This is a genomic window from Streptomyces albireticuli (assembly GCF_021228125.1).
Lineage (GTDB): Bacteria > Actinomycetota > Actinomycetes > Streptomycetales > Streptomycetaceae > Streptomyces > Streptomyces albireticuli.
On the sequence record NZ_JAJQQS010000011.1, the window covers coordinates 112,196 to 168,817 of the forward strand.

Consider the following 56,622-nt stretch of genomic DNA (forward strand, 5'->3'; position numbering starts at 1 on the left):
CGCTGCGAGTAGTCACGCGGCACGGGACCGTGCACGACGCCACCACCGGCGAACTGCGGCGCGCGGGTCGAACCCTGACGGGCGCGACCGGTGCCCTTCTGGCGGTACGGCTTCTTGCCACCGCCGCGGACCTCGCCACGGGTCTTGGTCTTGTGCGTGCCCTGACGGGCAGCGGCCAGCTGCGCGACGACGACCTGGTGGATCAGCGGAACGCTGACCTTCGCGTCGAAGATCTCCGTGGGGAGCTCGACGGTCCCGGCCTTGTCGCCTGCCGGCGAAAGGATGTCAATGGTGCTCATCGTTACCTCAGGCCCCCTTGGCCGCGGTACGGACCAGGACGAGGCCGCCGTTCGGACCAGGAACCGCGCCCTTGATCAGGAGCAGGCCCTTCTCCGCGTCAACGGCGTGGACGGTCAGGTTCTGGGTGGTGACCCGCTCGTTGCCCATGCGGCCCGCCATGCGGAGGCCCTTGAACACGCGGCCCGGGGTGGCGCAGCCACCGATGGAACCGGGCGAGCGGTGCTTGCGCTGGGTGCCGTGACCGGCGCCGAGGCCCTTGAAGTTGTGACGCTTCATGACACCGGCGAAGCCCTTGCCCTTGCTCTTGCCCGTGACGTCAACCTTGACGCCGGACTCGAACACGGCCGCGGTGATCTCCTGGCCCAGCGTGTACTCGCTGGCGTCAGGGGTGCGGAGCTCCACCAGGTGACGGCGGGGGGTGACGTCGGCCTTGGCGAAGTGACCCTTGAGGGGCTTGTTCACCTTGCGCGGGTCGATCTCGCCGAAGGCGATCTGGACCGACTCGTAACCGTCGACGTCGTTCGTGCGCACCTGCGTCACGACGCACGGACCGGCCTTGACGACGGTCACCGGGACGACCCGGTTGTTCTCGTCCCAGACCTGGGTCATGCCGAGCTTCTCGCCCAGGACGCCCTTGATGTTCTTCGTCATCTTGGTCGTCACCTCAGAGCTTGATCTCGATGTCGACGCCCGCCGGCAGGTCGAGGCGCATGAGCGAGTCAACCGTCTTCGGCGTGGGGTCGAGGATGTCGATGAGGCGCTTGTGCGTGCGCATCTCGAAGTGCTCGCGCGAGTCCTTGTACTTGTGCGGCGACTTGATGACGCAGTACACGTTCTTCTCAGTGGGCAGCGGCACCGGGCCCGCGACCGACGCACCAGTGCGGGTCACCGTCTCGACGATCTTCTTCGCCGAGGAGTCGATGACCTCGTGGTCGTAGGCCTTGAGCCGGATGCGGATCTTCTGTCCCGCCATGGCTACTTCGTAGTCCTGTCTCTCGTACGCTCTGGGACTCGGTGTGTCGTGCCTCTGCGAAGCACCGTCCTTCTCCGACCCACGCGGTCGGGCGTGTCGCACCCGCTCCAGCAAATTTCCCGAAGGAAAGTCCCTGACGCGAAGGGCTGTGGGGGAAGGACACCCACCGAGTGCCTGGAAGGGGCCCCGCTGACGCTTCCCGGAAGATTCCCGTACTTCCACCCCTGACTCCCCATTTCTGGGAAGCGCGAAGGGTGACGAGTACTGCGGGACTCGCTTCCAGTCCTCCCGGCGGGAGGCGCGCAGCATCGGCACTCAACCGAGCAACCTGAACAGTGTGCCATACGTGCCCGAAGAGGCGCCAATCGTGGCCGAAGAAGGTACCCCGACCGGCTCAGTTGTCAAACCACCCCGCCGACATACAGGACACTATGGTCGCAGTGATCCAAGCTGCACAGCAGCCCGCACCGTTTACACCAGCCAGCTCCAGTTGTCCTGCGCCTCGCCCGTCGCTCTATCCTCCTAGGTTCGCCCGGGTCTCTCAGCGCCGCTCAGTGCCCGGCGATCCTTACCCACCCTTGCCGTGGTTTGCCGTGGTCTTGGGCAACCGACGCGAGGCCCCCGTCGTCCCCTATCACGCCGGGACAGCCGGGGACTGCCTGTGCACAACGGGACGGAGTCATGTAGTTGAACATCTCACAGCGCATGGTGATATCCCGCCGGGCCGCGCTCGCGGGCCTCGCCGCCGGCTCGGCGGCCCTGGCCGCGGGCTGCTCGGGCGGGGGCGGCTCCGGCAGGCCCAAGCCCTCCCCCAGCGTCCCCATAAGGGCCGTGGACCCCCGTGCGACGCAGTCGTTCAACAACGCCAAGGCTTCCCTGCTGCTCCAGGTGATGGCCCACCCGGACGACGACCTGTACTTCATGAACCCCGACGCCGAGCACATCGTGCGCGCCGGGGTGCCCGTCGTGTCCGTCTACGTCACGGCCGGTGAGGCCGTGGGCCAGAACTGGATCGAGGGCATGCCCAAGGGCAAGCCTGACAAGGCCGCCTACTCCTCCGCGCGCCACCAGGGCCTGCGGCAGGCCTACGCCGAGATGCTGGGCCTGGACCGGTTCGCGTCCTGGAAGAAGTCCGTCCTGGACCTGGGCGGCGGGGTCAAGGCGGAGACGAACGAGCTGGTCGCGGGCGCCCGCAAGGCCCAGCTGGTGTTCCTCAACATCGCCATGCTCTCGGCCGGCGACATGCGCCTGCCCCTGCTCTGGGAGCGCCCCGAGGGCGCCATGCAGTCCCTGGTCGCCACCGGCTCGCCGTGCACCACCAGCAGCACGTACCACCACGACACCCTGGTGGACACGCTGGCCGCGCTCATGGACCGCTTCAAGCCCACCGTGATCCACACGATGGACCCGGACCCCGACTACCAGGTCCACGACGCCACCCACCCCAAGGACAACGACTACGGGGCCTGCTCCGACCACCGCGACCACACCCCGACCGCGCTCTTCACCTGGAAGGCGCTCTCGCAGTGGGTGGCCGACAGCACGAAGCGCGACGGCCACCCACCGCGCTTTGTGACCACGTCCTTCCGTGGCTATTACAACCAGCGCTGGCCGCACAATCTGCCGCCCGAGGTCGTGGAGCAGAAGCACCGCCTGGTCGAGGCGTACGGCGGCGACCCGTCCTGGGACTGCGACAACCCCGCGGGCTGCGGCGACTACGGCCAGGGCGGCGACCGCCCGCTGAAGAACCGCAAGGGCTGGATCCGCTCCACCCACTACCGCTACCAGGGCCCGACCGCGGCGCCCGGCACCGACAAGGCCGGCGGCCTGGAGGCCTACGGCGTGCTCGGCACCCAGGCCGTCCGCTGGGCGGAGACCTCCCCCGGCAGCGGCCGCTGGGGCGAGCCGCAGAACCTCGGCGGCGGCCCCCTGGCCCCCGCGCTGGCCTCCGTCCGGGACTCCGCGGGGCGCCGACTGCTGTTCGCCCTGCGGTTCTCCGCGCTGGAGGGCCGGGGCCGCCCCGACACCCGCGAGATCGTGGTGCTGGAGCAGCGCTCCCCCGACGGCCCCTTCAAGGCGTGGCAGGGCCTCGGCAACCCCGAGCACCGGCCCGACCGCGGCCGCCGGGTGGGTGTGCCGGCCGCCGTCGCGGGCCCCGACGGTCGCGTCCACCTCTTCGTGCGCAACGCCGGCAAGGGCGTCTCCAGCCGGGTCCGGGAGGCCGACGGCAGCTGGGGGAAGTGGCAGAGCCTGCACGGCCAGGAGATCCAGGACGGCCTCACGGCGGTGCTGGATGCCGAGCAGCGCGTCCACGTCTTCGGCACGGGCCGCGACACGGTCCACCACTGGGCCCAGGACGCCCCGGGGCGGCCGGTCCGGCACCAGCCGCTCAAGGGCCTCCCCCAGCCCGGCGGGCTGCCCGGGGCCGCCCTCGGGGGCGACGGGGAGCTGGCGGTGGTCTACCGCGGCCCGGCGGCCGAGCAGCCCACCGTGCACCGCGTCACGCCGGGCTCGGAGTCGGTCACGAGCACCGACCTCCATGACTTCGCCGGCTACGGACCGCTGGCCGCGCACCCGCTGCCGGTGCGCGGGGCCGGGGACGCCGTGCTGGTGCTGGGGCGGGCGGTGAACGGCGAGATACAGCTCACGGACGCCTCCGGCGACTCCGAGACCGTCCGCGCGGACGCGAAGCTCGTGCCCGTGGGCACCGCCGCGATGACCGTGGACGGCGGGCACCGGCTCTGCGTCGTGGGCATGAGCCCGGACGCGAGCCCGTGGCTGTGGCGCCCGGAGACCCCGCACGGCTGAGCCGGCCGCGCCGGGCCGCCCGTAGGCCCCCGGGAGGACGCGAGGACGCGAGGACGAAAAGCGAAAGGGCCCGCACATCCGAGGATGTGCGGGCCCTTTCAGACCTTCAAGTAAGAGGACTTACTTGTTGATCTTGGTGACCTGGCCGGCGCCGACGGTGCGGCCGCCCTCACGGATGGTGAAGCGCAGGCCCTCCTCCATCGCGACGGGCTGGATCAGGTTGACGGTCATCTCGGCGTTGTCGCCGGGCATGACCATCTCCGTGCCCTCCTTGAGGGTCACAACACCGGTCACGTCAGTCGTACGGAAGTAGAACTGCGGACGGTAGTTGTTGAAGAACGGGGTGTGACGGCCACCCTCGTCCTTCGACAGGATGTAGGCCGTGGCCTCGAACTCGGTGTGCGGGGTAACCGAACCCGGCTTGATGATGCACTGGCCGCGCTCGACGTCCTCGCGCTTGATGCCACGGAGGAGCAGACCGACGTTCTCACCGGCCTGGCCCTCGTCGAGCAGCTTGCGGAACATCTCGATGCCGGTGACCGTGGTGGTGGTCTTCTCGGTCTTGATGCCGATGATGTCGACGGTCTCGTTGACCTTGAGGACACCACGCTCGATACGACCGGTGACGACGGTGCCACGACCGGTGATCGTGAAGACGTCCTCGATCGGCATCAGGAACGGCTTGTCGACGTCACGCTCGGGCTGCGGGATGTTCTCGTCCACGGCCTTCATGAGGCCGAGGAGCTTCTCGCCCCACTCCTTGTCGCCCTCGAGCGCCTTGAGCGCCGAGACCTGGACGACGGGAGCGTTGTCGCCGTCGAACTCGTACTCGGAGAGGAGCTCACGGACCTCGAGCTCGACGAGCTCCAGGATCTCCTCGTCGTCCACCATGTCGGCCTTGTTCAGGGCGACGACGATGTACGGAACGCCGGACTGGCGGGCCAGGAGCACGTGCTCCTTGGTCTGCGGCATCGGACCGTCGGTCGCGGCGACCACGAGGATCGCGCCGTCCATCTGGGCGGCACCGGTGATCATGTTCTTGATGTAGTCCGCGTGACCCGGGCAGTCGACGTGGGCGTAGTGACGCGACTCGGTCTGGTACTCAACGTGAGCGATCGAGATCGTGATACCGCGCTGACGCTCTTCCGGCGCCTTGTCGATCTCGTCGAACGGCGTGAAGGGGTTCAGGTCCGGGTACGCGTCGTGCAGCACCTTGGTGATCGCCGCGGTAAGAGTGGTCTTACCGTGGTCGACGTGACCGATGGTGCCGATGTTGACGTGCGGCTTAGTCCGCTCGAACTTCGCCTTCGCCACTGGGTCCTCCTACGGAGTGGTTCTGTACGCCTTACTTCATCGGCGCCAGGTGATCTTCTGGGGTGCCGTCCGCCGGGACACCCGACACAAACCTTACGGTTTGCGGCGGTATGCCCCGACAGTCGGTGTCAAGCCTAAAGCGTGAGCTTCGTCTGTGGAGACGGGAGCTGGATTACTCGCCCTTGGCCTTCGCGATGATCTCCTCGGCGACGTTCCGGGGAACCTCGGCGTAGGAGTCGAACTGCATCGAGTAGCTTGCGCGACCCGAGGTCTTGCTGCGGAGGTCGCCGACGTAGCCGAACATCTCCGACAGCGGGACCAGGCCCTTGACGAGCTTGGCGCCGTGACGGTCCTCCATGGCCTGGATCTGGCCACGGCGGGAGTTGATGTCACCGATCACATCGCCCATGTAGTCCTCGGGGGTGGTGACCTCGACGGACATCATCGGCTCGAGAAGAGCCGGGGACGCCTTGCGAGCACCCTCCTTGAACGCCATGGAACCGGCGATCTTGAAGGCGAGTTCGGACGAGTCGACGTCGTGGTAGGCGCCGTCGAGCAGCGTCACCTTCACGCCGGTCAGCGGGTAGCCGGCCAGCACGCCGAACTCCATGGCCTCCTGGCAACCCGCGTCCACGGACGGGATGTACTCCCGCGGGATACGGCCACCGGTGACCTTGTTCTCGAACTCGTAGCCATCACCCTCGAGGGGCTCGATGGCCATCTGCACCTTGGCGAACTGGCCGGAACCACCAGTCTGCTTCTTGTGCGTGTAGTCGATACGCTCGACGGCCTTGCGGATCGTCTCGCGGTACGCGACCTGGGGCTTGCCGACGTTCGCCTCGACGCGGAACTCACGGCGCATACGGTCGACCAGCACGTCGAGGTGCAGCTCGCCCATACCCGCGATGATGGTCTGGCCCGTCTCCTCGTCCGTGTGGACCTGGAAGGACGGGTCCTCCTCCGCGAGACGCTGGATGGCGACACCCAGCTTCTCCTGGTCGCCCTTGGACTTCGGCTCGATGGCGACCTGGATCACCGGGGCCGGGAAGTCCATGGACTCGAGGATGACCGGCTTGCCCGCGTCACAGAGGGTCTCACCGGTGGTGGTCTGCTTCAGACCCATGACGGCGACGATGTCACCGGCACCCACCGACTCGATCTCCTCACGCTTGTTCGCGTGCATGCGGTAGATCTTGCCGATGCGCTCCTTCTTGCCCTTCACGGAGTTCTGCACCTGGGTGCCGGTCTCCATGCGGCCCGAGTAAACCCGGACGAAGGTGAGCTTGCCGAGGTGCGGGTCGCTCATGATCTTGAAGGCGAGACCGGCGAACGGCTCGTCGTCGGAAGGCTTGCGCTTCACGACCTCGTCGGGGTCGTTGACGGCGTGACCCTCAACGGCCTCGATGTCGAGCGGCGACGGCAGGTAGCGCACGACCGCGTCGAGCAGGGGCTGGACGCCCTTGTTCTTGAACGCGGTGCCACAGAACACCGGGGTGACCGTGACGGAGTCGGCGCTGCCGCGCGAGGCCAGCGTGATGCGGCGGATGGCCGCCATCAGCTGCTCCTCGGTGGGCTCCTGGCCCTCCAGGAAGAGCTCCATCATGGCGTCGTCGTGCTCGGCGACACCCTCGAGGAGCTTGCCGCGCCATTCCTCGGCCGCCTCGATGTGCGTGTCCGGGATGTCGACGACGTCGTACATCTCGCCCTTGGCGGCCTCGGCGGACCAGACCAGCGCCTTCATCTGGACGAGGTCGACCACGCCCTTGAAGTCGGCCTCGGTGCCGATCGGAAGCTGCATGACGAGCGGCACCGCACCGAGGCGGTCGACGATCATGTCGACGCAGCGGTGGAACTCGGCGCCCGTGCGGTCGAGCTTGTTGACGAAGCAGATACGCGGCACGCCGTAGCGGTCCGCCTGACGCCAAACGGTCTCGGACTGCGGCTCAACACCGGCGACGCCGTCGAACACCGTCACGGCACCGTCGAGGACGCGCAGCGAACGCTCCACCTCGACGGTGAAGTCGACGTGGCCCGGCGTGTCGATGATGTTGATCGTGTGGTCGACGTCGTTCAGCGGCCAGTGGCAGGTCGTCGCGGCAGACGTGATCGTGATGCCGCGCTCCTGCTCCTGCTCCATCCAGTCCATGGTGGCAGCGCCATCGTGGACCTCACCGATCTTGTACGAAACACCGGTGTAGAACAGGATCCGCTCGGTGGTGGTCGTCTTGCCCGCGTCGATGTGGGCCATGATCCCGATGTTGCGGACCTTGGCCAGGTCAAGCGAAGTGGTGGCCATATGGCTCAGTCTTCTCTCGGATCTCGATGGGGGTAGCGACTACCAGCGGTAGTGCGCGAAGGCCTTGTTGGACTCGGCCATCTTGTGGGTGTCCTCGCGCTTCTTGACCGCAGCGCCCAGACCGTTGGAAGCGTCCAGGAGCTCGTTCATGAGGCGCTCGGTCATGGTCTTCTCGCGACGGGCGCGGGAGTAACCCACGACCCAGCGGAGCGCCAGGGTGGAGGCGCGGCCCGGACGGACCTCGACCGGCACCTGGTAGGTGGCGCCACCGACGCGGCGGGACTTGACCTCGAGAGCCGGCTTGACGTTCTCGAGGGCGCGCTTGAGGGTGATGACCGGGTCGTTACCGGTCTTCTCGCGCAGACCCTCCATGGCGCCGTACACGATGCGCTCGGCGGTGGAGCGCTTGCCGTGCAGGAGGATCTTGTTGATGAGCGACGTCACCAGGGGGGAGCCGTAAACCGGGTCGATGATGACCGGGCGCTTCGGGGCGGGGCCCTTACGAGGCATTCTTACTTCTCCTTCTTGGCGCCGTAGCGGCTGCGAGCCTGCTTACGGTTCTTGACGCCCTGCGTGTCGAGGGAGCCGCGGATGATCTTGTAGCGAACACCCGGCAGGTCCTTCACACGGCCACCGCGCACGAGCACGATCGAGTGCTCCTGCAGGTTGTGACCCTCACCCGGAATGTAAGCGGTGACCTCGATGCCGGAGGTCAGACGCACACGCGCGACCTTACGGAGCGCCGAGTTCGGCTTCTTCGGGGTGGTCGTGAAAACACGCGTGCAGACGCCACGACGCTGGGGCGAACCCTCGAGCGCGGGCGTCTTGTTCTTCTCGACCTTGTCCTGCCGGCCCTTTCGGACCAGCTGCTGGATCGTAGGCACCGTTTCTCCGGTTTCTGTGTGCCGATCACGATAAAACTAACCTGGGAGCAAACACCGACCCACGCGGTCGGGTGTGTCGAAGACTGCAGACCCCCGCCGGAGGCGGATGGGCGCAGATTTCGGTGTCTCCGAGCCGGTCGGAACCGGTCGGTACCGGGCCTCCCGCGCGGTTTGAAGGCACGCACGAGAGCCCAGGGACACCCCAGGCACAAGGTCAGAGCGTACCTACCGCATGGGCTGCGGTCAAAACAAATGCACACGCGGTGGACGACCCGATGTGCGCCGTATGTCGCAATTAGGGGTAGCCCGTTCCGCCGAACGGGTGGCTACCGACGGGTTTGGGGAGATCACTCCCGGGTTGTGCGATGAGTCACGGCGGGGGTGGGGTGGTGCGCGGGGGCGCCGCTGCGCGGGGCTTTGTCCCCTACCCGCCCCTTCCCGAACCGGGGCTCCGCCCCGGGCCCCAGTCCTCAAGCGCCGGACGGGCTGAAAATCAGCCCGTCCGGCGATTGAGGACACCGCGCGTCAGCGCGGAAAGGGGGCCCGGGGGCTTGCCCCCGGTTCGGGAAGGGGCGGGGCTGGGGAAAGGCCCCGCGCAGCGGCCGGCACCTACCCGCACCCGCCGACAACGCCGCAGGGCGGCCACCCCCGAAGGAGTGACCGCCCTGCGTGACGTACCGCTCGCGTCCTACTGGTTGTACGGACCGTAGTCGTAGTCCTCCAGCGGAACCGCCTGGCCGGAGCCGGTGCCGAAGGGCGAGTAGTCGATGTCGTCGTAGCCGACGGCCGAGTACATCGCGGCCTTGGCCTCCTCGGTGGGCTCCACCCGGATGTTGCGGTAGCGGGACAGACCCGTACCGGCCGGGATGAGCTTACCGATGATGACGTTCTCCTTGAGGCCGATGAGCGAGTCGGACTTGGCGTTGATCGCCGCGTCCGTCAGCACTCGGGTCGTCTCCTGGAAGGAGGCGGCCGACAGCCAGGACTCCGTCGCCAGCGAGGCCTTGGTGATACCCATCAGCTGCGGACGGCCGGAGGCGGGGTGACCGCCCTCGGTGACCACACGACGGTTCTCGCCCTCGAAGCGCGAGCGCTCCACGAGCTCGCCCGGCAGCAGCTCCGCGTCGCCGGACTCGATGATCGTCACACGGCGGAGCATCTGCCGGATGATGATCTCGATGTGCTTGTCGTGGATCGACACACCCTGCGAGTTGTAGACCTTCTGGACCTCGCCGACCAGGTGAACCTGGACGGCGCGCTGACCCAGAATGCGCAGAACGTCGTGCGGGTTGGTGGCACCCACGGTGAGCTTCTGGCCCACCTCGACGTGCTCGCCCTCGCTGACCAGCAGACGGGCACGCTTGGAGATGCCGAAGGCGGTCTCCTCGGAGCCGTCGTCCGGGGTGACGACGATCTTCTTGGTCTTCTCGGTCTCCTCGATCCGCACGCGGCCGGCGGCCTCGGAGATCGGGGCGACACCCTTGGGCGTACGGGCCTCGAAGAGCTCGACGACACGGGGCAGACCCTGGGTGATGTCGTCACCGGCCACACCACCGGTGTGGAAGGTACGCATCGTCAGCTGGGTACCGGGCTCACCGATGGACTGGGCGGCGATGATGCCGACCGCCTCACCGATGTCCACCAGCTTGCCGGTCGCCAGCGAGCGGCCGTAGCAGAAGGCACAGGTGCCGACCGCGGACTCGCAGGTGAGGACCGAGCGGGTCTTGACCGTCTCGACGCCGTGCGCGACGAGCTGCTCGATGAGCACGTCACCGAGGTCGACGTTGGCCGGCGCGATGACCTTGCCGTCGACGACGACGTCCTCGGCCAGCATGCGGGCGTAGACGCTCGTCTCGACATCGTCGGTCTTGCGCAGGACACCGTCGGCGCCCTTGGTCGCGATCGCCAGCTTGAGGCCGCGCTCGGTGCCGCAGTCCTCCTCGCGGATGATCACGTCCTGCGAGACGTCCACCAGACGACGGGTCAGGTAACCCGAGTCGGCGGTACGGAGGGCGGTGTCCGCGAGACCCTTACGGGCACCGTGGGTGGAGATGAAGTACTCCAGCACGGTGAGACCCTCACGGAACGACGCCTTAATGGGTCGCGGGATGGTCTCGTTCTTCGCGTTGGACACCAGACCACGCATACCGGCGATCTGACGCATCTGCATCATGTTTCCTCGGGCACCCGAGTCAACCATCATGAAGATGGGGTTCGTCTTGGGGAAGTTCGCGTTCATCGCCTCGGCGACCTCGTTGGTCGCCTTGGTCCAGATCGCGATGAGCTCCTGCGTGCGCTCGTCCTTGGTGATCAGACCGCGCTCGTACTGCTTCTGGACCTTCTCGTCCTGCGCCTCGTAGCCCTTGACGATCTCCTTCTTCGCCTCGGGAACGACGACGTCGGAGATGGCCACGGTGACGCCGGAACGGGTCGCCCAGTGGAAGCCGGCCGCCTTCAGGTTGTCGAGCGTCGCCGCCACGATGACCTTGGGGTAGCGCTCGGCGAGGTCGTTGACGATCTCGGAGAGCTGCTTCTTGCCGACCGAGTAGTCGACGAACGGGTAGTCCTCGGGCAGCAGCTCGTTGAAGAGCGCGCGGCCCAGGGTCGTCCGCAGGCGGAAGGTGTCACCCTGCTGCCACTCCGGCTCACCCTCCTCGGCGACCGGCGGGGTCCAGCCACGCGGCGGGACGGTGCCGATCGGGAAGCGGATGTCGACCTTCGCCTGGAGCGAGAGCTCCCGGGCGTCGAACGCCATGATCGCCTCGGCGGTGGAGCCGAAGGACCGGCCCTCGCCGATGACCTTGCGCTCCGCCTCGTCCGTGGTGAGGAAGAACAGACCCAGCACCATGTCCTGGGTCGGCATGGTGACCGGACGGCCGTCGGCCGGCTTGAGGATGTTGTTCGAGGACAGCATCAGGATGCGGGCCTCGGCCTGCGCCTCCGCGGAGAGCGGCAGGTGGACGGCCATCTGGTCACCGTCGAAGTCCGCGTTGAACGCGGTGCAGACGAGCGGGTGGATCTGGATGGCCTTGCCCTCGACCAGCTGCGGCTCGAAGGCCTGGATGCCGAGGCGGTGCAGCGTGGGCGCACGGTTCAGCAGCACCGGGTGCTCGGCGATGACCTCTTCGAGGACGTCGTACACGACGGTGCGGCCGCGCTCGACCATGCGCTTGGCCGACTTGATGTTCTGCGCGTGGTTCAGGTCGACCAGGCGCTTCATCACGAACGGCTTGAAGAGCTCCAGCGCCATGGCCTTGGGCAGACCGCACTGGTGCAGCTTCAGCTGCGGACCGACGACGATGACGGAACGCGCGGAGTAGTCCACACGCTTACCGAGCAGGTTCTGACGGAATCGACCCTGCTTACCCTTCAGCATGTCGCTGAGGGACTTCAGCGGACGGTTGCCGGGGCCCGTGACCGGGCGACCACGACGGCCGTTGTCGAAGAGGGCGTCGACCGCCTCCTGGAGCATCCGCTTCTCGTTGTTCACGATGATCTCGGGGGCACCGAGGTCGAGCAGACGCTTCAGACGGTTGTTGCGGTTGATCACACGGCGGTACAGGTCGTTCAGGTCGGAGGTCGCGAAGCGGCCACCGTCCAGCTGCACCATCGGACGCAGGTCCGGCGGGATCACGGGGATGCAGTCCAGCACCATGCCGCTGGGGCTGTTGCGGGTCTGCAGGAAGGCGGAGACGACCTTGAGGCGCTTGAGCGCACGGGTCTTCTTCTGGCCCTTGCCGGTCCGGATGATCTCGCGGAGGCGCTCGGCCTCCTCGTCGAGGTCGAAGGACTCCAGGCGCTTCTGGAGCGCCGCGGCGCCCATCGCACCCATGAAGTAGGTGCCGAAGCGGTCGCGCAGCTCGCGGTAGAGCAGCTCGTCGCCCTCGAGGTCCTGGACCTTGAGGTTCTTGAAGCGGCTCCACACCTCGTCGAGGCGGTCGATCTCGCGCTGCGCGCGGTCGCGCAGCTGCTTCATCTCACGCTCGGCGCCCTCGCGCACCTTGCGGCGCACATCGGCCTTGGCACCCTCGGCCTCGAGCTCGGCCAGGTCGGACTCGAGCTTCTTGGCACGGGCCTCGAGGTCGGCGTCGCGGCGCTGCTCGATCTGCTGACGCTCGACGGAGACGTGCGCCTCCAGCGAGGGCAGGTCGCGCGTGCGGCGCTCCTCGTCCACCCACGTGATCATGTAGGCGGCGAAGTAGATGACCTTCTCGAGGTCCTTCGGGGCGAGGTCGAGCAGGTAGCCCAGGCGCGACGGGACGCCCTTGAAGTACCAGATGTGGGTGACGGGAGCGGCGAGCTCGATGTGGCCCATCCGCTCACGGCGCACCTTGGCGCGGGTGACCTCGACGCCACAGCGCTCACAGATGATGCCCTTGAAGCGGACACGCTTGTACTTGCCGCAGTAGCACTCCCAGTCCCGGGTCGGACCGAAGATCTTCTCGCAGAAGAGTCCGTCCTTTTCGGGCTTCAGGGTGCGGTAGTTGATGGTCTCCGGCTTCTTGACCTCGCCGTGGGACCAGGTTCGGATGTCGTCCGCGGTCGCCAGGCCGATCCGCAGCTCGTCGAAGAAGTTGACGTCGAGCACTGTTCGTCAATCCCTCTTTCAGGGTCGTGTCTTCATCATGGTCTGGGGGTCCGGGGACGGCGGGGGCTCCGCTAGGGAGCCCCCGCCAGACCCGTCAGACCTCTTCGACGCTGCTCGGCTCGCGCCGGGACAGGTCGATACCGAGCTCCTCCGCTGCGCGGAAGACGTCCTCGTCCGTGTCGCGCATCTCGATGGACATGCCGTCCGAGGACAGCACCTCCACGTTGAGGCAGAGCGACTGCATTTCCTTGATGAGCACCTTGAAGGACTCGGGAATGCCCGGCTCGGGGATGTTCTCGCCCTTGACGATCGCCTCGTAGACCTTCACTCGGCCGGTGACGTCGTCGGACTTGATGGTCAGCAGCTCCTGGAGGGCGTACGCGGCGCCGTATGCCTCCAGCGCCCACACCTCCATCTCACCGAAGCGCTGGCCACCGAACTGAGCCTTACCACCCAGCGGCTGCTGCGTGATCATGGAGTACGGACCGGTCGAGCGGGCGTGCAGCTTGTCGTCGACCAGGTGGTGCAGCTTGAGGATGTACATGTACCCGACCGAGATCGGGTCCGGGAACGGCTCGCCGGAGCGGCCGTCGAACATCCGGGCCTTACCGGACGGGAGCACCATGCGCTCGCCGTCACGGTTCGGGATCGTGGACTCGAAGAGACCGGCGATCTCGTCCTCGCGGGCGCCGTCGAAGACCGGGGTCGCGACGTTGGTGCCGGCGGCGACGTCGTCGGCGCCGATCGCCTGCAGACGCTTCATCCACTCCTCGTCGCCCTCGACCTTCCAGCCGCGGCTGGCGAGCCAGCCGAGGTGGATCTCGAGGACCTGTCCCGGGTTCATTCGGGACGGGACACCCAGCGGGTTGAGGATGATGTCGACCGGGGTGCCGTCCTCGAGGAACGGCATGTCCTCGACCGGAAGGATCTTGGAGATGACACCCTTGTTGCCGTGACGGCCGGCGAGCTTGTCACCGTCGGTGATCTTGCGCTTCTGGGCCACGTAGACGCGGACCAGCTGGTTCACGCCCGGCGGGAGCTCGTCGCCCTCTTCGCGGTCGAAGACGCGGACGCCGATGACCTTGCCGATCTCACCGTGCGGGACCTTCAGCGAGGTGTCACGGACCTCACGGGCCTTCTCACCGAAGATCGCGCGGAGCAGGCGCTCCTCCGGGGTCAGCTCGGTCTCACCCTTGGGCGTGACCTTGCCGACCAGGATGTCGCCGGCGACGACCTCGGCACCGATGCGGATGATGCCGCGCTCGTCGAGGTCGGCGAGGACCTCCTCGGAGACGTTCGGGATGTCCCGGGTGATCTCCTCCGGGCCGAGCTTGGTGTCACGGGCGTCGACCTCGTGCTCCTCGATGTGGATCGAGGAGAGGACGTCGTCCTGCACGAGGCGCTGCGACAGGATGATCGCGTCCTCGTAGTTGTGACCTTCCCAGGGCATGAACGCGACGAGCAGGTTCTTGCCCAGCGCCATCTCGCCCTCGTCCGTGGACGGGCCGTCGGCGAGGACCTGGCCGGCGACGACGCGAGCGCCCTCGTCGACGACGACCTTCTGGTTGAAGGACGTGCCCTGGTTCGAGCGGGAGAACTTGGCGACCCGGTACGTGTTGTACGTGCCGTCGTCGTTGGCGACGGTGACGTAGTCCGCGGAGACCTCCTGGACCACACCGTCCTTCTCCGCCTTGATGACGTCACCGGCGTCGACCGCGCAGCGGTACTCCATGCCGGTGCCGACCAGCGGGGCCTCCGCCTTGATCAGCGGAACGGCCTGGCGCATCATGTTCGATCCCATGAGCGCGCGGTTGGCGTCGTCGTGCTCGAGGAACGGGATCATCGCGGTCGCGACCGACACCATCTGGCGCGGGGAGACGTCCATGTAGTCGACGTCGTCGCCGGCGATGTAGTCGATCTCGCCGCCACGGCGGCGGACCAGGACGCGGGCCTCGGCGAAGCGCATGTCCTCGGAGAGGGCGGCGTTCGCCTGGGCGATGACGAAGCGGTCTTCCTCGTCGGCAGTCAGGTAGTCGACCTCGTCCGTGACGCGACCCTCGACGACCTTGCGGTACGGGGTCTCGACGAAGCCGAACGCGTTGACGCGGCCGTACGAGGCGAGGGAGCCGATCAGACCGATGTTCGGGCCTTCGGGCGTCTCGATCGGGCACATGCGGCCGTAGTGCGACGGGTGGACGTCTCGGACCTCGAAGCCGGCCCGCTCACGGGACAGACCACCCGGGCCCAGCGCGGACAGACGACGCTTGTGCGTCAGACCCGAGAGCGGGTTCGTCTGGTCCATGAACTGGGACAGCTGGCTGGTGCCGAAGAACTCCTTGATGGAGGCGACGACCGGCCGGATGTTGATCAGGGTCTGCGGCGTGATCGCCTCGACGTCCTGCGTGGTCATGCGCTCGCGGACGACGCGCTCCATACGAGCCAGACCCGTGCGGACCTGGTTCTGGATGAGCTCGCCGACGTTGCGCAGACGACGGTTGCCGAAGTGGTCGATGTCGTCGGTCTCGACGACGATCGAGGTGCCGTTCTCGCCGACCGTGTCCTGCTCACCCGCGTGCAGCTTCACCAGGTACTTGATCGTCGCGATGACGTCGTCGACCGTGAGCACACCGGCGTCGAGGGGGGCGTCCGCGCCGAGCTTCTTGTTCACCTTGTAGCGGCCGACCTTCGCGAGGTCGTAGCGCTTCGGGTTGAAGTAGAGGTTCTCGAGCAGCGTCTGCGCGGCCTCGCGGGTCGGCGGCTCGCCCGGACGCAGCTTGCGGTAGATGTCGAGGAGCGCGTCGTCCTGGCCCTGGGTGTGGTCCTTCTCCAGGGTGGCGCGCATCGACTCGTACTCGCCGAACTCCTCGAGGATCTGCTCGGTCGTCCAACCGAGAGCCTTGAGCAGAACGGTCACGGACTGCTTGCGCTTGCGGTCGATGCGGACACCGACCATGTCGCGCTTGTCGACCTCCATCTCGAGCCAGGCACCCCGGGACGGGATGATCTTGGCCGTGAAGATGTCCTTGTCGGACGTCTTGTCGATGGAGGAGTCGAAGTAGACGCCCGGCGAGCGGACCAGCTGCGACACGACGACACGCTCGGTGCCGTTGATGCAGAAGGTGCCCTTGTTGGTCATGAGCGGGAAGTCGCCCATGAAGACCGTCTGGGACTTGATCTCGCCGGTCTCGTTGTTGGTGAACTCGGCGGTGACGAAGAGCGGGGCCGCGTACGTGAAGTCGCGCTCCTTGCACTCGTCGATGGAGTTCTTCGGCGGCTCGAAGCGGTGGTCGCGGAAGGTCAGCGACATCGACCCGGAGAAGTCCTCGATCGGGGAGATCTCTTCGAAGATCTCCTCCAGACCGGACTTGGTGGGGACGTCCTGTCCACTGTCCAGCGCAGCCTCGACGCGAGCCTTCCAGGCGGCGTTGCCGAGCAGCCAGTCGAAGCTCTCGGTCTGCAGCGCAAGGAGGTTCGGAACCTCGAGGGGCTCCTTGATCTTCGCAAAAGAGATGCGCAGCGGGGCGGTGCTGGCGCCGTTGTTCGTATTGGCAGTCGAGGCGTTGCGCGAGGCGGCCAAGAGGGGGTCCTTCCGAGGGCTCGGACTCACTACGCGCGTACCGGCCCCACTCCGTGCATACGAGAGAAATCCCAGCTCAGCGGGTTTCCATCAGCATGGCTCGACAGTGGGCATGCCCCTGGTGACGGGCAGGGAGCAGCTAACAGGCAGCGCAAAGGGTCAGTGTAGCCACTTGGCCCACTGATGTCCAGAGCGGATTTCCGGAGACCGGTGCGATACCAATCTCTCCCTCCGGGATCCTGTTGTTCCTCATGCCTGGAGCAAGGCTTCCCTCTTCGCCGTCGATCCATGCCTCGGCGGAGGATCGATGTGGCGACGCGTCCCTGAGAATTGCGCGCGGCGTGCCGTTCGTCAAGGCCCCTCGGCCTCCGGGCGCCTTCCGTGGCGCCCGAGCGGCTGCCCGACCGGCAGACACCGATGATCACCATACTCGCCCCTGGCCTCAGGGCAACAAGCCGTCGCGGGAACGCCCAAGGGCGACCACCCGCATGGGTGATCGCCCTTGATACGTGAAACAAGGAGTCAGGAGACTCCGTGGGTCACTTGACCTCGACGGAGGCGCCGGCGCCCTTGAGGGCCTCGGCGGCCTTCTCCGCGGCGTCCTTCGCGACCTTCTCGAGGACCGGCTTCGGGGTGCCGTCGACGAGGTCCTTGGCCTCCTTCAGGCCCAGGGAGGTCAGCTCACGCACGACCTTGATGACCTGGATCTTCTTGTCACCGGCGGCGGTGAGGATGACGTCGAACTCGTCCTGCTCCTCGGCGGCGGCGGCCTCGCCACCGGCGACACCACCGGCCATGACGACCGGGGCGGCGGCAGCGGCGGTGACGTCGAACTTCTCCTCGAACGCCTTCACGAACGCGGCGAGGTCGATGAGGGTCATGTCCTCGAACTGCGCGAGCAGCTCGTCCTGGGTGAGCTTCGCCATGATGGGCGATCCTTCCACTAATTCGGCAGGTGCCGGATGTACATTTCGGCGGGCGTACGTAGGGCCCGCTGCGACCGTGACGGGCGCGAGTGGTTCAGGCGTGAGCCCGAATTACTCGGCAGCCTCGGCCTCGACGGGAGCCGGCGTACCGGCACCGCCCTGCTCGACCTTGTCGCGAAGCGCGTCCACGGTGCGGACCAGCTTCGAGGGCAGGGCCTGGAAGAGCGAGGCAGCCTGGGACTGCTTGCCCTTCATGGCACCCGCCAGCTTGGCGAGCAGAACCTCGCGGGACTCGAGGTCCGCAAGCTTCTTGATCTCATCGGCGGACAGCGCCTTGCCATCAAGGACACCGCCCTTGATGATCAGGTTGGGGTTGTCCTTGGCGAAGTCACGAAGACCCTTCGCCGACTCCACCGGGTCACCGGTGACGAAGGCAACAGCCGTCGGACCAGCGAAAAGCTCGTCCTCCAGCGTGATCCCGGCGTTGCCAGCCGCGATCTTGGTCAGCGTGTTCTTCACCACGGCGTACTGGGCGTTCTCACCGAGCGAACGACGCAGCGTCTTGAGCTGCGCCACGGTGAGACCGCGGTACTCGGTCAGCACGGCGGCGTTCGAGCTGCGGAACTTGTCCGTCAGCTCGGCAACCGCAGCAGACTTGTCGGGCCTCGCCATGAGCCTCGGCCTCCTTCCGGGTGATTCGGACCGCTACGCGAAGGGACCTGGGCAAAACGAAACGCCCCGGCGCAGGCGCTCGGGGCGTGCACTCGACCATTCGGACCAGGGGTCCTCACGGGAGTTCATCCTCAAATCACCTGCGCAGGTCGCCCGCAGCTAGCGGATCCTTCGGCCACCACACCTTCTTGCGAAGGCACAGCAACGACCAGCGGTCTTTGGCTTCCGCATCAAGGTACGCGAACGGTTCGCCCGCAGGCAAATCGACCCGGGGGAAGGAGACCGAGGCCACAGCGACGCCGGCCGCCGGGCCCGCGGCGCGGCCGCCGAAGGCTCCTGGACCGGGCCCCGCGCGCCGGGCCGCCCGGGGCCGGCCGCGGGCCCGTCCGGGCCCCGCGGGGCCGCACGAGGGCCGTACGGGCCCCGCCGCGGGCCCGTACGCGAAAGGCCGGGCCCGCACCCCGGAAGGGTGCGGGCCCGGCCCACAACGTGTGTCACTCCCCGGCTACCGCCGGGAGGTGCGCCCTGCTACGAGACGTCGATCAGACGGTCTCGTCCTCCACGAGGAGGTTGCGGGTGCGGTTGGAGTCCAGCGGGATGCTGGGGCCCATCGTCGTGGTCATGGTCGCCTTCTTGATGTAGCGACCCTTCGCGGCGGAGGGCTTGAGACGGGTGATCTCCTCCAGCGCCGCAGCGTAGTTCTCGACCAGCTTGGCCTCATCGAACGACACCTTGCCGATGATGAAGTGCAGGTTCGAGTGCTTGTCGACGCGGAACTCGATCTTGCCGCCCTTGATGTCCGTGACAGCCTTCGCCACGTCCGGGGTGACCGTACCGGTCTTCGGGTTCGGCATCAGACCACGCGGACCGAGCACGCGGCCGAGGCGGCCGACCTTGCCCATGAGGTCCGGGGTGGCGACGACGGCGTCGAAGTCCAGACGGCCCTTCGCAACCTCGTCGATCAGTTCGTCGGAGCCGACGATGTCGGCGCCGGCGGCTTCCGCGGCCGCAGCACGGTCACCGGTCGCGAAGACCAGGACCCGGGCGGTCTTACCGGTGCCGTGCGGAAGGTTCACGGTGCCACGGACCATCTGGTCGGCCTTGCGCGGGTCGACGCCCAGACGCATGGCGACCTCGACGGTCGCGTCGAACTTGGTGGCGGAGGTGTCCTTCGCGAGACGGACGGCCTCGAGGGGGGCGTACAGGCGCTCCGCCTCGACCTTGGCGTCCGCAGCGCGGAGAGTCTTGCTGCGCTTCACTGCTTCTCCTCAGTGGTTATGGAGTCGTGGTGCGGACCAGCGCTGGCCCTTCCACGGATACTGCGAGGTGGCTGATCAGCCCTCGACCGTGACACCCATGGAACGGGCGGTGCCGGCGATGATCTTCTCGGCGGCGTCGAGGTCGTTGGCGTTCAGGTCGGGCATCTTGGTGGTGGCGATGTCCCGGACCTGGTCGCGGGTGATCTTCGCGACCTTCTTGGTGTGGGGCTCGCCGGAGCCCTTCTCCACACCCGCGGCCTTGAGGATCAGCTTCGCGGCCGGCGGAGTCTTGGTGACGAAGGTGAAGGAACGGTCCTCGTAGACCGTGATCTCCACCGGCACGACCATGCCACGCTGCGACTCGGTCGCGGCGTTGTAGGCCTTGCAGAACTCCATGATGTTGACGCCGTGCTGGCCCAGCGCGGGGCCGACCGGCGGGGCCGGGTTGGCGGCACCGGCGCTGATCTGGAGCTTGATAAGCCCCGTGATCTTCTTCTTCTTGGGAGGCATTGCTCTCTCCGGGTCCTAGTGAGAGTTTTTTGCCCGCGCACAGTGCGCGCAGGCATACCGCACCACGATAACGGGTAACATGCTGCGGCCAAAAACCGAGCAGGTCAGACCGGCTGCGAGCAGCTGATCTGACCTGTTCGGAAGCGTTTGCCCAGAAGGAACTAGTTCTTCTGGATCTGGTCGAAGCTGAGCTCGACCGGGGTCTCGCGACCGAAGATCTCGACGAGGCCCTTGACCTTCTTCGAGTCGGCGTTGATCTCGTTGATCGTCGCCTGGAGCGTCGCGAACGGGCCGTCCGTGACGGTGACCGAGTCGCCCACCTCGAAGTCCAGGACCTGGACCTCGACCTTGCGGGACGGAGCCGGCTTGCCCTCGGCCTCGGCGGCCTCGCGGGCGGCCTTCTCCTCGGCCTCCGGGGCGAGCATCTTGACGATCTCGTCCAGGGTCAGCGGGTACGGGTCGTAGGCGTTGCCGACGAAGCCGGTGACACCCGGGGTGTTGCGGACGACGCCCCAGGACTCGTTCGTCAGGTCCATGCGCACCAGGACGTAGCCCGGGAGCTTGTTCTGGCGGACGGTGCGGCGGTCGCCGTTCTTGATCTGGACGACCTCTTCCTGCGGCACCTCGGCCTGGAAGATGTAGTCCTCGACGTTGAGCGAGACGGCGCGCTGCTCGAGGTTGGTCTTCACGCGGTTCTCGTAACCCGCGTAGGTGTGGATGACGTACCACTCGCCGGGCAGACCACGCAGCTCGTCGCGGAGCGCGGCGACCGGGTCGACCGGGGCCTGCTCCTCGGCGGGCTCCTCGCCGGCCTCGACCGCGGCGGCGGCCTCGGACTCGGCGTCGCCCTCGACGTGGATCGCGGCCTGCTCGGCCGGCTCGCCCATCGCGGCGTCCTCGGCGTCGAGCTCGTCGATGCCGTCGGCGTTCTCGACGATCTCCTGCGGGGTGTCGTCGCCCTCGACCTCGGCCGTAGCCGCGTCGACGTCGGCCTCTGCCGCCTCGACGGAGTCGACGGCGTCGTTCAGGTTCGGGTCAGACACGTGGCTGCTTCTTCCTGGCTTCAAGGGGTGGAACGTGCGAAGGGGCGGCTCTCCTGGAAGCAGCCGCCCTACGCGCGGGTTCAGCCGAAGACGTACTTGACGGCGTTGGAGAACCCATAGTCAATCACGGTGACCAGACCAATGACGATGATGACAAAGACGATCACCACGGTGGTGTAGGTCGAGAGCTGGCCGCGCGTGGGCCAGACGACCTTGCGGAGTTCGGCGACGATCTGACGGTAAAAGAGCGCGAGGCGGCCGAAGGGGCCCTTCTTCCCACGCTTCCCACCGCGGCGGCCCTTCTTGGTGGCCACCTCGTCCTCGGGACGACCGCTCTCAGGCGTCGCGGTGGAGCCAAGGGCTTCCGTCACTACGTCCTCACCTGAATCCGGGTCGTGAGCCGTGCCGCGCCCGGTTGAGCCGCACGGCGGTGCATTTCATTACCTACGCAAGCACGCAACCTGGTGATGATGCGTGTAGCAGGGCCGAAGGGACTTGAACCCCCAACCGCTGGTTTTGGAGACCAGTGCTCTACCAATTGAGCTACGACCCTTTGTGGTTCCCTCAACGTACAGCATCCGGTCGTACGCACGCTGTGCGTCGATCGGATCGCCTGTGAGGGGCCAACGAGCCATGAGTGTACGTGTTCCGGCGGCCGTCGTCGAACAGCTTCGCCCGGGACACCCTGGGAAGGGCCCTCCGGCACCTCTTCCTCCCCCGCTTCTCCCCTGGTTCCTCCCTGGTTCCTCCCGCGCTTCCTCCCCTGCTTCGCCCGTCGCTTTCCGCGGGCGCGTGCCCCCTTCGGCCGCCGTCTGCGACGATGCGGGTATGACCGCTGCGACCCCCTCCCAGCCCCCCGTACAGTCCCCCACCGAGCGCCGGGTCTCGGCCCGCGTCGGGGCGATCTCCGAGTCGGCGACGCTCGCCGTGGACGCCAAGGCCAAGGCTCTCAAGGCCGCCGGGCGCCCGGTGATCGGCTTCGGCGCCGGCGAGCCCGACTTCCCCACCCCCGGCTACATCGTCGAGGCCGCCGTGGAGGCCTGCCGCGACCCGCGCTTCCACCGCTACACCCCGGCCGGCGGGCTCCCCGAGCTGAAGAAGGCCATCGCCGAGAAGACCCTCCGCGACTCCGGCTACGAGGTCGACCCGGCCCAGATCCTGGTGACCAACGGTGGCAAGCAGGCCATCTACGAGGCGTTCGCCGCGATCCTCGACCCGGGTGACGAGGTCATCGTCCCGGCCCCGTACTGGACCACCTACCCCGAGTCGATCCGCCTCGCGGGCGGTGTCCCGGTGGAGGTCGTCGCCGACGAGACCACCGGCTACCGGGTCTCCGTCGAGCAGCTGGAGGCCGCGCGCACCGAGCGCACCAAGGTCGTCCTGTTCGTCTCCCCGTCCAACCCGACCGGCGCCGTCTACAGCGAGGCCGACGCCCTGGCCATCGGCCGCTGGGCCGCCGAGCACGGCCTGTGGGTGCTGACGGACGAGATCTACGAGCACCTGGTCTACGGCGACGCGAAGTTCACCTCGCTGCCCTCGCTCGTCCCCGAGCTGCGCGAGAAGTGCATCGTGGTCAACGGCGTCGCCAAGACGTACGCGATGACCGGCTGGCGCGTGGGCTGGCTGATCGCCCCCAAGGACGTGGTCAAGGCCGCGACCAACCTCCAGTCGCACGCCACGTCCAACGTGTCGAACGTCGCACAGATGGCCGCCCTGGCCGCCGTCTCCGGTGACCTGGACGCCGTCGCCGAGATGCGCGTCGCCTTCGACCGCCGCCGGCAGACCATCGTGCGGATGCTCAACGAGATCGACGGCGTGCTCTGCCCGGAGCCGGAGGGCGCGTTCTACGCCTACCCGTCCGTGAAGGCGCTGCTCGGCAAGGAGATCCGCGGGAAGCGTCCCGCCACCTCCGTCGAGCTGGCCGCGCTGATCCTCGACGAGGTCGAGGTCGCCGTCGTCCCGGGCGAGGCCTTCGGCACCCCGGGCTACCTGCGGCTCTCCTACGCCCTGGGTGACGAGGACCTGATCGAGGGCGTCTCCCGGATCCAGAAGCTGCTGGCGGAGGCCAAGGCGTAACGCCTCCCCTCCCCCGCCCGCGGGCCCCCGGCTGTCGCCGGGGGCCCGCACGCCTTTTCGGCGCCGTGCCCGTTTCGGTGCCCGGTCGGGAAACTCCCTTCCGGTTGTCATGCTCGTACGGCAAGATCCTGGGATGGAGAGTGTCCGTGCCCGCGGCGGAGCCGCTGAAAGAAATCTTCGACTGCTGCCGAAGGCCCATCTGCACCTGCACTTCACGGGGTCCATGCGCCCGTCGACCATGCTGGAGCTGGCCGACAAGTACGGGGTGCACCTCCCCGAGGCCCTGAGCGGCGGCGAACCCCCGCGGCTGCGCGCCACGGACGAGCGCGGCTGGTTCCGGTTCCAGCGCCTCTACGACATCGCGCGGTCCTGCCTGCGCTCTCCCGAGGACATCCAGCGGCTGGTCCGCGAGGCCGCCGAGGAGGACGTCCGCGACGGCTCGGGGTGGCTGGAGATCCAGGTCGACCCCACCTCGTACGCCCCCCGGCTCGGCGGTCTGATCCCCGCGCTGGAGATCATCCTCGACGCGGTGGACAGCGCCTCCCGGGAGACCGGGCTGGGCATGCGCGTCCTCGTCGCCGCGAACCGCATGAAGCATCCCCTGGACGCCCGCACCCTGGCCCGTCTCGCGGTGCGGTACGCGGACCGCGGCGTGGTCGGCTTCGGCCTCTCCAACGACGAGCGGCGCGGGCTCGCCCGTGACTTCGACCGCGCCTTCCAGATCGCCCGTGAGGGCGGTCTGCTGGCCGCGCCGCACGGCGGTGAGCTCTCGGGCCCGAGCAGCGTCCGGGACTGCCTGGACGACCTGCACGCGGGCCGCGTGGGCCACGGGGTGCGGGCCGCGGAGGACCCCCGGCTGCTGCGGAAGCTCGCGGAGCGCGGGGTGACCTGCGAGGTCTGCCCCGCGTCGAACGTGGCCCTGGGCGTCTACGAGAAGCCGTCGGACGTCCCGCTGCGCACCCTCTTCGACGCCGGCGTCCCGATAGCGCTGGGCGCGGACGACCCCCTGCTCTTCGGCTCCCGGCTCGCCGCGCAGTACGAGCTGGCCCGCGAGCACCACGGCTTCACGGACCCGGAGCTGGCGGAACTGGCCCGCCAGTCGATCCGGGGCTCGCGGGCCCCGGCGGACGTGCGGGCCCGGCTGCTGGGCGGCGTCGAGGAGTGGCTCGAGAACAGCCCGGCCGGGGGCACCTCCCAGCGGTAGCTGGGGGAGTTTGAGGCCACCGCGCGGTAGCGCGGAACGGGGGCCCGGGGGCGGCTCCGCCGCGCGGCGGAGCCGCGTATCGGATACCGCGGGAAGGGGCGGGCAGGGGAAAACCCCTCCCTTAGAGCGCCACGCCGACGGTCACCGGCTCGTTCACCAGCGTCACCCCGAACGCCGAACGGACCCCGTCCCGCACCTCGCGGGCAAGGGCGAGGAGATCCTCCGTCGTGGCCGCGCCCCGGTTCGTCAGCGCCAGCGTGTGCTTCGTGCTGATGCGCGCCGCCCCCGCCCCGTACCCCTTCGTGAAGCCAGCCTTGTCGATCAGCCACGCCGCCGACGTCTTGACCATGCCGTCCCCCGCCGGGAAGGCCGGCGGCGTGACATCGGGGCCGAGGCGCTCGGCCGCCTTCGCGAGGAACACCTCGTGCTCGGCCGTCGTGAGGATCGGGTTGGTGAAGAAGGACCCCGCCGACCACGTGTCGTGGTCCTCGGCGTCGAGCACCATGCCCTTGCCCGCGCGCAGCTTCAGGACCGTCTCGCGGGCCGTCGCGGCGGGCACGCGGTCGCCGGCCTCGACGCCGAGGGCGCGGGCCGTCTCGGGGTAGCGCAGCGGCGCGGAAAGGCCGTCCGCGTCCTCCAGCTCGAAGCGGACGCGGAGGACGACGTAGCGCGCGGGGTCCTGCTTGAAGCGGCTGTGGCGGTAGGAGAAGGCGCACTCGGCGTTGGTGAGGGTCACCGTCTCGCCGGTGCGGCGGTCGTAGGCGACGACCTCGGTGATGGTCTGGGAGACCTCCTGGCCGTACGCGCCCACGTTCTGGATGGGGGTGGCGCCGGCGGAGCCGGGGATGCCGGCGAGGCACTCGATGCCCGCGAGGCCAGCCTCGACGGTGCGGGCCACGGCGTCGGACCAGTTCTCGCCCGCGGCGAGTTCGAGGGCGGTGCCGTCGAGGGTGAGGCCGGTGGTGGCGATGTGCAGGGCGGTGCCGTCGAAGCCCTTGTCGGCGATGACGAGGTTGCTGCCGCCGCCGATGATCAGCAGCGGGGTGCCGTCCGCGTCGGCCTCGCGGACCGCCGCGACGACCTCGTCGTCGGTGACGGCGGTGACGAGCCGGGTGGCGGGGCCGCCGAGCCGGAAGGTGGTCAGGGGGGCGAGGGGGGCATCGTGGAGTTCCTGCACGCGCACAAGGGTACGGGGAGCTCCGCCGGGGTCCGGGGGCGTGGTGCGGGCCGTGGCCCGGGCACTGCCGCGGCCGGGCGCCGGGGCCTCCGGGGGTGCCCCGGAATCGGATATTTACGGGCGGGAGCCGTTCCCGTAAGAGTGCTCCGAACCGCCGCCCGCAAATATCCGGCAGCATTCCGGGGCACCCCCTGCGGCCCCGTCGCCCTCCGTTGTCGTTCCGCCGCGCGCCGGTGTCGTGTCCGGCATGCGTAAGGGGCGTCCGCCAGGCGGGCGCCCCTTACTGCTTGCCTGTCGGCCGGTTATGCGAGACGGACCACGGCGCGGGACATGCCCAGCACCTTCTGTCCGGCGCTCTTGACCAGGAGGTCGACGCGGACCGTGCGGGCCTCGTCGTCCTTCGCACCGATCTTGCCGCCGACCTCGATGACCGCGCCCTCGTCGTCGTTCGGCACGACGACCGGCTTGGTGAAGCGCACCCCGTACTCGACCAGGGCGCCCGGGTCGCCGGCCCAGTCGGTCACCACGCTGACGGCCTCGGCCATGGTGAACATGCCGTGCGCGATGACGTCCGGCAGTCCGACCTCCTTGGCGAACTTCTCGTTCCAGTGGATCGGGTTGAAGTCGCCGGAGGCGCCCGCGTAGCGCACCAGGTCGGCACGGGTCACCGGGAAGCTCCGGGCCGGCAGCTCCTGGCCGACCTCGACGTCGTCGAAGGAAATCCGGGCAGCCATCACGCCTCCTCGGCCGCGCGGGCCACCAGCATCGTGTACGCGGTCACGACGTGCTCGCCGTGCTCGTCGTGGACGTCGCCGCGGACCGACACCAGGTCGTTGCCCGCCATGGACTTGATCGACTCGATGGTCGAGGTGACCGACAGGCGGTCGCCCGCGCGGACCGGGCGGCTGTAGGCGAACTTCTGGTCGCCGTGCACCACGCGGCTGTAGTCCAGGCCCAGCTGCGGGTCCTGGACGACGCGCTCGGCGGCCCGGAACGTGATGGCGAACACAAAGGTGGGCGGGGCGATCACATCGGGGTGACCGAGCGCCTTGGCGGCCTCGGGGTCGGTGTACGCCGGATGGGCGTCACCCACGGCCTCGGCGAATTCGCGGATCTTCTCCCGGCCGACCTCGTACGGATCGGTGGCCGGATAGGTCCGTCCGACGAAGGACTGGTCGAGCGCCATGGGCTCGTTACCTCCTGGCTGGACTTGTGCGGAAAAGGATGGGGATACGCCACGAGGCCGCCCCCAGGGATGGGGACGGCCTCGTGAACGAGCCTGTCTTTATCGCGTCTCGCGGTGCGCGGTGTGAGCCTTGCAGCGAGGGCAGTGCTTCTTCATCTCAAGACGGTCCGGGTCATTACGCCGGTTCTTCTTGGTGATGTAGTTCCGCTCCTTGCACTCCACGCAGGCCAGCGTGATCTTCGGGCGGACGTCGGTGGCAGCCACGTGAGTGCTCCTTGACGGATGGACGGATGAACGCAGACAAGAGTAGCCGATCGGAGGACCGACCCCACAATCGGCTACTACATGTAGCGGTGACCGGACTTGAACCGGTGACACAGCGATTATGAGCCGCTTGCTCTACCGACTGAGCTACACCGCTGTGATGCGGGAGAGATCCTCACCCGAAGGTGAGGACTCCCACACACCAGAGCCCCAATACGGAATCGAACCGTAGACCTTCTCCTTACCATGGAGACGCTCTGCCGACTGAGCTATTGGGGCGAGCGAGGAAGACATTACACGGTTGGCCGCCGAAGGTGAAATCCGTATCCGGAGGCCACCCCATGGACCCCTTCCGGGCCCTCCGGCACCACACCGGTACGACTATTCGTCGCCTGCTCGAAGCCGATCCGAACGCGCCCTACGCTCGGAACACGCTGCGTGATCATGCACGCCCCGGCCCCCGGAGGAGCGCGATGCCCGACAGCCAGCCGCAGCCCCCGAAAAACCCCGGGGGCGACGCCACTCCGCCCGACGCGCCGCCCGGCGACGGCGTCCTGCTGCTGTGCGGCGCCCGGCTCGCCGACGGCCGCACCGTGGACGTGCGCCTCAGCGACGGACGCATCGAGGCGGTCGGCACCGCGGGCAGCCTCGCCCCCGGGCCCCGGGTGGACCTCGGCGGCTATCTGCTGCTGCCCGCGCCCGCCGAGCCGCACGCCCACCCCGACACCGCGCTCACCGCGGACGCCGAGGGCCCGGCCCCGCACACCGCCCAGGACGTCCAGCGCCGCGCCACCGAGGCCGCCCTGCTCCAGCTCGGCCACGGCGCCACGGCGCTGCGCGCGCACGTCCGGATCGGCGACGTCCAGGGCCTGCGTTCCCTGGAGGCCGTGCTGCAGGCCCGGCGGGCGCTGCGCGGCCTCACGGACCTCGGCACGGTCGCCGTGCCCCGGCTGCTCACCGGCGCCGCCGGGGCCGACGGCCTGGCCATGCTGCGCGACGCCGTGAAGATGGGCGCGGCCGTGGGCGGCTGCCCCGACCTCGATCCGGACCCGATCGGCTACGCCGAGCTCGCCCTCGGGGTGGCCGCCGAGCACGGCTGCCCCGTCGACCTGCACACGGACGCCGACGACCCGGCCCGGCTCGCCCGGCTCGCCGCCATGGCCGGCGGCCTGCGCCCCGGGGTCACCCTCGGCCCCTGCGGCGGCCTGGCCCGGATGCCGTACGAGCCCGCCGCCCGGGCCGCCGAGCGGCTCGCGGCGGCCGGGGTGACGGTGGCGTGCCTGCCGCAGGGTGACTGCGGCACGCTCGAACAGCGGGGAGCGCGGGTCTCCACCTGCGCGCCGGTCCGGCTGCTGCGCGCCGCCGGGGTGCGGGTGACGGCGGGCAGCGGCGCGCTGCGGGACGCGGCCAACCCCGTGGGCCGGGGCGACCCGCTGGAGGCCGCGTTCCTGCTGGCCTCGCGCGGTGAGCTGCGCCCGGACGAGGCGTACGAGGCGGTGAGCGGGCGGGCGCGGGCGGCGATGGGGCTGCCGGAGGTCCGGGTGGAGGCGGGCTTCCCCGCGGAGCTGCTGGCCGTGCGCGGCGAGCGGATCGAGGGGGTGCTCTCGCTGGCGTACAGCCGTCTGGTGGTCCACCGCGGCCGGGTGGTGGCCCGGACGAGCGCGGTGCGCGAGTACTGCGACACCTCGGCCGCGGCCGCCCTGGAGCTGCCCCGGCAGTCCTCGCGCGGCGGCGAGCCGTCCTGAGGCCGGTCGTGCCGCGCGGCCCCCTGGCGGTGCGCGGCACAGCGCGTACGGTCGGATCATGCGCATTGTCATCGCGGGTGGACATGGTCGGATCGCGCTGAGGCTGGAGCGGTTGCTCGCCGGGCGCGGGGACGAGGTCGCGGGCGTCATCCGGCGGCCGGCACAGGCGGGGGCCCTGCTGGCCGCGGGTGCCGAGCCGGTGGTGTGCGACCTGGAGTCGGCGGCGGTCGGCGACCTCGTACGGCACCTGGAGTCCGCCGACGCGGCCGTCTTCGCGGCCGGCGCCGGACCGGGCAGCGGCATCGAGCGCAAGGACACCGTGGACCGGGGCGCGGCGGCCCTCTTCGCGGACGCGGCGGAGGCGGCCGGGGTGCGGCGCTTCGTCGTCGTCTCCTCCATGGGCGCCGACCGCGAGCCTCCGGAGGGTACGGATCCGGTCTTCGCCGCCTATCTGCGGGCCAAGGGCGCCGCGGACGCGGACGTACGCTCACGGGCCGGTCTGGACTGGACGATCCTGCGGCCCGGCAGGCTCACGGACGACCCCGGGACGGGCCTGGTGCGGCTGGCGGAGGCCACGGGCCGGGGCGCCGTGTCCCGCGACGACGTCGCGGCCGTCCTGGCGGCCCTGCTGGCCGAGCCGGGCACGGCGGGCCGGACCCTGGAGCTGATCGGGGGCGACACGCCGGTGGCGGAGGCCGTGAAAGCCGTTGCCTAGGGCCGGGGCGTTTCCGGCGGCCTGATCCGTCCGTACGTGCCGCAGATCACATGACCGTCCGGCTTCGGGGGCTTCCCCGGACAACACAGAAGGCCCTCTCCGTAAGGAGAGGGCCTTCACATGTGGCGGCGCCAGGGTTCGAACCTGGGTAGGCTGAGCCGGCAGATTTACAGTCTGCTCCCTTTGGCCACTCGGGCACACCGCCAAGGGTTGCCGCCTCGGATTCCACCTTGCGGTGGTGCTCCGTGGCAACGACGTAAACCATACCCGATGACCTGGGGTGGTCCGCCACTCGATTCCTCACCGCTCACCGGCCCCCCGGGTGGCTAGGCTGGCGGGGCGGCACCCCGGCCGCACCCCTGATGGATCTACGTACGAGGAGCCAACTCAATATGGCCGACTCCAGTTTCGACATCGTCTCGAAGGTCGAGCGGCAGGAGGTCGACAACGCCCTCAACCAGGCCGCCAAGGAAATCTCGCAGCGCTACGACTTCAAGGGCGTCGGCGCCTCGATCGAGTGGTCCGGCGAGAAGATCGAGATGCGGGCCAACTCCGAGGAGCGCGTGAAGGCCGTTCTCGACATCTTCGAGACCAAGCTGATCAAGCGCGGTATCTCGCTGAAGTCCCTGGACGCGGGCGAGCCGCAGCCCTCCGGCAAGGAGTACAAGCTCTTCGCCTCGATCGAGGAGGGCATCTCGCAGGAGAACGCGAAGAAGGTCGCCAAGATCATTCGCGACGAGGGCCCGAAGGGCGTCAAGGCGCAGGTCCAGGGTGACGAGCTGCGCGTCAGCTCCAAGAGCCGCGACGACCTCCAGGCGGTCCAGGCCCTCCTCAAGGGCAAGGACCTGGACTTCGCGATCCAGTTCGTCAACTACCGCTAGTCCGCCGTGCCGCGAGGCGGCCAGGCACGCAGTGAGGGCGTTTCACCGGGAGTTGTCCGGTGGGGCGCCCTCGCGGCGTTCAAGGGGCCGTGGCGCGGCCCCTGTTGTCAGCGGGTGGCGAAGGGGCGGTCCGTCGGGACGATTTCCCGGCCCAGCGGCATGAGCGAGATCGGCACCAGCTTGAAGTTGGCGATGCCGAGGGGGATACCGATGATCGTGACGCACAGGGCGATGCCCGTGACGATGTGGCCCAGCGCCAGCCACCATCCGGCGAAGACGAACCAGATGACGTTGCCGAGCAGCGAACCGGCCCCGGCGTCCCGCCTCTCCACCGTCGTCCGGCCGAAGGGCCACAGGGCGAAGGAAGCGATCCGGAAGGACGCGATGCCCCAGGGGATCGTTGCGGCAGGAGCAGGATCACGCAGGAAGCCGCATCAGGTTCAAGCTCTCCCTATAGACGGAGGTCAGCGCCCTGATACGCCACTGAGGCCGGGAGCCCTTCTCCCGGCCTCAGTGCTACGCCGACGCCCTCACGCCCCTGGTCTGACCGCGCACCGCCCGGTCAGACACTCAGGCCATCGGCTCACCTTTGGTGACTCACCGACTGGCGAACGGGTGGTCCGTCGGGACGATCTCCCGGCCCAGCGGCATGAGCGAGATCGGGATCAGCTTGAAGTTCGCGATGCCCAGGGGAATACCGATGATCGTCACGCACAGGGCGATACCCGTGAAGATGTGGCCCAGCGCTAGCCACCAGCCCGCGAACACGAACCAGATGACGTTCCCCAGCAGCGACCCCGCGCCGGCGTCCCGCCTCTCCACCGTCGTCCGGCCGAAGGGCCACAAGGCGAAGCCCGCGATGCGCAGGGAGGCAATGCCAAAGGGAATGGTCACGATCAAGACGAAGCAGATCAGGGCCGCCACGACGTAGCCGAGCGCCATCCAGAGTCCGCAGAGGACTAGCCAGATGACATTAAGGATGAACCTCATAAAAACAGCCTCCCACGCGAAACAGCTCCTAGCGAGAGGGACGACCGCGGGTGGACTCACGGTTGCCCTGACCTTCCGCTGACCGGCGCAAGGCTCCTAGAGGGAGACTCGTTGCCCGTGTTCGAGGTACTGCGGGTGAACCTCGCCTCGGGCAGCAATGGCAGCCTTCACCCGACGCGCAAGCCTTGGGACCAACAGATCGTCGAGAGCCTCACCCGGGTAGAACTCGGCAGCGAGCAGTTCTTCCGGCGGCAGCTTGATCGCGTCCACGTCGTCCTGGTGGAGGATTCCACCGTCGAAGACGTACAGCACCTTGTCGCCCTCTTTCTGGCTCGGTGCCCAGTCCACGACCAGGAGCGCACCGACGGCGGGGGTGATGCCCAGTTCTTCTTGCACCTCGCGCCGGCAGGCGGCATACGGAGACTCGCCTGTCTCCACGTACCCGCCCGGGATCTCCCACTGTGGCTTGTACGAGGGTTTGACCAGGAGCACGTGGCCGCGGCTGTCGAAGAACAAGGCACCGGCCGCCATCCGCGGGTGGGCCATCCGTCGCTCGTGCTCGGTCTCTGTCATGCACCGACCCTACTGATCCAGCCTCTGAGCGCCGTACTCGCCTCATCGCCCTGTCGTTGGAACCTGCATCGTGTGAAACTCAGTTCGGCGGCTACGGAGGCAGCGATGCGTGGGATGACCGACCACATGGATTTCGGCAAGCGCGTGAGGTTCTACCGGGAGCGGCGGGGGCTGCACCAGTGGCAGCTAGGCGAACTGCTGAACCGCTCCGAAGACTGGGTGTACCGCGTCGAGTCCGGCCGGATCCCGGTGAACACCGTCAAGATGCTGGTCGACTTAGCCGACGCCCTCCGCGTCCACCTTGAGGACCTCCAGGGGACTCCCGTGCTCCTTGAGGACCAGGGCGACCACAAGGCGAGCGTCCCGGCGATCCGCGAGGCGTTGATGCAGTCGCGCCCGCTCTCAGGTTCGCTGTACGTCGACAGGGAGCCACCTCACCTTGAGCGCTTGACGGCGGAAGTCGATCGGGCGTGGCGCCTCTATCAGGGGTCGAAGTACGCGCGGCTCGGCGAAGTCCTCCCCGGTCTGCTGGCGGACGGGCGGTTGGCGACTCAGGCGTGCAACGGAGGGGACGACAGGCGGCGGGCCTTACGAGAGTTCGCGCTGGCCTTGCACGTCGCCGCGGCCTACCTGCGGAAGCTGGGTGAGACGAATCTGGCCTGGATCGCCGTGGATCAGGGCGCCATCGCCGCTAGCGAGACGGAGGACCCCGCCGTGATCCTCGCGCTGCGCCGGGGTGTCGCTCACGTCCAGCTCGGTGCCGGCCTCGCTGAGAAGGCGGTGAACGGCACCCTCGACGCTGCGCGTGAGCTGCCTCCGGGCTGGTGGGAATCCTCAGCGACGGCCCTCTCCCTCTATGGGACTCTCTTCCTCAATGGTTCGATCGCTGCAGCCCGCGTGGGGGATCGTGAGCAGACCAAGGAGATGCTGAGCAAGGCCAAGCAAGCAGCCCAGCGGCTTGGCACGGGCCATGACGAGATGTGGACCGCCTTCGGCCCTGCCAACGTAGAGATCCACCGCCTTGCCACGGCCCTGGAGTTCGAGGACTTCCAGTGCGCCGTGGACATAGTGCCGGGCATCCAGGGCGTCGGCCTACCGGCCGAACGCAAGGCCCGGCTGCGCCTTGATGCCGCCCGCGCCTATGCCGAAACCGGTCAGACCGACAAAGCCGTAGCCGCCCTGAAACGCGCCTTCACCACCGCGCCTGAGCAGATCCGGGCCCACGAGTTCGCGTGTGACCTCGCCCGCCGACTGCACAAGCGCACCCGTAGCCGCGACGTGGAAGCGCTGGCCATGAAGCTGGGCGCCCTCCGGTAGAAGCCGAGGCCGACGCACCGGAACGGACCCGGAATATTTTTCCGGGTCCACCTGCGTTTCGGAGCCTACCTTCACTCCTGTCAGATTCCCCTGATGCAGGAGGGTCAGCCGTGGGACCACGGATCAGACAACCTTCAAGAACCCTCTCCGCTCTCGCCCCCACTGGCGTGTTGAAAGCCCCCATGGTGGAGCGTTGCCGCGCGTTGACGCTCTACGCGGAGTCCCCCGACACGGGGCATGCCGCCCGGGGAATGGTGCGGTCCGCGTTGGAGGACTGGAAGCTCCACGACCTGGTGCCGGACGCGTGCCTGGTGGTTTCCGAACTCGTGGGCAACGTGGTCCACCACGCCGTACCTGACACGCACCTGGCAGTTCCCGGCGCCCCTCGCCGCGTCGACGTCCGACTCACGAAGTGGCCGAAGTGGCTGTTCCTCGGGGTGTCCGACGAAGACTCCAGCGCACCCACCACCCCCATAGGAGAGCTGTTCTCCCCCCTGCTCGCGGACGGCTTACCCGAAGCGATGCTGCCCGACAGCGGCCGGGGCCTCCTGATCGTCCAGCGCTTGACCGACTCCATGTGGTGGGCGCCGGAGGCGGGCGGCGGGAAGACTGTGGTCTGCCGCTTCGATCTCTGCGGGCCCTTCCCCGCCGGACAAGGCACGGGGGGCCTGTGATGCGCGCGCCCAAGAGCCAGATCGAGCGTGGGGACCTCGTGGAAGTGCGGGGTCGGCTGCGGGAAGTGAAGGCTGTTCGGCGGGATGAGCGGCGGTCGGAGAGCTTGGTGCTGGTCTTCAAGGACGGGCCCGCGCTGCGGGTACGGGCTGAGGCTGTGTCGGCGGACCGGCGCGGGAAGTGGCGGGTGCGGTGATGGCTGCTGTTCTGGCTTTGCGGCGGCTGGATGCCTTGCTCGGGCTCGCTGAGGGGTGGGACGGCGCGGGGCAGGCGCGGTGCGTGCTGTGCCGCGAGGACTCGGGGTCCTTCGATGGCCCGGCGGCTGGGTCGGCTGTGCAGGGGTGGGCTGTGGATCACGTGGCCGCGGCGCATCAGATGCTGCCGACGTGCTTCTTCACGGCCTTTCCGGCGGGTGTCGCCGCGTGGTGACGACGGCGTTGGCCCGGCGCCTGGTGACGGCCTGCTGGGGCGTACGGGAGATCACGGCGGAAGGGCTGTTCGGGGTGCGTGAGTGGTGGTGGCGTCATGTGTCGCAGCGTGCGCTGTCCCGCCTCCTGGACACGGCCCGCATCCACCGGCCCCCGGAGTCCCAGGAGTACCTGGATGAAGCGTTGGAGCGGGTCGCTGCCCGGATAGCCTGCGCCCGATGCGAGGGGCACGACCCGCCCCCATAAGGCTGGGCAGGAGCCGTCCGCCCTGGGGAGGGTCCGGCTTCTGCCCTTGATCTCCCTCGGTGTGTGCGATCACAGCGCGGCTTTACTGGATCACCGTTGCTGTGAGGGGCCTCATCACCCCCTGCGTATGCCGAGGGTCGGCGGTCGCTCCATACCGCCGGCGGCCCTGTCCCGTACTGCACGGCGGGTCAGGGCCGCATCGCCCCCATAGGCCGGGCAGGAGTCGCCGTCTCGGGAGGATAGGCGGCTTCTGTCCTTGATCTCTCGGTGTGCGCACTCACAGCGCGGTGTTTAACAAGGGGCGCCGTCGCGGTGAGGGGGCGTAACAGCCCACGCTGCACCCGAGGGACGGCGGTGACGATCACACCGTCGGCGGCCCTGCCCTGCCTGTGCTGAGCGGGGCAGGGCCGTACCAGACATCCGAATACGCGAAACCGGACCACCCCGTTACCTGGCGGGCGCGGGGGTGGTCCGGCAGGGATCGACGAGGACCCCGGTGCCGATGGTACCGGGGTGCTCGTCGTGCGTCCGTGCGATGCCCCAACAAGATCCAGTCGACCAAGAATCTTCGAGGGGTGGAAAGTTGATGTTCGGGCCTGAAGATGAGGCGTTCGAGGTGGAGGAGTTCGACCTGGACGCGGTGGCCTGGGTGCGCGGGGTCGACTACGTGGCCGGCTGGCGCGAAGCGAAGGACGCCGCGGCCCGGCTCGGTGACGCGTTGGCGGCGGCCGGGGTCGAAGGGCGGCTGCGGGCGGTGTCGGCGCCGGACGGCTCGGGCGTGGTGCGGCTGGAGCTCTCGCCTCGGCATGCCCGCGAGGTGGCGGCGCTGGTGGACGTAGCCCGCCTGGGGAAGGCCAGCTGATCGTCTTCTTCCGCTCGGAGAAGATCTTTTTCTTTCTGCTCCTTCAAACCCCAACCACCGAAAGTCAGCCACGATGGCGGGGCGGTCGAACGATTACCCGCCACGTGTGCCACCTGAGCCCCCTCCCGGTATCAGCCACGCTATCGGGCTTTCTTCTTTCGTCACGGCCGGTACCACCGTGCCTGAGCTACCGCTTATGCCCTAGTACGGTCCGCACCTTGTCCACGGACCCGCACGCGAAGCGAGCCAAGCCACAGACCCTCAGCCCTGGTCGGCGGTCGGCCTGTTCCCGGGGCTCAGCCGGTGACGGCCGGAGATCGCTCGGGGAACCGCATGCCCGGCCTCATCGCGCCGGTGCCGGGGTGTTCGTCGGCGCCTTCACCTCGGGGGCCTGTGCGAGTGCGGGGCGGTGGGGCCCGGCCGGGACCGGCCGCCAGGCCGCAGCCCGGACCGGGGCCCCGACCGCCCGGCGCGCCAACGGCGCGCCCTTGAGTAAGTGAAGAAGATTTCGACCGATCACCGGTCTCAGGCCCGGCTGCGCCGCCTGGTCGCGGGCTTGTCCGCGTTGATCCGGTAGGTGAGCTGAGCGCGGTCGGCGCTGACGCGGAACTCCTCCAGGAGCAGCGGCTGGTGGTCGTTGCCGTGGGTGATGCGGAGGGTATGGAGGATCGGCGTCGCGTCGGGGATCTGGAGCGTGGCGCGTTCGTCCGGCAGCGGCATCCGGGCCTGGACGGTTTCGGTCCACGTCAGCGCGTGGCCGGCCTCGGCCAGCACCCCGTAGACCACGACGGGTTCGGAATCGGGAGCGTCCGCAAGGTCGGTGCCTTCGGCGGTGGCGAACGGGATCAGGGTGCGGTGCAGGACCCGGGTGCCGGTAGCCGGATCCGACAACAGCCGGTCACAGGCGAACAACGCCTCCCCCTCCTCCACTTCCAAAGCGGCCGCCGTCGCGGTGGTGGTCTGGGTGCGCTGGACCGCGGGTTCCTCGACGTGGTCCCACTGGGCGCCGTCGGCGGCGGTGAAACGCCCTGACCGGTCCTGGGTGATCCGGCGGTCGACGGTGAGCTGCGGCTGGGCCGTGAAGCGCACGAAGCTCCCCTTGCCGTGCACGACCTCCACGAGACCCTCGGCGCGGAGGGCGGCGACCGCGTTGCGGACCGTCGGGCGCGAGACCCCGTAACGCGCGATGAGCTGCGACTCGGAGGGGAGCGCGGCCCCCGGCGGGAACTCGCCTGCCGTGATCGCCTTGCGGATCTCGGCCGCCACCTGCTGGTACAGCGCGCCTGGCCTCTGGATCTCTCCCACGGGGATGCCCTTTCTTGCCGTCGTCCGCCCGCTCGGGGCGCCTGTCGTCACATCACTCGTCAGGATAAGTGCTTGCGGTCATGGGTCAACGGGTGCACACTCAATACTCGTCATGACGAGTGACGTCATATCGTTAGTGGTGTGGCGTCCCCGTCCCGAGTGTGATCGGCCTAGGAGGCCCACCCCTGATGCAGTCCATTCCTGTGGACACCACCCGGCTCGGCGTACTGCGGTGTGCGGTCGCGCCTGAGCCGAAGACGACCGGTCTCGACGAGACGAAGACGATCAAGCGGGACCGGGAGGGCAACACGATCTACACCGTTGCCGTGATGGTCCGCCAGGACGGCCGCCGGGTCTCGGTCATCGAGATCGCCGTGACCGGCGAACCCAAAGGCGTCGAGGAAGGCGTCGAAGTGAAGGTGACCGGACTGGAAGCCTTCGCCTGGGCCATGGGTGACCGGCACGGGATCAGCTTCCGCGCCGCCGCCATCACCCCCGTACCCACCGCCACCCCGGCCGCCGCGGCGCCGGCTGCGAGTGGCAAGTCAGGTGGTGCGTGATGGTGCCCATCGCCTTCGCGTTCCTCCTCGCCCTGCTGGCGTGGGTCCTGGTGGCCGGCGCCTACCTCCGCGACCGGTACCCGGTGGTGTTCTGGTACCTGACCGGGTACCCGGTCACCGCGTTACGCGTGGTGCGGACCTGGCGGAAGGTCGCCCAGCTCAACGACCTGGCCGTCTCGCCCCGCCCGGCCCGGGGCCTGCTCGGGAACCTGGTCGTCAAAGGCGACTCCTTACAGGCGATCGCACCGCGGATTTCCTTCCCCCGCGCCACCCGGACGGGTCTGAGCGTGGTGGTGCGGCTGCACCCGGGGCAGACCCCGGCGCCGTTCATCCAGGCCGCTGACGCCCTGGCCCACGCCTGGCGCGTCCACGCTGTCCGCGTCACCTCTCCCGAGCGCGGGCGGGCCTTCCTCCTCGCCACCGCCGCCGACCCGCTCCGCCGCCCCGGTCTCGCCCACGCCCCCGCCGTGCTCCTCTCCGCCCTCGTCGGGATCCTCGAAAGCGGCGGGGCGTGGGTGATGAACCTGCGGCAGGTGCCCCACTGGCTGATCGTCGGCGCCACGCAGTCCGGCAAGTCCACCCTCATGGCCCGCCTGATCGTCCAGCTCGCGCCACAGCCGGTCGCCCTGATCGGGATCGACTGCAAGGGCGGTATGGAGCTGGGTCTGTTCGAGTCCCGCCTCTCCGGCCTGGCCACTTCCCGGCGTGAAGCCGTCGCGGTGCTCGGTTCCCTGGTGGAGGAGATGGCCCTGCGAATGGAGATCTGCCGGATGGAGGGCGTCCGCTCCATCTGGGACCTCCCCGACAAGACCCGCCCCGTTCCCGTCGTCGTCCTGGTCGATGAGCTCGCGGAGCTCTACCTGACCGACGGCACCAGGGACGGCAAAGCGGAGGCAGAGAAGTGCTCCACCCTTCTCCTGCGGATCGCCCAGCTCGGCGCCACCCTCGGACTCCACCTCGTCCTCGCCGGCCAACGCGTCGGCTCCGACCTGGGCCCCGGCGCCACCGCACTGCGCGCCCAGCTCTCCGGCCGCATCTGCCACCGGGTCAACGACCCCGGCACGGCGGAGATGGTCCTGGGCGACCTGAACAAGGACGCGGTCACCGTCGCCCAGTCGATCACCACCGCCGAACAGGGCGTGGCCGTGTGCACCAGTTCTCAGGGCGGCTGGGGACGGGCCCGCTCGCACCTGACCACGATCGACGACGCCCGCAAAGCCGCCGGATCCCACGCCCACCTCACCCCTGAACTCCTCCGGGTCCGCCGCGCCCTGCTCCTGGCCGGCACCGCGGGCGGTGAGGGCGCATGAGCGACGCGGCCGCGCTGCCCCTGGTGGTGGTCTTCGGACTCCTGACCGTCTTCCTCGTCCGCTCCCGCGACGTCCGCTGGTGGGAAGCGACCCTGATCACCCTCTTCGGCGTCTACCTCGCACAGACCCCCGTGGTCTTCACGATCAACGGCCTCACGTCCCTGCTGTTCACCGGCCACGCCCCCGCCCAGCCCTGACAAGAACGGGACCCCGGTCATGCCCATGCGCCGTGTGCGCTGCCCCGCCTGCAAAGGGGAGCGCTACCTGAGAAACCGCGACGGACGGCGCCGGCGACGCTGCCGCTGCTGCCGCGGCACCGGCACCACCCATTAGACCCGGAGCAGACCCCCTAGGGCTCGAACCGGTCCCGCGCTTCCTGAGCCGCGTCCTGTGCCTGCTCTTGGCCCTGCTGGGCCCGCTCCCGGGCCCGCTTCTGGGCCTGCTGGCGACGCTCGGACACCTCCTCCTGGACGCCCTCTCTGGCCCGCTGAGCCTGCTCCTTGAGCTGATCGGCCTTGTCCTGGAACTGGTCCTTGATGCCCATGACAGATCTCTTCCTCGATCGGTAGCCCCCAGCACTCAAGGCTCACGCAGGCCAGCCCAACCCGCATCCCGGCCAACCCCGTGAAAGGCGAACCCCATGGACGACTCCGGCCCACCAACCACCCCTGCCGCTTCGGCGGCCCACCCCGGGAGGTCCCCACCATCCAGCACCCCACCACCCCGGCCGACCGGCGCGCCGCCCTTACCCGCGCGGCGCGCCTGCGTCAGCTCTCACCCACCGATCAAGACGTCATCCGCCTCGCCCAGCACCCGAAGTTCTCCCGCTGGCTGGAGCAGGTCACCGCCACCGGCGGCTGCGCCCACCCCGTCCACCTGACCGGCCACACCACCACATGGGACACAGCCACCGGGAAAGTCCTCCACCACTACGACACCCGCGATGAGCCCGGGGAGCGGCTCCTGGTCCGCTGCCGCAACCGCCGCTCCTCCGTCTGCCTGCCCTGCTCGCGCCTTCACGCCGGTGACACCTTCCACCTCGTCCGAGCTGGCCTGGCCGGCGGCAAGACCGTGCCGGTACAGGTACGGGACCACCCCCGGCTCTTCGTCACCCTGACCGCACCCTCCTTCGGCCCCGTCCACCGCACCACCACCGACGGCCACCGCTGCCACCCCCGCCGGAACGCCGACCGCTGCGAACACGGACACCCGCGGAGCTGCACGGCCATCCACACCCCGGACGACGCACGGGTGGGCCAGCCACTGTGTCCCGGCTGCTACGACTACCCCGCCCACGTCCTCTGGCACGCCCACACCGGCCTCCTCTGGGACCGCTTCACCCGGGCAACCCGCCGCCACCTCGCCACCGCCGCCGGCCTCCCGCAGTCCCGCTTCCGCGACCACGCCCGGCTCTCCTTCGCCAAAGTCGCCGAATACCAACGCCGCGCCGCCATCCACGTCCACGCGGTCGTACGCCTCGACGGCCCCGACGGCCCTGCCAACCCGCCGCCCACCTGGGGCACCGCCGATCTGCTCACCACGGCGATCCGTGAGGCTGCCCAGTCGGCCACCGTGCGCAGCCCGCACAGCCCGGCCGCCGGTGAACACCTCCTGCGCTGGGGCGCCCAGCTCGACGCCCGCCCCCTCCGCACCTTCAACGACCACCACGGCCTGGCCGACGACGCCGTAGCCGCCTACGTCGCCAAATACGTCACAAAGGGCGCCGCCGAAACCGCCGCCGGCACCGACCACCCGCTGAAGACCCGGGCTGAAATCGAGGCCACCCCCGCCTCACCCCACGTCCGGGCCCTGATGCGCACCTGCTGGCACCTCGGCGGGCTCCCCGAATACGCACACCTGCGCCTCCGCCCCTGGACCCACACCCTCGGCTACCGCGGCCACATCCTCACCAAATCCCGCGCCTACTCCACCACCTACACAGCACTCCGAGCCCAGCGCACCGAACACCAACTCGGCACACCCACGACCCACCACCCGGACACCGCGACCACTGACACGTACTGGCGCTACACCGGCTCCGGCCACACCCCCGGCGCCGCCCTCATCGCCACCGGCATCGCCGAAGACAGCACCCGAAACCACGAGATGGCACGCTCCGCGCCCCCAAAAGGCGTCGTCAACACCTTTACCTTTGGCGGTCCCGCATGACACACGTCAAGGCCGTCTGGAAGCCTTCCAAAGAGTTCACACCAGCCGAAAGGGCCAGGCTCCTGCGCTTACTGTTCGGCCCCGCCAAACGCCATCTGGCCAATTCCAGCCAATCCCTGAGGAGTTGAAGGCGCGCCGGTAGCATTGAGTCAAAACAATGCACCCCGGCGACGGCGGCAACCGTCCCGGGGCATGGCCGACTGAAGTGGAGTCGACAGTGGCCTATGGAACCACAACCCTGCGCGGTTCGGTGAAGGTTGCCGCACGGGCTACCTCAGGACGACGCCTCCGGGCCGTGGACTACCTCCGGGTCTCCACCGAGGAGCAGAAAAAGGGCTTCGGCGTCGCTAAGCAGGGCAGGAAGACGGCCAGGCACATGGCCCGCAAGGACTGGGACCACGTCGGCACGTACATCGACGACGGCGTCAGCGGCAGCCTGGAGATGCACGAGCGAGGGGACCTCGCCCGGCTGATGAAGGACGCGCACGGCGACTCCTTCGACGTCGTAGTGGTTGAGGAAGGACGGGCCATCGGTCGAGTCGGCCGCGCCTTCTGGCGGTGGGTGTGGGCCCTGGAAGACATCGGGATCTTTGTCTCCATCGTCGACGGGGATATCGACAACACCACCCCTGAGGGCCGTCGGGAGATGCGCCGCCAGGCCGACTACGCGGAAACCGAGTGGGAGACGATCCGCAGCCGCACCCAGGGCGGACTCCAAGAGAAGGCAGAGGCGCCCGGCTCGCCCCACATCGGCGGCAGGGCTCCCTTCGGCTACCGGATCGCAGACCAAGGGAAGGTCGGACTCTCCCGTCTGGTCATCTGCGAGGGGGAAGCAGAGGTCATCCGACTCGTTCACCACTGGGTCACCGGAGAAGGACTCAGTTTCCGGAAGGCTGCCATTCGATTGAATGCGCAAGGGAAAGTGACCCGCTCCGGCAAGCCCTGGTCATACCCGAACTTACGGGACCGAATCCTCTCCGACCCAGTCCTGAAGGGTGAACTAGTCTTTCGCGGAAAACACGCGAAGGTCGACATCTCCGGATCGCTGGCTTGGGGCGACCGCGTAGCCATTCCACTTCCGCGCATCCTAACGGAAGAGGAATCAACCGAACTCCAGAACTCCGTGAGGGGATATCGGAAGCGCAGCGCTGCCAACCGCAACTTCTACCCTCTTTCCGGCCGCATCGTCGGGCTCTGCGGATCGCCCTACACCGGTCACGGCCGAGGATCCGTTCAAGGCTGCGACCGGTTCTATCGATGTGACGGCAAAAGGGAGAAGACACCCGGAGCCGCCGTGTGCGAGTGCTCCTACGTGGAGGCACCCACCCTTGAAAAGCGCGTTTGGTCGGAGATCGTGCAGCTCCTCGGCAACTCGACCAAGCTGGAGGAACTCGCCGCCGAATGGGTCGGAATGTCCACTGGTGACCACGGGGCCCACAAGGAGCGGATCGATGAGCTGGATGCACAGATCGCATCCATAAACTCGGCGATCGCCGCCGTGATTGTCGCCACCGCCAAGCAGAATGCAGGCTCTGTCGACGCCCCGGAGGCAATCACTCGGGCGACTGCGGCCCTGAACGATGAACTGGGACAGCTTCATCAAATGCGCGACGAGGCTGCATCGTGGCTTACCGAACAGGAAGAAGCGGATCAGCGCGCGTGGTCATTGCATGAGCTCGCCCGCCGGGCCCGCCGGGAGCTCGCCGACATGGAGCCCGAGGACCAAGCAGAGATCATGGAGCTGCTGGACCTCAAGGTGATCTTCGAGGGGCCGGTGCCGGTGAGGACGGGTGGCGTCACATGTTCCGTACAGGCTTGGTACCGCTCCACCGACCTGGAAATTCCCGCTGCCGACCTGTCGGATTCCGAGTGGGACGCAATCGCCCCGCTCATACCCCGTGGACGCAAGAGCACCATGCGGCGCTCGGTGAACGCCCTCTTCTACAAAGCTCGAACGGGTATCCCGTGGTCCGATCTCCCGGATCGGTACGGCTCTCCGAGCACGGGTTCCAAGTATTTCAACCACTGGGTCAGCGATGGAACCTGGGGCCGGATCAATCAGGCTCTTCCGGGAATCCAGCGTGTCACGCTCCCGGTCGTCGAACTACTCCCGGCTATGCGAGTCGAAGGCCGCTTCGACCCCCGCGTAATGCTGCTACCCGCTGAACCATCCGGCATGGAATGGTGATGATCAGAACGCAGCAGATCAATCCGGCCACGACGTAGCCGAGCGCCATCCAGAGTCCGCAGAGGACCAACCAGATGACATTAAGGATGAACCTCATAAAAACAGCCTCCCACGCGAAACAGCTCCTAGCGAGAGGGACGACCGCGGGCGGCGCGGTGGTTGCCGGGGCTCTCGGCTGACCTGCGGAGGAGGGCCCCGGCGGGCCTCAGGGGCGGTGGCCCGCCATGCTTTCGAGGCGGCGGACGCGCTCGGCCATCGGCGGGTGCGTGGAGAAGAGCTTGGACATGCCCTCGCCCGCGCGGAACGGGTTCGCGATCATCATGTGGCTGGCGGTCTCGATGCGGGGCTCGGGGGGCAGCGGGAGCCGCTGGGTGCCCGCCTCCAGCTTGCGCAGGGCCGAGGCCAGGGCCAGGGGATCGCCGGTGAGGCGGGCGCCGGAGGCGTCGGCCTCGTACTCCCGGGAGCGGCTGACGGCGAGCTGGATGAGGGAGGCCGCGATCGGACCCAGCAGCATGATCATGATCATGCCGAGGATGCCGGGGCCCTCGTCGTCGTCGGATCTGCCGAAGGGGATCAGCCAGGCGAAGTTGACCAGGAACATCACCACCGAGGCGAGCGCGCCGGCGATCGAGGAGATGAGGATGTCCCGGTTGTAGACGTGGCTGAGCTCGTGGCCGATGACGCCGCGCAGCTCCCGCTCGTCGAGCAGGCGCAGGATGCCGTCCGTGCAGCAGACCGCGGCGTTGCGCGGATTGCGGCCCGTCGCGAAGGCGTTGGGGGCCTCCGTGGGCGAGATGTACAGCCGGGGCATCGGCTGGCGCGCGGCCGTGGAGAGCTCGCGCACCATGCGGTAGAGCGCGGGCGCCTCGAACTCGCTGACCGGCCGGGCGCGCATCGCCCGCAGGGCCAGCTTGTCGCTGTTCCAGTAGGCGTAGGCATTGGTGCCGAGGGCCACCAGGACGGCGACGATCAGGCCCGTACGCCCGAACAGGCTGCCGATGACGATGATGAGCGCGGACAGCCCCCCGAGGAGGACTGCGGTCCTGAGCCCGTTGTGCCGGCGGTGCACGGTACGCCCTCCAAGTGGTGCGGCAGGGGAACCCTTTTGCTGTGGCGCTTCCACTTTCCAGTGGAACCTTCTCGTTCGGTCAACGCCAGACGAGCACGGCTGGTTCCCTCGCGCACGGGCGGGCGCGCTGGGCCGTACGGGTGAGGCCCGCTCCGGCGCCGTCCTACAGCAGCGCCCCCGAGGCGAAGCGGAGGACGAGCTGCGGGGCGCCCGACAGCACGATGCCGAGGGCCGCGGCGAGTGCCATGGCGGCCGCCAGCGGCAGCGGGACGCGCGCGGGGGCCTCGGCCGGCGCCTCCCCGGGCTCCTCCCCCGCCGTCGCGGCCGGGGCGGCGGCCTTCTCCTCCGCCGGGCGGAAGAGGAGCGCCGTCCACTGGAGGTAGTAGTACAGGGCGATCACGACATTGACCGCCATGACGGCCGCCAGCCAGCCCAGGCCCGCGTCGACGGCCGCCGAGAAGACCGTGACCTTGGCGAACAGCCCGATGATGCCCGGCGGCAGGCCGGCCAGGCAGAGCAGGAAGAAGCCGAGGGCGAGCGCGGCGAGCGGGCGGCGGGCGTAGAGGCCGCGGTAGTCGGCGAGGCGGTGGGCCGGGCTCGTCCGGGCGACGAGCCCGGCGACGGCGAACGCGCCGAGGTTCACGGCCGCGTACATCAGGGCGTACGCGACGGTCGAGCCGACGGCGTGCGCCGGGTCGCCGTCGTACCCGGCGGCGGCGATCGGCACCAGCAGATAGCCGGCCTGGCCGACGGAGGACCAGGCGAGCAGGCGTACGGCGCTGTGGGCGCGGTCGGCGCGCTGGCGCAGGGCGGCGACGTTGCCCGCGGTCATGGTGAGGGCCGCGAGCACGGCGAGGGCCGGGCCCCAGACGTCCGCGTAGGACGGGAAGGCGACGACGGTCACCAGGATCAGACCGGTGAAGCCGACGGCCTTGCCGACGACGGAGAGATAGGCCGCGACGGGCAGCGGCGCGCCCACGTAGGTGTCGGGCACCCAGAAGTGGAAGGGCACGGCCGCGGTCTTGAAGGCGAAGCCGACGAGGGTGAGGGCCACACCGGTCTGGGCGAGGACGCCGAGGCGGGTGCCGTCGCCGGGGAGGCCGCCGGCGACCTGGGTGAGGTGGAGGCTGCCGGTGGCGGCGTAGACGAAGCTGACGCCGAGCAGCATGACGGCGGTCGCGGTGACCGACGAGAGGAAGAACTTCAGGGCCGCCTCGGACGACTTGCGGTCGTCACGGCGCATGCCGACGAGGGCGAACGCGGGCAGCGAGGCCACCTCCAGGGCCACGACGAGGGTCGCGAGGTCCCGGGAGGCGGGCAGCAGCGCGGCGCCCGCGGCGGAGGACAGCAGCAGGAACCAGTACTCGCCCGAGGGGAGCTTGAAGTCCACGAGGTCGCTGACGGACAGCAGGGCCGTCAGCAGGGCGCCGCCCAGCACCAGGAACTGGATGACGAGCGTGAAGTGGTCCGCCGTGTAGCTGCACGCCGGGGTGCCGGAGGTCGTCAGGCAGAAGGTGGAGCGGTCGCCGTCGAGGAGCGGCAGCAGGGAGAGTCCCGCCAGCACCAGGCCCGCCAGGGTGATCAGGCCCAGCAGGGGTTTCCTGCCCTCGGGCAGGAAGAGGTCGGCGACCAGGACGACGAGCGCCACCACCGCGGTGATGGTGGGCGGGGCGATGGCGAGCCAGTCGACGGACTGGACCAGGGAGCCCATCAGTTGCCTCCTCGGAGGAGCTGCGACACGGCCGGGTCGGTGAGGCCGAGGAGGGCCGCGGGCCAGAGTCCGGCGAGGACGGTGAGGACGACGAGGGGGGTCCAGGCGGCGAACTCGTAGGTTCGCACGTCGGCGAGCTCGGGCGCGGGCGCGGGCCTGCCCTCGCCGTCGCCGCCCATGCACACCCGGCGCACGACGATCAGCATGTACGCGGCGGTGAGCAGGGTGCCGAAGCCGGCCAGGGCCATAAAGGTGAGGAAGGCGGGGCGGCTGAGGCCCTCCGCGGGGCGGAACGAGCCGAACATCGCGAGCATCTCGCCCCAGAACCCGGCCAGGCCGGGCAGCCCGAGCGAGGCGACGGCGCCGAAGGCGAGCAGTCCGCCCAGGCGCGGGGCCTTGCCGTAGAGCGCGGCGCCGGTGGCTCCGGAGAGGGCGTCGAGGTCACTGGTGCCGTAGCGGTCCTTGACGGCGCCGACGAGGAAGAACAGCAGGCCGGTGATGAGGCCGTGCGCGATGTTGGCGAACAGCGCGCCGTTGACGCCGGTCGGGGTCATGGTGGCGATGCCGAGCAGCACGAAGCCCATGTGGCCGACGGAGGAGTAGGCGACGAGGCGCTTGAGGTCGCCCTTGGCGCCGGTGCGGGCCAGGGACAGGCAGACCAGGGACCCGTAGATGATGCCGACGACCGCGAAGGCGGCGAGGTAGGGCGCGAAGGTGTGGGCGCCCTCGGGGGCGATGGGCAGCACGATGCGGACGAACCCGTAGGTGCCCATCTTCAGCAGGACGCCCGCGAGGAGCACGGAGCCGACGGTGGGGGCCGCGGTGTGGGCGTCGGGGAGCCAGCTGTGCAGGGGCCACATGGGGGCCTTGACGGCCAGTCCGACGCCGATCGCGAGGACGGCGATCAGCTGGGTGGTGCGGCTCAGCTTCGAGCCGTTGTCAGTGGCCAGTGCCACCATGTCGAAGGTGCCGCCCTTGATGCCGACGAGGAGGAGGCCGAGCAGCATCACGACGGAGCCGAGCAGGGTGTAGAGGATGAACCGCCAGGCCGCGCGCTCACGGCCGTCACCGCCCCAGCGGGCGATGAGGAAGTACATCGGGATCAGCACCATCTCGAACGCCAGGAAGAACAGCATCAGGTCGAGGACGGCGAAGCTCGCGAGGGTGCCGGACTCCAGCACGAGGATCAGCGCGACGAATGCCTTGGGAGACGGGCCCGCGGGCATTTTGAAGTAGCTGTACAGCGCGCACAGGAACGTCAGCAGCGCGGTCAGGACGAGGAGGGGGAGCGAGACGCCGTCCACGCCGAGGTGGATCCGGATGCCGAGGGCGGGGATCCAGCTGATGTCGGTGGTGCCCTGCATCCGGGCCGGGCGGTCGTGGTCGAAGCCGGCGGCCAGCGCGATGGTGAGGGCGAGCACGGCGCCCGTGACGGTGACGCCGTGCCGGAGCACGGCCTGCTCCGGGTCGCGGCCCTTGAGGCCGGGCGGGGCCGGGAGCAGGGCGGCGACGGCGCCGAGCAGGGGGAGGACGAGGGTAGCGGCGAGGAGGTACTGCATGACGGTGTGACTCATGTTCAGGCTCCGGTGGCTACGAGCACGGCGGCGACGGCCAGCACCACGGAGCCGGCGAGGAGGGCGCTGAGGTAGGTCTGCACATTGCCGGTCTGCGCCTTGCGGACGGCCGCGCCGAGCAGGCCGGGGGCGGTGCTCGCGCCGCGGACGTAGGTCTCGACGACCTCGCGGTCGAGGAAGTGCGCGAGCCGGGCGGCGCCGCGCACGGGCCGGACGAACAGGGCGTCGTAGACGGCGTCGAGGTGGAAGCCGGCCGCGGCGTGACGGTGCAGGGGGCCGAGGAGGAGACGGCCGGGGTCGGCCGGGTCCTTCGCGGAGGCGATGTCGCCGTAGACGGCCTCGTGGGTGGCGATGGCCTCCTCCTCGGAGACGGCCGGGGAGGCGCCGGGGTCGGCGGCGACGGCGCCCATGGGGGTGCGGGCGGCGAGCGCGGCGGTGCGCCGCCAGGCCCCGTAGGTGAGGAGGCCGCCGACGAGGGCGGCGCCGGTGCCGAGGACGGAGGTGGTGAGGGTCGGGGTGAGGGAGTGCCCGTCGAACCAGTCGGGGAGCTTCCAGGCGGCGAGGCCGAGCCCGAGGGCGGGGATGAACAGCACCCACAGGACGGCGTTCATGGCGGCCGGTTCGCGGCCGTGCGCGGGGGCCTCGGGGCCCTTGCCGCGGAAGGCCAGCAGCCACAGGCGGGTGGCGTAGGCCGCGGTGAGGAGGGCGGTGAGGAGCCCGGCGGCGAGGACGGTCCAGCCGGCCGCGCCCGGGATGCCGGGGGTGCCGCCGTCGGCGGCGTGCTCCGCGGCGCCGAGGACGGCCTCCTTGGAGAAGAAGCCGCTGAAGGGCGGGATCGCGGCGAGCGCGAGGAGGGCGACGGTCATCGTCCAGCAGGCGTCGGGGATGCGTTTGGCGAGCCCGCCGGTCCTGGCCATCGCGGCCAGCGAGTTCGTGCCGGCCGCGTGGATGATCACGCCTGCCCCGAGGAAGAGGAGGGCCTTGAACGCGCCGTGGGTGATGAGGTGGAAGACGGCCGCGTCGCGGTCGCCCACGGCGAGGGCGCCGGTCATATAGCCGAGCTGGCCGACGGTCGAGTAGGCGAGGACGCGCTTGATGTCGTCCTGGGCGAGCGCGGCGAGGGCCGAGCCGGTCATGGTGACGGCGGCCATCACGGCGAGCACGACCAGGGCCGCGGCGGAGGCGGCGAAGACGGGCAGCAGCCGGGCGATGAAGTAGACGCCGGCGGCGACCATCGTCGCGGCGTGGATCAGCGCGGAGACGGGCGTGGGGCCGGCCATCGCGTCGGGCAGCCAGGTGTGCAGCGGGAACTGGGCGGACTTGCCCGCGACGCCGGCGAGGAGCAGCAGCGCGATCAGCGTGGGGTGGGCGAGGTCGCCGGAGACGGCGGCGGTGAGGATGCCGTTGATCCGGAACGTTCCGGCGTCGGCGGCCAGCGCGAGGATGCCGATCAGGAAGGGGACGTCGCCGAGCTTGGTGACCAGGAAGGCCTTGAGCGAGGCGGTGCGGGCGGCCTCGGTCTCCCAGTAGTGGCCGACCAGGAAGTACGAGCAGATGCCCATGATCTCCCAGCCGACCAGCAGCACCATCAGGTCGCCGGAGTAGACGACGAGCATCATGGCGGCGGTGAAGAGGGAGACGAGGGCGGCGTAGGAGGGGTAGCGGGGGTCGTCGCGCAGATAGGCCGTCGAGTAGAGCTGGACGCAGGACGCGACGACGCCGACGAGCACGGCGACGAGGACGGCGAAGCCGTCGAGGTGCAGGGCGAGGTCGATCGGGACGGAGCCGGTCGGGGTGAGCTCGACGGCGGCGTCGATCGCCTTCTCGCCGGTGCCGCCGCCCTGCCGCCAGGCGACGACGACGGCGAGGACGGCCGCGGCGACGGTGGGCAGCACGGCGAGGGGCCGTACGAAGCCGGGGGCGCGGCGGCCGAGCAGGAGGCCCGCGACGGCGCCGAGGAAGGGCAGCAGCGGTACGAGGACCGCGGTGGTCGTGGTCGTCATGCGGTGGCCTCCGCCTGGCGCTCGCGGTCGGCGGGTTCGGTGTGCTGCCCGCTCTCCGCGAGGTCGCGGAGCCGGTCGATGTCGGCGGTGCCGCGGTTGCGGTACACGAGCAGCACGATCGCGAGGCCGATGCCGATCTCGGCGGCGGCGATGGCGATGGTGAAGAGGGTGAGGGCCTGTCCGGCGTGGAGCTCGTCGCGCAGCCAGACGTCGAAGGCGACGAGGTTGAGGTTGACGGCGTTGAGCATGAGCTCGACGGACATCAGGACGAGGATGGCGTTGCGCCGGGCGAGGACGCCGTAGAGGCCGGTGCAGAAGAGGAGCGCGGCGAGGACGGCGGGGTAGACGAGGTGCATCAGCGCCGCCCTCCGTTCTCGCGGCGGGAGAGGACGATCGCGCCGACGAGCGCGGCCAGCAGCAGGACGGACAGGGCCTCGAAGGGGAGGACCCAGTGCCGGAAGAGGAACTCGCCGGTGACCTTGGTGGAGCCCTCCCCGGCGGCCGCGGCGCCCTCCAGGTCGATCCACGTCGCGCGGAAGGCGTCGGTCACCACCCAGACGAGGGCGGCGGCAGCGGCGACGGCGACGCCGAGGGCGGGCCATCGGTTGCCGGAGTCGGCGTCCGGGGAGCGGCCGATGGGGGCCTTGGTGAGCATCAGTCCGAAGAGCAGCAGGACGACGACGGAGCCGACGTAGATCAGCACCTGTACCCAGGCGATGAACTCGGCGGTGAGCAGGAGGTACTCGACGGCGAGGCCGCCGAGGGTGACCACCAGCCACAGGGCGGCGTGCACGAGCTGCTTGGTGGTGACGGTGACGAGGGCGGCGCCGAGGGTGACGAGGCCGACGAGGAGGAAGGCGACCTCGACGCCGGTCGGGGAGAGGAAGCCGTGCGCCTTCGCGGCGAGCGCGGTGGTGCCGGGTGCCTGGGCGGCGAGCGCGGTGAGGCCCGTGCCGGTCATGCTTCTCCCTCCTTCTTCTCCTGCTCCTGGGCGGCGGCCGCTTCCTGGGCGGCCAGCTTCTCGGCGGTCTTGCGGGCCGCCGCGATCTCCTTGGGCTCCTCGGCCGCGGGGTCGAGCGCGGGCGGCTCCGGGACCGTCCACATCCACTCGCGGAGCTTGTCGCGCTCGTGGGTGAGGTCGTGGATGTCCGTCTCGGCGTACTCGAACTCCGGGGACCAGAAGAGCGCGTCGAAGGGGCAGACCTCGATGCAGATCCCGCAGTACATGCAGAGCGAGAAGTCGATCGCGAAGCGGTCGAGGACGTTCCGGCTGCGCTCGCGGCCGCCGGGGGCGGCCGGGGGCACCGTCTCCTTGTGGGAGTCGATGTAGATGCACCAGTCGGGGCACTCACGGGCGCACAGCATGCAGACCGTGCAGTTCTCCTCGAACAGGCCGATGACCCCGCGGGTGCGGGGCGGGAGCTCGGGCTGGACGTCCGGGTACTGGGCCGTGACCGTGCGCTTCGTCATCGTCCGGAGGGTGACGGCGAGGCCCTTGGCCAGGCCGGAGCCGGGGAACGGGGACACTACTGGATCACCACCTTGACGACGCCGGTGAGCGCGATCTGTGCGAGGGAGAGCGGGATGAGGACGGTCCACGCCAGCTTCTGGAGCTGGTCCTCGCGGAGCCGCGGATAGGTCACGCGGAGCCAGATGATCACGAAGGCGAGCAGGGCGGTCTTGAGCAGCGTCCACAGCCAGCCGAGGCCGTCGGCGCCGAACGGGCCGTGCCATCCGCCGAGGAAGAGGACCGTGGTCAGGCCGCACAGGACGACGATGCCCGCGTACTCGGAGAGCAGGAAGAGGGCGAAGCGGAGGCCGGTGTACTCGGTGTACGCGCCGAAGATGATCTCGGAGTCGGCGACGGGCATATCGAAGGGCGGGCGCTGGAGCTCGGCGAGGCCGGCGATGAAGAACACCACCCCGCCGACGATCTGCCAGGGGATCCACCACCAGTGGAAGGCGTCGACGATGCCGGGCAGGGACACCGTGCCGGCGGCCATGGCGACCGAGGCGGCGGTGAGCAGCATCGGCAGCTCGTAGGCCATCAGCTGGGCGGCGGTGCGGAGGCCGCCGAGCAGCGAGAACTTGTTGGCGGACGCCCAGCCGGCCATCAGCGAGCCGAGGACTCCGACGCCCATGACGGCGAGGACGAAGAAGATGCCCGCGTCGACGACCTGTCCGACGGCGTTGCCCGGGCCCACCGGGATCGCGACGAGGACGAGGAGGTACGGCAGCAGCGCCACGGCGGGGGCGAGCTGGAAGATCCGCCGGTCCGCGCCCGCGGGGACGACGTCCTCCTTCTGCGCGAACTTCACCCCGTCGGCGACGAGCTGGGCCCAGCCGTGGAACCCGCCGGCGTACATGGGCCCGAGGCGCCCCTGCATATGGGCCATGACCTTGTGCTCGGTCTGCCCGATCGCGAGCGGCAGCACGAGGAAGACGACGAACACGGCGAGGAGGCGCAGGACGACGTCGAGAGTGTCGCTCATGCGGGGTCGCCTCCGGCGGGGGTCTCGTCTTCGGGGGTGCCGTGCGCGGCTTCGCCGCGGGTGGGGTCGGTGGGCCGGGCGCCGGCCCGGGGCCCGTCGGGGGCCGCCGGGGCCGCCGGGGCCGCCGGGGCCGCCGGGGCCGCCGGGGCCGCCGGGGCCGCCGGGGCCGCCGGGGCCGCCGGGGATTGTGACCCGGCGTCGGGTTTCCCGGGGGCGGGCTCGGCGTCGGCCTCGGCCGGGGTCGCGTCGGCCTGGTCCTCACGGGGGTGAGGCGCCTGAGGCGCGGCGGCCGGGGCGTTGTCGCTCGGTGCCGCGGTGGGCTCGTCCTCGTGGGAAGCGGGGGTCTGCGCCGCCGACGCCGCGGTGGACTCGCCCGCCGGGGGCTCCGGCGCCGTGGCGGACCGGGGCTCGGCGGAGCCGGTGTGAGGTGCCTGCGGCTCGGCGCCGGGCGCGGCCGCCGGGGCCGTACGGGGCGGAGCCGCGGCGGGCTCGTCCTCGCGGGCGGCGGGGGCCTGCGCCGGAGCCTGGCCGGAGTCGGGCCGGGCACCGGAGTCGGCCTCGGCCGGGGTCGCCGGGGGCTCGGCCGTCGGGGCTTCCTGTGTTGCGGCGGGCCGGGACCCGGTGGGCTCCGGCCCGGCGTCGGGCGCCGGGGCCGTAGGAGCCTTCTCCGGGGCGGTTTCGTCGAAGGCCGGGCGGGCGTGGTGCCAGGGGGCGTCCGAGGAAGACGGGGCCGGGCGGGTACGGGCAGGGCGCGGCCGGTCGGCCACGACCTGCGGGTCCGCCTGGTCCGGCCGGCCCGCCTGGTTCCCCTGGTCCGTCGGCGCCTGCTGGCTCGCCGAGCCCTCGCTCGCACTGCGGGTGCGGCGCGGGCCGGCCGGCGGGGCCGCCTGCTGGCTCGCCGAGCCTTCGCTCGCACTGCGGGTACGGCGCGGCGCCGGTTCGGCCTGGCTCGCCGAGCCCTCCCCCGCCGTGCGGGCACGCCGGGCCGGGGCCGTCGCCTCTTCCGCCTGACTCGCCGAGCCGTCGCTCACGCTGCGCGTACGGCGCGGCGCCGCCTCTCCCTGGCTCGCCGAACCCTCGCCCGCCGTACGGGCACGCCGGGCCGGGGCCGTCGCCTCTTCCGCCTGACTCGCCGAACCCTCGCTCACACTGCGCGTGCGGCGCGGCGCCGCCTCCGCCTGGCTCGCCGAACCCTCGCCCGCCGTGCGGGCGCGCCGGACGGGGCGGTCGCCCGCCGGGCGGGCCGCTCGGGCCGGGCGGGCGGGGGCCGGGGGGAGCTGGCCCTTGAGGGGGCCCCACTCGTTGGGGTCGGGCACGCCGGGCGGGAGCATCTGGCGGCGCTTCGGGCCGCCGTGCTCGGACTCGCCCGGCTCCTTCGCGCCCGGCCATGCCTTCGCGACCCGCGCCGCCAGGACGAAGTCCTTGCGCAGCGGGTGTCCCTCGAAGCCCTCCGGGAGCAGCAGCGGCGCGGGGTCGGGGTGCCCCTCGAAGTCCACGCCGAACATCTCGCGCGTCTCGCGCTCGTGCCACGACGCCCCGGCGTAGACGCCGGTCGCCGTGGGCAGGACCGGCGCGTCGTGCGGCACGGTGGTCCGTACGACCAGTCGCCGCACGCCCTCACCGGCCGTGCCCGGCAGCGCGGCGACGTGCGCGCAGACGCGGAAGCCCGTGCCCGGCTCGTCGACGGCGCTCAGCCAGTCGAAGAAGGTGCAGCCGAGCGTGGAGCGCGCCGTCTCCAGCGCGGCGATCCACGCCCCGGCGGGCACGTCGACCGTGAGGAGGCCGTACGCCTCCGCCGCGCTCGCGCCCTCGCCGAAGAGCTCCGTCGCCGGGTGCGGCAACCAGCCGACGGCCGGCTCGGCCACGGGTTCCGGTGCGGGTGCGGCGGCAGGGGCGGCGGACTCGGGAGTCGAGCCGTCGGCGGGCGCGGAGGCGTCGGACGCGGCGGACGCGGGGGTTCCGGTGCCGGACCCGGCGGCGGCCGCAGCCGCGGACGCGGGCGTCCCGGCCCCGGACCCGGAGCCCGCGGCTCCGGCTCCGGCTCCGGCTCCGGCGGCAGCCGACGCCCCGGCCTCGGGACCGGCCCCGGCCCCAGCGGTCGGCTCAGGCCGCGCCCCCGCCCCGGCACCCGCGGCCCCGTCGCCCCGCGCGGACTCGTTCACCGGCTCGCTCATCGGTCCGTCTCCCCGCCGGGCTCGCCACCCGGCTCACCACCCGGCTTGTCGCCCGGCTCGCCACCCGGCACCGGCGGCGGTGTCACCAAGCCGCTCCGCAGCGCCGCCGCCGACGCGCCCGCGCCGGAGGCGTACCGCTCGCCCAGCGACTCCTTGGCGATCTTCTCCTGGAGCTTGAGGATGCCCTGGAGCAGCGCCTCCGGCCGGGGCGGGCAGCCCGGGACGTAGACGTCGACCGGGATGATCTGGTCCACGCCCTTCGTCACCGAGTACGAGTCCCAGTACGGGCCGCCGCAGTTCGAGCAGGCCCCGAAGGAGATGACGTACTTCGGCTCGGGCATCTGCTCGTAGAGCCGCTTGACCGCCGGTGCCATCTTGTCCGTGACCGTCCCCGAGACGATCATGAGGTCCGCCTGGCGGGGACCCGGTGCGAAGGGGATGACGCCGAGGCGGATGAAGTCGTGGCGGGCCATGGACGCGGCGATGAACTCGATCGCGCAGCAGGCCAGGCCGAAGTTGAAGACCCACAGGCTGTAGCGGCGGCCCCAGTTCAGGACCACCTTCATCGGCTCGGGGGCGAGCCGGGACAGCACGCCGAGACGGCGCGGCTCGGGCAGGTCCACGGGGGGTGCCGGGGGTGTCACGTCCACTCCAGGACGCCCTTCTTCCATGCGTACAACAGGCCCACGGCCAGGAAGCCGAGGAAGATGAACATCTCCACGAGCGTCGCGCCGCCGAATCCGGGCGCGGCGAAGACCGTCGCCCAGGGGAACAGGAAGATCGAGTCGACGGCGAAGATCACGTAGAGGAAGGCGTAGACGTAGTAGCGGATCTGGGTGTGCGCCCAGCCCTCGCCGACCGGGTCCACGCCGCACTCGTACGTCAGGAGCTTCTCGGGGGTCGGCACGACGGGCCGCAGCAGCCTGCCGGCCGTGAAGGCGACGGCCACGAAGAGCACGCCGACGACCGCGAGCAGGCCGACCACGGAATAGCTGTGGAAGTAGTCCGCCGCGATGTGGACACCGGCCTCCGGCACGTCCGCCCCTCGCTCCCTGTCCCGCGTGTTCGACGATCTGTACGCACGGGAGTCTAGGCCCTGGTGGGGTTATCCCCACCCCTCACCACCCACGGCCCCCATGGCGGCGGCCCACTCCGGCCATGCAGGCTTAGGGCTATGACCGCCAGCAGTATGACCGGAAAAGCCGCGAAAAGCGCGGCCGGCCGTGGCCTCCACCGGGGCCCCCACGGCGCCTCCCCCCAGGACGGCGGCGACCGCCTGCCGCCCGCCCGCTTCGCGTTCGACGCCCGGACGTGGCGGGAAGTGGCGTACCTGCTGCTCGATCTGCCGGTGGGGCTGCTCGGCTTCCTCTACGTGACCGTCTGGCTCTACGCGGGCGTCCTGCTCGCCGTCACCGTCATAGGTCTGCCGATGCTGGCCGCCGGCCTGATGGGGATGCGGGTGCTGGGCCGGTGGGAGCGGCACCGGGCGCGCCGGCTGCTGGGGGTGCGGATCGACGAGCCGAGCCCGCTGTCGCGCCAGCGCCGCGACGCGGGTTTCTTCGCCTGGGTGTGGACGGCCCTGAAGGACCCGGTGGCCTGGCGCGGCACGCTGTACGCGTTCATACGATTGCCATGGGGCGTTCTCACTTTCGGGATCACGCTGGTCTCGCTGTTCGTCGCCTGGCCGGTGCTGGGCCATCTGGCGCGGGCGATGTCGAACGTGGACCGGGCGATGGTGCGCGGTCTGCTCTGTCCCTCCAGCGAGCTGGAGCGGCGGATCGCCGAGCTGGAGGAGGACCGCGGGGTGGTCGTGGACACGGCCGCCGCGGACCTGCGCCGCATCGAGCGCGATCTGCACGACGGCGCCCAGGCCCGGCTCGTCGCCCTCGCCATGGGCCTCGGTCTCGCGAAGGAGAAGCTGCTGGAGGATCCGGAGGCGGCGGCCCGGATGGTCGACGAGGCGCACGGCGAGGTGAAGCTCGCCCTCCAGGAGCTCCGCGACCTCGCCCGCGGCATCCACCCGGCGATCCTCACCGACCGCGGTCTCGGCCCGGCCCTGTCGTCGGTGGCCGGGCGGTGCACGGTGCCGGTGACGGTCTCGGCGGAGCTGGAGGCCCGGCCCGCGGCGGCGATCGAGGGCATCGCCTACTTCACCGTCTCCGAACTCCTCCAGAACGTCAGCAAGCACAGCCGGGCCCGCTCGGCGGAGGTCGAGCTGTGGCGGAAGGGGAAGCGGCTGCTGATCCAGGTGCGTGACGACGGGCAGGGCGGCGCGTCCACGGAGGGCGGCAGCGGGCTCGCCGGACTCGCCGAGCGACTGGGATCCGTCGACGGGCTGCTCGCCGTGGAGTCCCCGGCGGGCGGGCCCACCGTGATCACGGCCGAGCTGCCGTGGCGGGACCGCGCGGCGGGCTGAGCCCGCCGCGCGCACCTCCGGGGTGAGGAAAGCTCTGCGCCCAGGGGGTGGGAACAAGCCCTACGGCCCTGAGGGCGGGGACATCCCCGCGCCCCGGGGAACGGCCGTCCCCACGCCGCCCCGGGGAACGGCCGTCCCCACGCCCCCCCAGGGGGTGGGGACAGC

Annotated in this window: 50 protein-coding genes, 4 tRNA genes and 2 pseudogenes (1 of these 56 running past the window's edge); 16 read left to right on the forward strand and 40 right to left on the reverse strand. The window is 69.9% G+C overall.

Going from position 1 to position 56,622, the window contains the following annotated elements:
- The 3 genes in view from rplD to rpsJ are tightly spaced (at most 13 nt apart) and all read right to left on the reverse strand, a layout consistent with a single transcriptional unit that may run on beyond the window.
- Positions 1-299, reverse strand: the beginning of a protein-coding gene (rplD, locus tag LUZ64_RS20810) for a 50S ribosomal protein L4 (RefSeq protein ID WP_095580663.1). The gene continues 352 nt to the left of window position 1, outside the view; the window shows 299 of its 651 coding nt (coding positions 1-299); it begins with the start codon at positions 297-299; its stop codon lies beyond the left edge, outside the window.
- A gap of 7 nt (positions 300-306) precedes the next feature.
- The gene (gene rplC / locus LUZ64_RS20815; RefSeq protein ID WP_087930601.1) at positions 307-951 is read right to left on the reverse strand and encodes a 50S ribosomal protein L3; all 645 of its coding nucleotides are present in this window, start codon (positions 949-951) and stop codon (positions 307-309) included.
- 13 nt (positions 952-964) lie between these two features.
- On the reverse strand, positions 965-1,273 hold the full coding sequence (gene rpsJ / locus LUZ64_RS20820) for a 30S ribosomal protein S10 (protein ID WP_003948644.1): 309 nt from the start codon (positions 1,271-1,273) through the stop codon (positions 965-967).
- A 687-nt stretch (positions 1,274-1,960) separates the two neighbouring features.
- On the opposite strand from rpsJ, the gene LUZ64_RS20825 reads away from it, so the two are divergent.
- On the forward strand, positions 1,961-4,081 hold the full coding sequence (locus tag LUZ64_RS20825) for a PIG-L family deacetylase (protein ID WP_308251777.1): 2,121 nt from the start codon (positions 1,961-1,963) through the stop codon (positions 4,079-4,081).
- A 120-nt stretch (positions 4,082-4,201) separates the two neighbouring features.
- Here the strand turns inward: LUZ64_RS20825 and tuf are convergent, their stop codons facing one another.
- The 13 genes from tuf to LUZ64_RS20890 form a co-directional block, all read right to left on the reverse strand.
- Positions 4,202-5,395, reverse strand: a complete 1,194-nt coding sequence (tuf, locus tag LUZ64_RS20830; protein ID WP_087927560.1) for an elongation factor Tu — start codon at positions 5,393-5,395, stop codon at positions 4,202-4,204.
- Between the two features lie 172 nt (positions 5,396-5,567).
- Positions 5,568-7,691 (reverse strand): elongation factor G, encoded by a 2,124-nt coding sequence (gene fusA, locus LUZ64_RS20835; protein WP_095580659.1) that lies wholly within the window; start codon positions 7,689-7,691, stop codon positions 5,568-5,570.
- A gap of 39 nt (positions 7,692-7,730) precedes the next feature.
- Positions 7,731-8,201, reverse strand: a complete 471-nt coding sequence (rpsG, locus tag LUZ64_RS20840) for a 30S ribosomal protein S7 (RefSeq protein WP_030368420.1) — start codon at positions 8,199-8,201, stop codon at positions 7,731-7,733.
- A gap of 2 nt (positions 8,202-8,203) precedes the next feature.
- Positions 8,204-8,575, reverse strand: a complete 372-nt coding sequence (gene rpsL, locus LUZ64_RS20845) for a 30S ribosomal protein S12 (RefSeq protein ID WP_003948652.1) — start codon at positions 8,573-8,575, stop codon at positions 8,204-8,206.
- A 688-nt stretch (positions 8,576-9,263) separates the two neighbouring features.
- Positions 9,264-13,163: a DNA-directed RNA polymerase subunit beta' gene (locus LUZ64_RS20850; protein ID WP_095581570.1), complete on the reverse strand. Its 3,900-nt coding sequence runs from the start codon at positions 13,161-13,163 to the stop codon at positions 9,264-9,266.
- Positions 13,164-13,257: 94 nt separating this feature from the next.
- A complete protein-coding gene (gene rpoB, locus LUZ64_RS20855; RefSeq protein WP_095581571.1) occupies positions 13,258-16,740 on the reverse strand; it encodes a DNA-directed RNA polymerase subunit beta in 3,483 nt (1,160 codons plus the stop codon).
- 539 nt (positions 16,741-17,279) lie between these two features.
- Entirely contained in the window at positions 17,280-17,666 is a 387-nt protein-coding gene (rplL, locus tag LUZ64_RS20860) for a 50S ribosomal protein L7/L12 (RefSeq protein ID WP_095581572.1), read from the reverse strand.
- A 111-nt stretch (positions 17,667-17,777) separates the two neighbouring features.
- Positions 17,778-18,338 (reverse strand): 50S ribosomal protein L10, encoded by a 561-nt coding sequence (gene rplJ, locus LUZ64_RS20865; RefSeq protein WP_087927555.1) that lies wholly within the window; start codon positions 18,336-18,338, stop codon positions 17,778-17,780.
- A gap of 542 nt (positions 18,339-18,880) precedes the next feature.
- Positions 18,881-19,597, reverse strand: coding sequence for a 50S ribosomal protein L1 (gene rplA / locus LUZ64_RS20870; protein WP_095581190.1), 717 nt, complete (start codon positions 19,595-19,597; stop codon positions 18,881-18,883).
- 75 nt (positions 19,598-19,672) lie between these two features.
- Entirely contained in the window at positions 19,673-20,107 is a 435-nt protein-coding gene (rplK, locus tag LUZ64_RS20875) for a 50S ribosomal protein L11 (RefSeq protein ID WP_087927553.1), read from the reverse strand.
- A 161-nt stretch (positions 20,108-20,268) separates the two neighbouring features.
- The gene (gene nusG, locus LUZ64_RS20880) at positions 20,269-21,150 is read right to left on the reverse strand and encodes a transcription termination/antitermination protein NusG (RefSeq protein ID WP_095581191.1); all 882 of its coding nucleotides are present in this window, start codon (positions 21,148-21,150) and stop codon (positions 20,269-20,271) included.
- A gap of 80 nt (positions 21,151-21,230) precedes the next feature.
- Positions 21,231-21,521, reverse strand: a complete 291-nt coding sequence (gene secE, locus LUZ64_RS20885) for a preprotein translocase subunit SecE (RefSeq protein WP_095581192.1) — start codon at positions 21,519-21,521, stop codon at positions 21,231-21,233.
- 109 nt (positions 21,522-21,630) lie between these two features.
- Positions 21,631-21,703, reverse strand: a tRNA-Trp gene (locus tag LUZ64_RS20890).
- 275 nt (positions 21,704-21,978) lie between these two features.
- Here LUZ64_RS20890 and LUZ64_RS20895 point away from each other — a divergent pair.
- Positions 21,979-23,226 (forward strand): pyridoxal phosphate-dependent aminotransferase, encoded by a 1,248-nt coding sequence (locus LUZ64_RS20895; RefSeq protein ID WP_095583644.1) that lies wholly within the window; start codon positions 21,979-21,981, stop codon positions 23,224-23,226.
- 133 nt (positions 23,227-23,359) lie between these two features.
- A complete protein-coding gene (locus LUZ64_RS20900; protein WP_095583645.1) occupies positions 23,360-24,430 on the forward strand; it encodes an adenosine deaminase in 1,071 nt (356 codons plus the stop codon).
- A 121-nt stretch (positions 24,431-24,551) separates the two neighbouring features.
- Here LUZ64_RS20900 and LUZ64_RS20905 read toward each other — a convergent pair whose 3' ends face one another.
- The 6 genes from LUZ64_RS20905 to LUZ64_RS20930 all read right to left on the reverse strand — a co-directional run bounded on the left by LUZ64_RS20905 (position 24,552) and on the right by LUZ64_RS20930 (position 27,336).
- Positions 24,552-25,607, reverse strand: coding sequence for a UDP-N-acetylmuramate dehydrogenase (locus LUZ64_RS20905; RefSeq protein ID WP_095583674.1), 1,056 nt, complete (start codon positions 25,605-25,607; stop codon positions 24,552-24,554).
- A 302-nt stretch (positions 25,608-25,909) separates the two neighbouring features.
- Positions 25,910-26,341 carry a MaoC family dehydratase gene (locus LUZ64_RS20910; protein WP_095583646.1) on the reverse strand — a complete coding sequence of 144 codons (432 nt, stop codon included), beginning with the start codon at positions 26,339-26,341 and terminating at the stop codon, positions 25,910-25,912.
- The gene (locus LUZ64_RS20915; RefSeq protein WP_087927547.1) at positions 26,341-26,793 is read right to left on the reverse strand and encodes a MaoC family dehydratase N-terminal domain-containing protein; all 453 of its coding nucleotides are present in this window, start codon (positions 26,791-26,793) and stop codon (positions 26,341-26,343) included. Before LUZ64_RS20915 ends, LUZ64_RS20910 begins: the two co-directional genes overlap by 1 nt.
- A 99-nt stretch (positions 26,794-26,892) precedes the next feature.
- Complete coding sequence (gene rpmG / locus LUZ64_RS20920) at positions 26,893-27,057, reverse strand: 50S ribosomal protein L33 (protein ID WP_087927546.1); 165 nt, start codon at positions 27,055-27,057, stop codon at positions 26,893-26,895.
- Positions 27,058-27,141: 84 nt separating this feature from the next.
- Positions 27,142-27,214 (reverse strand) — tRNA-Met (locus tag LUZ64_RS20925).
- A 49-nt stretch (positions 27,215-27,263) separates the two neighbouring features.
- Positions 27,264-27,336: transfer RNA gene (locus LUZ64_RS20930), tRNA-Thr, on the reverse strand.
- Positions 27,337-27,530: 194 nt separating this feature from the next.
- On the opposite strand from LUZ64_RS20930, the gene LUZ64_RS20935 reads away from it, so the two are divergent.
- Both LUZ64_RS20935 and LUZ64_RS20940 read left to right on the forward strand, forming a co-directional pair.
- Positions 27,531-28,802, forward strand: a complete 1,272-nt coding sequence (locus LUZ64_RS20935; protein WP_095583647.1) for an amidohydrolase family protein — start codon at positions 27,531-27,533, stop codon at positions 28,800-28,802.
- Between the two features lie 58 nt (positions 28,803-28,860).
- Entirely contained in the window at positions 28,861-29,517 is a 657-nt protein-coding gene (locus LUZ64_RS20940) for an NAD(P)H-binding protein (protein ID WP_095583648.1), read from the forward strand.
- Positions 29,518-29,640: 123 nt separating this feature from the next.
- On the opposite strand, the gene LUZ64_RS20945 is transcribed toward LUZ64_RS20940, so the two are convergent.
- Positions 29,641-29,722, reverse strand: a tRNA-Tyr gene (locus LUZ64_RS20945).
- A 187-nt stretch (positions 29,723-29,909) separates the two neighbouring features.
- Between LUZ64_RS20945 and LUZ64_RS20950 the strand changes: the two genes are divergently transcribed.
- The gene (locus tag LUZ64_RS20950) at positions 29,910-30,398 is read left to right on the forward strand and encodes a YajQ family cyclic di-GMP-binding protein (RefSeq protein ID WP_095583649.1); all 489 of its coding nucleotides are present in this window, start codon (positions 29,910-29,912) and stop codon (positions 30,396-30,398) included.
- A gap of 107 nt (positions 30,399-30,505) precedes the next feature.
- Here the strand turns inward: LUZ64_RS20950 and LUZ64_RS20955 are convergent.
- The 3 genes and pseudogenes from LUZ64_RS20955 to LUZ64_RS20965 all read right to left on the reverse strand — a co-directional run.
- Positions 30,506-30,799, reverse strand: a pseudogene (locus tag LUZ64_RS20955) (YccF domain-containing protein); the annotation flags it as partial.
- 196 nt (positions 30,800-30,995) lie between these two features.
- Positions 30,996-31,388, reverse strand: a complete 393-nt coding sequence (locus LUZ64_RS20960; RefSeq protein ID WP_095583651.1) for a YccF domain-containing protein — start codon at positions 31,386-31,388, stop codon at positions 30,996-30,998.
- A 96-nt stretch (positions 31,389-31,484) separates the two neighbouring features.
- A complete protein-coding gene (locus LUZ64_RS20965; RefSeq protein ID WP_095583652.1) occupies positions 31,485-31,961 on the reverse strand; it encodes an NUDIX domain-containing protein in 477 nt (158 codons plus the stop codon).
- Positions 31,962-32,075: 114 nt separating this feature from the next.
- Here LUZ64_RS20965 and LUZ64_RS20970 point away from each other — a divergent pair, with 114 nt between their 5' ends.
- The 4 genes from LUZ64_RS20970 to LUZ64_RS20985 all read left to right on the forward strand — a co-directional run bounded on the left by LUZ64_RS20970 (position 32,076) and on the right by LUZ64_RS20985 (position 35,486).
- Positions 32,076-33,278, forward strand: a complete 1,203-nt coding sequence (locus tag LUZ64_RS20970; RefSeq protein ID WP_211305127.1) for a helix-turn-helix domain-containing protein — start codon at positions 32,076-32,078, stop codon at positions 33,276-33,278.
- Positions 33,279-33,460: 182 nt separating this feature from the next.
- On the forward strand, positions 33,461-33,952 hold the full coding sequence (locus LUZ64_RS20975) for an ATP-binding protein (RefSeq protein ID WP_095583654.1): 492 nt from the start codon (positions 33,461-33,463) through the stop codon (positions 33,950-33,952).
- A 423-nt stretch (positions 33,953-34,375) separates the two neighbouring features.
- Positions 34,376-34,624 (forward strand): hypothetical protein, encoded by a 249-nt coding sequence (locus LUZ64_RS20980; protein ID WP_143593393.1) that lies wholly within the window; start codon positions 34,376-34,378, stop codon positions 34,622-34,624.
- Between the two features lie 586 nt (positions 34,625-35,210).
- Entirely contained in the window at positions 35,211-35,486 is a 276-nt protein-coding gene (locus tag LUZ64_RS20985; RefSeq protein ID WP_095583658.1) for a hypothetical protein, read from the forward strand.
- A gap of 525 nt (positions 35,487-36,011) precedes the next feature.
- On the opposite strand, the gene LUZ64_RS20990 is transcribed toward LUZ64_RS20985, so the two are convergent.
- Positions 36,012-36,791, reverse strand: coding sequence for a GntR family transcriptional regulator (locus LUZ64_RS20990; RefSeq protein ID WP_095583659.1), 780 nt, complete (start codon positions 36,789-36,791; stop codon positions 36,012-36,014).
- Positions 36,792-36,979: 188 nt separating this feature from the next.
- Between LUZ64_RS20990 and LUZ64_RS20995 the strand changes: the two genes are divergently transcribed.
- From LUZ64_RS20995 to LUZ64_RS21005, 3 genes are read left to right on the forward strand one after another with little or no spacing between them, the layout of a single operon-like run.
- A complete protein-coding gene (locus LUZ64_RS20995) occupies positions 36,980-37,351 on the forward strand; it encodes an SCO3933 family regulatory protein (RefSeq protein ID WP_095583660.1) in 372 nt (123 codons plus the stop codon).
- On the forward strand, positions 37,351-38,661 hold the full coding sequence (locus LUZ64_RS21000; RefSeq protein WP_095583661.1) for an FtsK/SpoIIIE domain-containing protein: 1,311 nt from the start codon (positions 37,351-37,353) through the stop codon (positions 38,659-38,661). Before LUZ64_RS20995 ends, LUZ64_RS21000 begins: the two co-directional genes overlap by 1 nt.
- Complete coding sequence (locus tag LUZ64_RS21005; RefSeq protein ID WP_095583662.1) at positions 38,658-38,858, forward strand: hypothetical protein; 201 nt, start codon at positions 38,658-38,660, stop codon at positions 38,856-38,858. The genes LUZ64_RS21000 and LUZ64_RS21005 overlap by 4 nt, the downstream gene beginning before the upstream one ends.
- Positions 38,859-39,010: 152 nt before the next feature.
- Here the strand turns inward: LUZ64_RS21005 and LUZ64_RS21010 are convergent, their stop codons facing one another.
- A complete protein-coding gene (locus LUZ64_RS21010; RefSeq protein ID WP_095583663.1) occupies positions 39,011-39,205 on the reverse strand; it encodes a hypothetical protein in 195 nt (64 codons plus the stop codon).
- A 218-nt stretch (positions 39,206-39,423) separates the two neighbouring features.
- Between LUZ64_RS21010 and LUZ64_RS21015 the strand changes: the two genes are divergently transcribed.
- Positions 39,424-40,830, forward strand: a complete 1,407-nt coding sequence (locus tag LUZ64_RS21015) for a replication initiator (RefSeq protein ID WP_170116885.1) — start codon at positions 39,424-39,426, stop codon at positions 40,828-40,830.
- Between the two features lie 217 nt (positions 40,831-41,047).
- Positions 41,048-43,018: a recombinase family protein gene (locus LUZ64_RS37820; RefSeq protein WP_107426682.1), complete on the forward strand. Its 1,971-nt coding sequence runs from the start codon at positions 41,048-41,050 to the stop codon at positions 43,016-43,018.
- On the opposite strand, the pseudogene LUZ64_RS21030 reads toward LUZ64_RS37820, so the two are convergent.
- The 12 genes and pseudogenes from LUZ64_RS21030 to LUZ64_RS21085 all read right to left on the reverse strand — a co-directional run.
- Positions 43,008-43,115: pseudogene (locus LUZ64_RS21030) on the reverse strand (YccF domain-containing protein); the annotation flags it as partial. The gene LUZ64_RS37820 and the pseudogene LUZ64_RS21030 sit on opposite strands and share 11 nt — an antisense overlap.
- 108 nt (positions 43,116-43,223) lie before the next feature.
- The gene (htpX, locus tag LUZ64_RS21035; protein ID WP_095583666.1) at positions 43,224-44,087 is read right to left on the reverse strand and encodes a zinc metalloprotease HtpX; all 864 of its coding nucleotides are present in this window, start codon (positions 44,085-44,087) and stop codon (positions 43,224-43,226) included.
- Between the two features lie 163 nt (positions 44,088-44,250).
- Positions 44,251-45,798 (reverse strand): NADH-quinone oxidoreductase subunit N, encoded by a 1,548-nt coding sequence (locus LUZ64_RS21040; RefSeq protein ID WP_095583667.1) that lies wholly within the window; start codon positions 45,796-45,798, stop codon positions 44,251-44,253.
- Complete coding sequence (locus LUZ64_RS21045; RefSeq protein ID WP_095583668.1) at positions 45,798-47,372, reverse strand: complex I subunit 4 family protein; 1,575 nt, start codon at positions 47,370-47,372, stop codon at positions 45,798-45,800. The genes LUZ64_RS21040 and LUZ64_RS21045 overlap by 1 nt, the downstream gene beginning before the upstream one ends.
- Before the next feature lie 2 nt (positions 47,373-47,374).
- On the reverse strand, positions 47,375-49,375 hold the full coding sequence (locus LUZ64_RS21050) for an NADH-quinone oxidoreductase subunit 5 family protein (RefSeq protein WP_095583669.1): 2,001 nt from the start codon (positions 49,373-49,375) through the stop codon (positions 47,375-47,377).
- A complete protein-coding gene (gene nuoK / locus LUZ64_RS21055) occupies positions 49,372-49,731 on the reverse strand; it encodes an NADH-quinone oxidoreductase subunit NuoK (protein WP_095583670.1) in 360 nt (119 codons plus the stop codon). Before nuoK ends, LUZ64_RS21050 begins: the two co-directional genes overlap by 4 nt.
- Positions 49,731-50,336: an NADH-quinone oxidoreductase subunit J family protein gene (locus LUZ64_RS21060; RefSeq protein WP_095583671.1), complete on the reverse strand. Its 606-nt coding sequence runs from the start codon at positions 50,334-50,336 to the stop codon at positions 49,731-49,733. Before LUZ64_RS21060 ends, nuoK begins: the two co-directional genes overlap by 1 nt.
- On the reverse strand, positions 50,333-50,902 hold the full coding sequence (locus LUZ64_RS21065; protein ID WP_095583672.1) for a NuoI/complex I 23 kDa subunit family protein: 570 nt from the start codon (positions 50,900-50,902) through the stop codon (positions 50,333-50,335). Before LUZ64_RS21065 ends, LUZ64_RS21060 begins: the two co-directional genes overlap by 4 nt.
- Positions 50,902-51,867 carry a complex I subunit 1/NuoH family protein gene (locus LUZ64_RS21070; RefSeq protein WP_095583673.1) on the reverse strand — a complete coding sequence of 322 codons (966 nt, stop codon included), beginning with the start codon at positions 51,865-51,867 and terminating at the stop codon, positions 50,902-50,904. Before LUZ64_RS21070 ends, LUZ64_RS21065 begins: the two co-directional genes overlap by 1 nt.
- Positions 51,864-54,041 (reverse strand): NADH-quinone oxidoreductase subunit C, encoded by a 2,178-nt coding sequence (locus LUZ64_RS21075; RefSeq protein ID WP_372478735.1) that lies wholly within the window; start codon positions 54,039-54,041, stop codon positions 51,864-51,866. The genes LUZ64_RS21070 and LUZ64_RS21075 overlap by 4 nt, the downstream gene beginning before the upstream one ends.
- Positions 54,038-54,712 (reverse strand): NADH-quinone oxidoreductase subunit B, encoded by a 675-nt coding sequence (locus tag LUZ64_RS21080; RefSeq protein ID WP_095579075.1) that lies wholly within the window; start codon positions 54,710-54,712, stop codon positions 54,038-54,040. The genes LUZ64_RS21075 and LUZ64_RS21080 overlap by 4 nt, the downstream gene beginning before the upstream one ends.
- Positions 54,682-55,077, reverse strand: a complete 396-nt coding sequence (locus LUZ64_RS21085; protein ID WP_087927533.1) for an NADH-quinone oxidoreductase subunit A — start codon at positions 55,075-55,077, stop codon at positions 54,682-54,684. Before LUZ64_RS21085 ends, LUZ64_RS21080 begins: the two co-directional genes overlap by 31 nt.
- Positions 55,078-55,215: 138 nt before the next feature.
- Between LUZ64_RS21085 and LUZ64_RS21090 the strand changes: the two genes are divergently transcribed.
- Positions 55,216-56,457, forward strand: a complete 1,242-nt coding sequence (locus LUZ64_RS21090; protein WP_095579074.1) for a sensor histidine kinase — start codon at positions 55,216-55,218, stop codon at positions 56,455-56,457.
- Positions 56,458-56,622: the final 165 nt, after the last annotated feature.

What these genes read in the sequence shown, in the direction of transcription:
- rplC (WP_087930601.1), bottom strand. Translation starts at nt 951, where the DNA reads ATGACGAAGAACATCAAGGGCGTCCTGGGCGAGAAGCTCGGCATGACC.
- rpsJ (WP_003948644.1), bottom strand. Translation starts at nt 1,273, where the DNA reads ATGGCGGGACAGAAGATCCGCATCCGGCTCAAGGCCTACGACCACGAG.
- fusA (WP_095580659.1), bottom strand. Translation starts at nt 7,691, where the DNA reads ATGGCCACCACTTCGCTTGACCTGGCCAAGGTCCGCAACATCGGGATC.
- rpsG (WP_030368420.1), bottom strand. Translation starts at nt 8,201, where the DNA reads ATGCCTCGTAAGGGCCCCGCCCCGAAGCGCCCGGTCATCATCGACCCG.
- rplL (WP_095581572.1), bottom strand. Translation starts at nt 17,666, where the DNA reads ATGGCGAAGCTCACCCAGGACGAGCTGCTCGCGCAGTTCGAGGACATG.
- rplJ (WP_087927555.1), bottom strand. Translation starts at nt 18,338, where the DNA reads ATGGCGAGGCCCGACAAGTCTGCTGCGGTTGCCGAGCTGACGGACAAG.
- rplK (WP_087927553.1), bottom strand. Translation starts at nt 20,107, where the DNA reads ATGCCTCCCAAGAAGAAGAAGATCACGGGGCTTATCAAGCTCCAGATC.
- LUZ64_RS20895 (WP_095583644.1), top strand. Translation starts at nt 21,979, where the DNA reads ATGACCGCTGCGACCCCCTCCCAGCCCCCCGTACAGTCCCCCACCGAG.
- LUZ64_RS20900 (WP_095583645.1), top strand. Translation starts at nt 23,360, where the DNA reads ATGGAGAGTGTCCGTGCCCGCGGCGGAGCCGCTGAAAGAAATCTTCGA.
- LUZ64_RS20910 (WP_095583646.1), bottom strand. Translation starts at nt 26,341, where the DNA reads ATGGCTGCCCGGATTTCCTTCGACGACGTCGAGGTCGGCCAGGAGCTG.
- LUZ64_RS20915 (WP_087927547.1), bottom strand. Translation starts at nt 26,793, where the DNA reads ATGGCGCTCGACCAGTCCTTCGTCGGACGGACCTATCCGGCCACCGAT.
- LUZ64_RS20935 (WP_095583647.1), top strand. Translation starts at nt 27,531, where the DNA reads ATGCCCGACAGCCAGCCGCAGCCCCCGAAAAACCCCGGGGGCGACGCC.
- LUZ64_RS20940 (WP_095583648.1), top strand. Translation starts at nt 28,861, where the DNA reads ATGCGCATTGTCATCGCGGGTGGACATGGTCGGATCGCGCTGAGGCTG.
- LUZ64_RS20950 (WP_095583649.1), top strand. Translation starts at nt 29,910, where the DNA reads ATGGCCGACTCCAGTTTCGACATCGTCTCGAAGGTCGAGCGGCAGGAG.
- LUZ64_RS20960 (WP_095583651.1), bottom strand. Translation starts at nt 31,388, where the DNA reads ATGAGGTTCATCCTTAATGTCATCTGGCTAGTCCTCTGCGGACTCTGG.
- LUZ64_RS20965 (WP_095583652.1), bottom strand. Translation starts at nt 31,961, where the DNA reads ATGACAGAGACCGAGCACGAGCGACGGATGGCCCACCCGCGGATGGCG.
- LUZ64_RS20970 (WP_211305127.1), top strand. Translation starts at nt 32,076, where the DNA reads ATGACCGACCACATGGATTTCGGCAAGCGCGTGAGGTTCTACCGGGAG.
- LUZ64_RS20975 (WP_095583654.1), top strand. Translation starts at nt 33,461, where the DNA reads ATGGTGGAGCGTTGCCGCGCGTTGACGCTCTACGCGGAGTCCCCCGAC.
- LUZ64_RS20985 (WP_095583658.1), top strand. Translation starts at nt 35,211, where the DNA reads ATGTTCGGGCCTGAAGATGAGGCGTTCGAGGTGGAGGAGTTCGACCTG.
- LUZ64_RS20995 (WP_095583660.1), top strand. Translation starts at nt 36,980, where the DNA reads ATGCAGTCCATTCCTGTGGACACCACCCGGCTCGGCGTACTGCGGTGT.
- LUZ64_RS21000 (WP_095583661.1), top strand. Translation starts at nt 37,351, where the DNA reads ATGGTGCCCATCGCCTTCGCGTTCCTCCTCGCCCTGCTGGCGTGGGTC.
- LUZ64_RS21005 (WP_095583662.1), top strand. Translation starts at nt 38,658, where the DNA reads ATGAGCGACGCGGCCGCGCTGCCCCTGGTGGTGGTCTTCGGACTCCTG.
- LUZ64_RS21010 (WP_095583663.1), bottom strand. Translation starts at nt 39,205, where the DNA reads ATGGGCATCAAGGACCAGTTCCAGGACAAGGCCGATCAGCTCAAGGAG.
- LUZ64_RS21040 (WP_095583667.1), bottom strand. Translation starts at nt 45,798, where the DNA reads ATGGGCTCCCTGGTCCAGTCCGTCGACTGGCTCGCCATCGCCCCGCCC.
- LUZ64_RS21045 (WP_095583668.1), bottom strand. Translation starts at nt 47,372, where the DNA reads ATGAGTCACACCGTCATGCAGTACCTCCTCGCCGCTACCCTCGTCCTC.
- LUZ64_RS21050 (WP_095583669.1), bottom strand. Translation starts at nt 49,375, where the DNA reads ATGACGACCACGACCACCGCGGTCCTCGTACCGCTGCTGCCCTTCCTC.
- nuoK (WP_095583670.1), bottom strand. Translation starts at nt 49,731, where the DNA reads ATGCACCTCGTCTACCCCGCCGTCCTCGCCGCGCTCCTCTTCTGCACC.
- LUZ64_RS21060 (WP_095583671.1), bottom strand. Translation starts at nt 50,336, where the DNA reads ATGACCGGCACGGGCCTCACCGCGCTCGCCGCCCAGGCACCCGGCACC.
- LUZ64_RS21070 (WP_095583673.1), bottom strand. Translation starts at nt 51,867, where the DNA reads ATGAGCGACACTCTCGACGTCGTCCTGCGCCTCCTCGCCGTGTTCGTC.
- LUZ64_RS21075 (WP_372478735.1), bottom strand. Translation starts at nt 54,041, where the DNA reads ATGAGCGAGCCGGTGAACGAGTCCGCGCGGGGCGACGGGGCCGCGGGT.
- LUZ64_RS21080 (WP_095579075.1), bottom strand. Translation starts at nt 54,712, where the DNA reads ATGGAAGAAGGGCGTCCTGGAGTGGACGTGACACCCCCGGCACCCCCC.
- LUZ64_RS21090 (WP_095579074.1), top strand. Translation starts at nt 55,216, where the DNA reads ATGACCGCCAGCAGTATGACCGGAAAAGCCGCGAAAAGCGCGGCCGGC.